Source organism: Paenibacillus solani (assembly GCF_050475945.1).
GTDB lineage: Bacteria > Bacillota > Bacilli > Paenibacillales > Paenibacillaceae > Paenibacillus_AQ > Paenibacillus_AQ solani_A.
The window spans coordinates 287,379-345,049 of the sequence record NZ_JBCMXJ010000016.1 but is presented as its reverse complement, the minus strand read 5'-3'; the positions used below and the strand labels follow the sequence as shown (position 1 = coordinate 345,049).

Genomic DNA, 57,671 nt, shown 5'->3' with positions numbered 1-57,671 from the left:
GTGATCCGGGGCGGTCGTTTCAGCCCGCAGGATTGGTATAATACATTAGCAAAAAACAAAGTTACGGTATGGTACAGCGCTCCGACCGCATTCCGCATGTTAATGGGTGCAGGCTCGGAACTCATCGACCAATATGACTTGAGTCATTTGAGACATGTATTGTCTGTTGGCGAGCCTCTGAATCCTGAAGTCGTTCGCTGGGGACACAAGGCTTACAACCGCCGTATCCATGATACATGGTGGATGACAGAGACCGGGGCACAGCTAATCTGTAACTATCCGAGCATGGCGATCAAGCCGGGATCGATGGGACGTCCGCTGCCGGGCATTACAGCCGCAATCCTGGATGATCAAGGCAAAGAAGTAGCGCCATATACAATGGGGAACCTGGCAATTAAGTCACCTTGGCCAGCTATGATGAGAGCCATTTGGAATAATCAGGAGAAGTATGAAGAATACTTCCGTATTCCAGGATGGTATATCTCCGGTGACTCGGCATATATGGACGAAGAAGGGTACTTCTGGTTCCAGGGCAGAATTGATGATGTTATCAATTCCTCCGGTGAGCGAATCGGGCCGTTCGAAGTGGAGAGCAAGCTGGTTGAACACCCAGCCGTTGCAGAAGCAGGCGTAATCGGCAAACCGGATGTCACCCGGGGTGAGATCATCAAGGCCTTTATCTCCTTACGTGAGGGATTTACACCAACTCAGGAGCTCAAGGATGAAATCTACCGTTTTGTTAAGGAAGGACTCTCTGCTCATGCCGCTCCGCGGGAAATTGAGTTTAAAGATAAGCTTCCGAAGACACGGTCTGGTAAAATCATGCGTCGTGTTCTGAAAGCATGGGAATTGGATCTTCCTACAGGTGATCTGTCCACGATTGAAGATTAATCCGAATTAACAGCAGGGCTGACAATGATTATGGTGATAAGCCATTTTTATTGTCAGCCCTTTTTCGCATGATGAACATATAAACTGTCGGTTTGAGCTCATAATTAAAACCAGCCCCTCCAACAGAGGATCTCTGTAGGGAGGGGCTGGTTTTTTTGCTTCTATTTAATTCTTCTCAAAATATACCGCCTGGGAGGCAGGTGATTCCCCGATCGGGTTTACAGCCGTTATTCTGAAGGTACCGCCTATTGGGTTCCCGGAGGTATAATAGAAATCTGTACTTCTGCTAGAACCTAGGATCTGGTAATTGCCATCACTATTTGGACTGATGTAGATATTGTAGACCATGACTTCCTCCTCGGGAGCATTGCCGCTCCAAGTGGCTTTAAAACCCTCTGGAGTGGCCACTAGAGATGGTTGACCTGGTGCTGTAGGTACTGTTGCAGCTCCTTCATTCCCGACCTCCAAATCAATCTCAGGCTCTTCCTCCGTAAGTTCTTCATCATCCGGAATATCTATGACATCATCAGGAGTCGTTTCCGTGTCACCCGGAACTGGGAGACCAGGTGCGGTTCCGCCTACAATAGCGCTTGGCTCCGAAACTTTTCCGGCAACGTCTACGGCAACGACATAATAAGTGGTAAACATGCTATCCGCACCTAAGCCCGAGAAGACAAGGCTTTCGTCGCTAAGTACGACTTGCCCTTGATGGGTATAAGGACTGCCGTTCACCGATTTGAAAAGTCGGTATCCAACGACATCCGGCGATCCGCTGGCATTAAAGCTAATGGATCCACTGCCCATCGAGTAATGTACGTTCTTTGGCGGTGTTGGCGCTTTGCCGTCATCCGTTCTCGGATCGACTTTGCTCGGCATTCCCTTCTTAGCGTCTTGTGGTAGATATGCTTCTAGTGGTTTTTTATCTCCCTTCATGACTTTCAGGGCATTCTGCAATTCTACAATGAGCTCGTCAAGCGGCTTTTCACGCTTAAATACGACTTGTTCTCTTAGCATATCCAGAGGCGTCGCTTCCTGTGGAATGTAATTTACCCCTCGATAGGTGATATATTTTGCTTTTGCAATACCGTCATCGCTTTCGGTAGGTACGAATTTTACATTGAAAATATCCGTAACGAATTTGTCCGTTAAAGCCGTAGGCAGCTTACCGCTGTATGCTGAAACCGTCTTGGAGGTAATGCCCTCAGGCTTTTCAAACGTCTTTGTAGGGAACAGCTCTGGCTTGACATCTGTTACTTCGTTCATGATTCTTGCCCAAATGCTCTGCGCATGTTTACGTTGGTCGCCAACAAGCGTATTGACTTGCTCTCTGTAACCAACCCATACTCCGAGCGTCACATCAGGCGAATATCCCATGAACCAAACGTCTCCGTAATTCTGGGTAGAACCTGTTTTGCCGACGATCGGAACCTCGTTGAACTTCTTGTACGTATCTCTAACCTTGCTGCCGGTACCGTTTGTTACTACGGTACGAAGCATATCCGTCATCAGATACGCGGTTTGTTCAGAGAAGACTTGCTCAGGCTTCACTTCATGCCTATAGACAATATTGCCTTTGGAATCCACGATTTTATCAATCATATACGCATCGTTAAATTTACCATGATTGCCGATAGCACTGTATGCATTGGTGAGCTCCTCAACGGTAACACCGTGTGCCAGACCACCCAGTACCCCCGTGGCAGCAGAATAGTCCCTGTCTTCTAGGGTGGTGATGCCCAGTTTTTTGGAGAAATCCCAAGCTTGCTCGATGCCGACAGTGTTATTAAACAGCTTAAGCGCCACAGTATTAGTCGAATCGTTAAGTGCCTGTCTTGCCGTCATTAATCCTCTGTACCCGGTGTACGAGTTTTTTGGGATGTGGAATACTTTGCTGTAGTCCTTCAATATGATCGGTGCATCGTCCAAAATGCTGGCAGGCTGAATCGCTCCGGAATCGAGTGCCGGCAAATAGGCTGCAATAGGCTTCATGGCAGAACCAGGCTGCCGGATCATCTGGGTAGCGTGGTTCATTTGCTCGTGATTGAAATCACGGCCTTCGATCATGCCTAATATGGCTCCGGTCTTGTTATCGATCATCATCGCAGCTGTTTGCTCCATCCCTTTTTCCGGGCTGTCAGCGAAGAAATTGCTATCATCCTCTGCGATGGAACGCATGGTCTTGTATAAAGTCCGATCGATGGTGGTGTAGACACGGTATCCACCGGTACTCAATTGAGCACGCGAAGCATCCAGCAGATCAGAGTTTGCTTGCGTGCCTTTTACGTTCTCGCCTGCTTTCTGACTCAGCTCCAACAGGATATTTGATGCTTGGCGTTCAACTTCCATCATGAGATAAGGATAAGTTACATAAGCTTTCTGTGTACGAGGCGCCAGGGATGCCTTGATATCAAATGCCTTGGCCTCTTGATACTCGGCTTCTGTTATTTTCCCTTCTTCCAGCATGCTTGCTAGCACGCGCTGTTGGCGATTTACTGCTCGACCGAATGCTTTCTCGTCAAATTCGCCCTTGCCGTTGAAGGCAGAGTAGGAAGATGGAAGCTGCGGAAGGCCAGCCAAATAGGCAGCCTGTGCCACATTCAGATCATTCAAATTGTTGATGTTAAAAATTCCTCTTGCCGCAGCCTTGATTCCGAACAGTTGATATCCGCTGGAACCATTGCCGTAGGGAACCTTGTTCAAGTAAGCTGTTAATATTTGATCCTTACTCAAAAAACGTTCCATACGCATGGCAAGCAGCATTTCTTTTACTTTACGGTTATCGGTTTTATCGCGACTTAAAAAGGTTAACCTGGCCAACTGTTGCGTCAGTGTGCTGCCCCCGGTCTGAACCGGCTCATTCAACACACGTTCCTTCACAGCCCGAGCGGTACCTTTTAAGTCAACACCCTTATGTGTATAAAATCGGTTGTCTTCAATGGATACAACGGCATCCTTAACAAGCTGTGGTATATCCTTGAACTCCACGGGCCGTCTGTCTTCTTCGGTTCTTAACTGCCCGATTGGTGAGCCATCCGCAAAGTAGGCGAAGCCAGTGATGGCGTTATCGTTCATTGTGTTCTCGATGAGCGCTCTTGAACGTACAGGCTCATTCTCGACAATAGAGGTTACATAGCCGGCTACAGCCCCCCCGGCGAACAAAATTCCCGCCAGACCTATTACAAAGAGCCATCCGATAATGGATCCCAGCACCCGCAGAAAGGACCGTTTACGTGGTTTTTTCTGTTTTTCAGGCTCTTGTTTTTTCTCCTCAACCATGAATGTATACTCCTCCTTTTACCGCACCTATTATAGCATAAATCGAAGGTTTTGAATCACTTAACCCCCTTTAGCGTGTCCTTTTTTAGAAGAAGATTGACTTTTTTGGAAAGCTTATGTTACAAATTAATGCAAAGTTCATATCGAGAAAAGCATGGAAGGACATCAGTAGAAGGTGGAGTATTCGTTTCCAGAGAGTCGGTGGCAGCTGCAAACCGATAACGAACCCCTTTGAATTACCGTCTGGAGCTGACCGGGGGAAAAAGGAGCATTTAATGGGATGCCTGAAGTAGTCCGGTTCCGGGATGACACTCCCGTTATGGAAATGAAGTGAAAATCCGCTTCCATCAGAACGGATTTTAATTAGGGTGGTAACGCGAGCGCTCCTACTCGTCCCTTGGGATGAGTAGGAGCTTTTTTACGTTCATAAATAGAGGGAGGCGTATGAAAACATGGAATGGGATGGTTTATCTAATGTTCAGCAGCAGGAGGTAAAGCGGCAGATGGAAGTGATCTCCCGTGGAGCGGTAGAGATTATTCCTGAGGAAGAGATGAGGCAGAAAGTAATGAGATCGGTCGTAACCGGCGAGCCACTGCGCGTCAAGCTGGGAATGGACCCGTCGGCACCAGATCTTCACCTCGGACATACCGTCGTGCTGCAGAAGCTGCGTCAGTTTCAGGAACTCGGACATGAAGTACAGCTTATCATCGGGGACTTTACGGGCAAGATTGGAGATCCAACAGGCAAATCCGAAACACGTAAACAATTGTCTGATGAAGATGTGAGACGGCATGCAGAAACGTACAAGAAACAAATAGATAAGGTGCTCGACCCGGAGAAAACGAAGGTATATTACAACTCCGAGTGGCTTGCACCGATGACTTTTGCCGAAGTGGTAAGCTTATCGGCAAAGGTTACCGTGGCGCGGATGCTGGAGCGAGATGATTTTACAAAACGTTATCAGGGAGGACTCCCGATCAGCATCCACGAGTTTTTTTACCCGCTGATGCAGGGAATGGATTCTGTGGCGCTTAAAACCGATGTCGAGCTTGGAGGGACGGATCAGAAGTTTAACTTGCTGATGGGGCGTACTCTGCAGAAGGAGTATGGGGTAGAGACGCAGGTTGCGATTACGATGCCGCTGATTGAAGGACTTGATGGCGTGCAGAAGATGAGCAAGAGCTTGGGCAATTACATCGGTATTGATGAAGAACCAAGTGAGATATATGGTAAATCCATGTCCGTTCCGGATGAGCTTATGCTCAAATACTTCCGCTTGGCTACGGATTTGACCAATGAGGAGATTACCAGCTTGGAGGACGGGCTTCGGGATGGAAGCGTTCATCCCAGGGATGCCAAGATGAGCCTCGGGCACAGTCTCGTTCGCATGTATCATGGGAGAGAGGCTGCCGATGCCGCACAGCAGCATTTTGTGACTGTATTCCAGCAGAAGGCACTACCTGAGGACCTCACTGAATACAGGATACTTGAAGGAGAATTGGAGGAAGGTAAGATTTCCCTTGTCAAACTGTTGACGCTGCTCGGATTTGCTGCTTCCAATGGCGAGGCCAGACGGAGTATCCAGCAGGGAGCTGTTAAATGGAATGGACAGAAGTGCAGCGATATCTACGGTGAAATCATTCCTCAGGATGGGGATGTACTCCAAGTGGGCAAACGTAGATTTGCCAGACTAACACTTTCTTAAGATGATAAACGTGGGGCATTACCGATGGGCACAATGAAAATGTCTAGCGAGGCATATTCTAGGTAAAGACAGACTTCACTTAGCTGTTGCCTTTTCTGTGATTCTCTGATACCAGGGAAGAGCCTCTCTCATAAAAAAAACCTGAAGGCCAGGGCCTTCAGGTTTTTCAGGTTCCGAGTTAATCTTAACGGTTGTAGAATTCGACGATTTGCTTCTCATCGATATCTTGGGAAAGTTCGGAACGCTCTGGAAGACGGATATATTTCCCTTCCATAGCTGCTTCATCAAACTCCAGGTAAGCTGGCAGATGAACGCGGTTAGCCAAAGCTTCCTTGATGGAAGAAAGGCTGCGGCTTCTTTCACGAAGACCGATGACATCGCCAGTGCTTACAGCGTAAGAAGCGATATCGACTTTCTTGCCGTTCACAGTCACGTGACCGTGAGATACCAATTGGCGAGCACCCGCACGGGAGTTGCTGAAGCCAAGACGGTAAACCAGGTTGTCCAGACGGCTCTCAAGCAGGATCATGAAGTTTTCACCCGCGATCCCTTTCATGCCTGTAGCTTTGTTAAACAGGGTTTTAAATTGCTTCTCGCCCAAGCCGTACATATGACGAAGCTTCTGCTTTTCTTGAAGCTGCATACCATAGTTACTAACTTTTCTCCGTTGGTTAGGACCATGCTGACCTGGAGGGAAAGGGCGTTTAGCCAATTCTTTACCTGTACCGCTCAGGGAGATTCCCAGACGACGGCTTAATTTAAATTTAGGACCGGTGTAACGTGCCATATTATATAGACTCCTTTTTAATTGAAATTTCATCAGGGCTCTATTTGCGCCGTATTTGTTTGCTCTAACCGTAATCTTCCGGAAGATCTGATAGGAAAGTTCAGCCGCTGTCCTGTCAGTAACAAATAACGTGAGGGTGACACAACCCGCCCAAATTCATCGAATGCATTGCATTCTTACTCAACAATAAATATTATATGAAGTAATGAGATAAAGTCAAGTTCAACCTTTAACTTTATAAATCTTGGTTCATGTCTAATTTTGTCGATAGGACTCAGGACCTAAAAATATTGTAGAGAATGCATAAATTATAATGCAAAGATGGGTAGAAAAGAGTAATATGATAGTATATGAAGTAGTCGTAATTATCTAGTACATAACGTGATGATTGTGGTAGTTGCCATGTCTCCTAATGTTGAACAGTAGGGTTAACACCATTCAAGCGGCAGCAAGCGGTCTCTTACAATATGAACTCAAACTCCCGTAGTAGATAGACCTTTTATAACGGTGCAAAGGAGCGCCCTATATGTCAGAAGAACAACGGAAAGTGTATGAGAGCTCTCCTGCTTCCGCCATCATGCTCAATGATTCCGGGCATTTTCGAGGAAACGGGTCTTGTCTTTTGCATCAGAGCTTGGATATTACACCTCATGATTTCCCTTATCTTCAGCCGCTCTTCTCAGACAGCTACCAGGAGTGGCTACGAGAAAGCGCAGGCACGCAGGCGATGAAGAAAATCAGCTGGGCCCTTCTTTCTCATGAGGGAGCTTGGCTGACAGGAGCGCCTGATTTAATGGAATATTTCGTTGAAAGCGAAGTTCAGATGATATTGCGCACCTTAAAATCCCAGAAAGCTGCCCAAATTGTAGGGAAGGGATCTTTTGAGGGAAGAGTGGTATGTGCTGTTCCGCTGCTCACCCGTGTTCATGGCGATGTATTCGCGATATGGGTCGGTGTTTCATTGGATCCGATGGAGACGGAGCAATCGCTGATGTTGACTGAATCGTATGCGCTATTATTCCGTGCCTGTTTCTATCGCAGACTGGACAAAATATTTGCTGAAGATTTGGACAAGGTTCACTCTCAGGCGGAGTCTGAAGTGCACAGGCGTTCGATCTTGTTCCAGTATGTGAAGCGGATGCATGTACAGAATAATGTGGACTGCGTGCTGGTTGAAGCCATAGACAGCGTCTTGGCTCTGTATCCCAAAGCCAAGGTTGAATTGTTTATGTCACAAGATCATGAGAGCGGTCACCCACTGGTACGTCCTCTGCTGCTTCACCACTGGCAGGAAGAGGTCTATGTTCGCACATTTATGGAAGGTTCATTGACGATTCATGAACATCAAGACCCCGACACGACCGTAGAGATCGGAATCCCCATGGGAGGCAAGCAGGGTGTTTATGGTGTCATCCATGTTGAAGTGGACAAGTCGGAGCTGCCTGAGGTGGATCTGGAGCTGCTGGGGATGATGGCCGATGCGGCGGGCAATGCGTTTGAGAATGCCAAATTGTACGAGCAGTCCAATCTGATGATTCATGAGCTACGGATGATTAACGAATTGACCCAGCGCTTGAACAAAAGCTTGCACTTAGCAGAGATTTTCCAGTTTGCAAACCAGGAGCTGCTGAAGATCCTGAAGGCCGATTATTGCTGCATCTTGATATATAACGAAGAGTTAGGCGGGCTTGAAGTCGTATCGTGCAACGCCGAGGGGCTTACCAAGGAGATTTTTGAGAAGGATTACGGCTTGGGCGGTCTGGTCTACCATTCGAAGGAACCTATGATCTTGTCCGATTATCAGGAGGAGCGTCCTGCAGAATCCAAACTGATGGAGAGCACCCAGTCCAGCTCGATGATTGCTACCCCGTTGACGGTGAATGGGGAAGTACGCGGGGTTGTGCTTTTGACTCATGCGAAGCGGCATTATTTTTCGTATAACAGCTACCGACTGCTGCAAGCGTTGACAAGCCATGTTGGGCTTGCCATTGGCAATGCCTTTTTGCATGCCGAAGTGAGAAGAATGGCGAACCGGGATATGTTGACTGAGTTGTATGCGCGTCATTATCTCGACGAAATGATCCATGAGTGTCAGAAACGGGATTTTTGCGGCTCGCTCATTGTTGTAGATATTGATGAATTCAAACAAGTGAATGATACGTTCGGTCATCAGCGAGGAGACAAAATTCTGAAGCAGGTCAGCAATATCGTAAAAACAACCATTCGTCACAGCGATATTCCTGCACGTTGGGGCGGCGAAGAGCTGGCCGTGTATTTGCCCGGACTTGGGGTTCGGCAGGCCATGCAGGTCGCTGAACGGATTCGCTTAAGAGTAGCTGAGGAAACCGACCCGCGAGTGACGGTTTCCTGCGGAATCTCGGAGTGGAATTGGACGAATGACAAGATCAGCGTAGAGTCGCTTTTTTATCGGGCGGACATGGCCCTCTACGAAGCAAAGCATGGCGGCCGCAATCGAATTATGGTGGAGAAAACGGAAATCAGGTCAGATTGAGATACCCTGCAGCTGCAAGTGGCTGCAGGTTTTTTTCTGTAGTCTGTATAATGTGGAGTACCCCGGATAGCCTAAGAGCAAGAACAATGAGAGGCTGATGGATATGAGAGCGAACAAATGCTATAGCGTCATTGGAGTGGTTCTCTTCGTTTGTTGTTTGGCTGGATGTGGTTGGCAGGATGGGCAGTCAGCTGAGGAAACGTTTAATCGTGCGTTAGCGGGGCTGTCAGGCGTGGACAATTTCTCATTTAAAGGTGAAGCAGCGATACGGGGCGAACAAAACGGTCCATTTTTGCAAAGTCTGGCTTTTGAAGGGAAGCTGCAGCATCATACGGATTTAACGTTATCATCCAAGAATACGTTTGAAAAATTACGTAACAATAAGGTAGCTGCCAAGTCGGATAAGAAGCAGGATGGAGTTACCGTGGAGCTTAAGCGGAAGGAGGGGAAGTGGAGCACGCTCTCTTCGAAACATGCAGAAGAGATGTGGATGACCCGGCTGAATCCGTTGGAATTACTGGAGAATGTGGGCAAATCAGAGAAGACAGTAACCAGGGAAATGGGAGCGGCAAGAGGAACCAAGATGCTTCGAATTGAATTGTCTACCGAAGCGGCAGCGGACATGGCCCGTGAATCGCTGGAGGGGCAGATGAAGGCATTGGCGGAACGAATTGACCGCCCCGGCGATCCCTTATACAGTGAAAATCAGAAGGTCCGCAAACAATTGAAAGCTATGTGGGAGCGGGACTACACGGATATGCAAAAAATGTTGAATCAAGCTGATGCTGCTTCGGTATTTCATATGACGATTAACAAAAAAAGCCATCTTCCAACGAAAGTGAGCATGGAGCGTACATTATCTTTCGTGGATGGACAAGGGCAGGCGCGTACAGAAACTTTGCTGTCTGATGTCACGTTTACAGGCTATTGAAGAGGCACTCCTGAAAAGATATACCAGGGAAAACGCTGACGAACAGCCCTTGGCGTGCTACAATAAGGAATAAATTTACCGCTGTTCAATTTATTCCAGTAAGAGAGAACAGTCATCATAAGGAGGATAATACATGCGTGACCCCAGAATTCAAAAATTGGCTCAAAATCTCGTAAACTATTCGGTAGATATGCAGCCAGGCGAAAATGTCCTTGTCGAAATGATCGGCACCGAGCGCGATCTGCTGAATGCCATCATAGAGGAAGTCGCAAAAGGGGGCGGCCGTCCGTTCGTGCAATTAACGGATCGCACAGTTCAACGAGCTATGCTCATGAATGCAAACAAGGAGCAGCTTGAATTATGGGCTGAGCTTGATCTTGAGCGCATGAAGCAAATGGATTGCTACATCGGGATCCGCGCCGGCGAGAACGTCAACGACATGGCTGACGTGCCTGAGGAAAACATGAAGATGTTCAATGCGCTATACTCGCATCCTGTACATAGTGAAGAGCGTGTTAAACGTACGAAGTGGGTCGTTCTCCGCTATCCGAACGCAAGCATGGCGCAGCTTGCCAACACAAGTACGGAGGCATTTGAAGATTTCTACTTCGATGTATGCAATCTGGATTACTCCAAAATGGACCGCGCCCAAGACCCTCTGGCTGAGTTGATGAGAAACACCGACAAGGTTCGCATCACTGGACCAGGCACGGATCTCAGCTTCTCGATCAAAAACATCGGTGCGGAGAAATGCTCCGGCCAGAAGAATATTCCTGATGGCGAAGTTTATACAGCGCCTGTTCGCGACTCGGTTAACGGGACCATTGCATACAATACGCCGACTCTCTATAATGGCGTAACTTTCGAAAATATTAAATTCCGCTTTGAAAATGGCAAAATTGTCGAAGCCACTGGCAGCGACACCAACCGGCTGAACGAGATTTTGGATTCGGATGAAGGCGCGAGATACATTGGTGAGTTCGCGATTGGCTTTAACCCTTATATTTTGACCCCGATGAAAGATATCCTGTTTGATGAGAAAATTGCCGGCAGCCTGCATTTTACTCCAGGTCAAGCATATGATGTAACAGACAACGGCAACCGTTCTTCCATCCATTGGGATCTGGTTCTGATTCAGCGCCCCGAATACGGTGGTGGTGAAATCTACTTTGATGATCGTCTGATCCGTAAAGATGGTATTTTTGTTGTACCTGAACTGGAAGCTTTAAATCCGGAAAATCTTAAATAGATTGGAAAAAATGTTGCATAAGAAAACGGATTCAATGTATCATGAAGGTGCAGTGATGTGTATTACTAGTTCCTAAAGTTACGGAGGGATTCGTATGTCGAATAACAATCAAGCTATCGTAGAAATTTCGCAAACCGCTAGCCAGTTCTCATCCTCTATCGTTTTGCAAGCTGAGAACAAGTACATTGATGTTAAAAGCATCTTGGGCCTGTTCACAACGCTTGTCAGCAACCAAAGCTATGAATTGCATGTTCATGGACCCGATGCGGATGAAGCCAAAAAAGCGATGATCGACGTATTCACCAAGCACGGCTTGAATGTAACCGTCGTGGCTGAATAACTGTTGCCAAAAACACCCCTCCATTGAATGGAAGGGTGTTTTTTCGTAGAGTGGGAGTCTATTTTGTCCAGGTCCTTGTATTGAGAAACATTTTCGACTAATATTAAAGGTAGTAACTGTGCTGTGATTTTTGACATAGGGGGGAAGATCATGACTTCATCTGATTTACAGGAACAGCTGAATTTAAAAGCGATCAGTCTTCTTCATGAAGATGCAGATAAAATCTTGAAGCTTATTGAAGTGCAGATGGAGAATCTGGCGACCCGTTATTGCCCTCTCTATGAGGAAGTACTGGACACCCAAATGTACGGTTTCTCCAAAGAGGTTGATTTCGCGGTGCGTGCCGGGCTCCTTCCGGAAAGTACGGGAAAGCAGCTAATCAGCAAGCTCGAACGCAATCTGGCGGTCCTGTACGAAGCCATGAATCAATCCAAATAGCCTGTACTTGTACAGGCGCATACATAGAGAAAACGCATGTCGCTTTTTAAGCGTCATGCGTTTTTTTCTTGCTGGGATGTCGATGGGAGATATCCGTATCTTCGCTTCCTAAAGAGATTATACCAGGAAGAAGGAGACGCCTAGTATAACGTATACAGCGAGCAGCAGGAGTCCCTCATACCAGTTGGAAGCGCCGTCTTGGGTAATGGATCTGGCAATGAATACGGCTACCCCGATCGCAACCAGCTCTATCGTGGTAAATACGAGATCCATCGTATCCCCAAGGAAAAAGCTGATGAACACAAGCACAGGAGCGACAAACAAAGCGATTTGCAAGCTGCTGCCTACGGCGATTTCAACGGCAGCACCGATTTTGTTCTTCATCGCGAGCATAATGGCTGCACTGTGTTCTGCCGCGTTCCCAATGATAGCCACAAGGATGGCACCGATGAAGAGCTCGCTAAGGCCATATTCATGGCTTATAGGCTCTAGCACCCCAACAAGCCATTCACTGACGAATGCCACCATCACGGTAGCGACGATAAGATATAGAATCGACCGTTTTTTGGACCAATTCGGACCATGCTCATGCGGCAGCGCATCCTGATCCCGATCATCGCTGACATCCGCCAAATATTCCTTGTGAGTGATCATGGAGAACCCGAGCCATGCAATGTAGGCTACAATCAGAATTCCTGCAACAATGAGGCTGAGTGTCTTGGTTTCCCCTTCCGTAATGGAATGGGTGTTCAGAAAGACAGCCGGGATGAACAAGGCGATAATGGCGAGCGTCATCAGCGATCCGTTCAGGCCTGCCAGCGTCATGTTAAATTTCTGGATTTTAAACTTGAGTCCTCCGGCAAACAGGCTGAGACCGAGCACGAGCAGCAGGTTTCCGATGATCGAGCCGGTAATGCTTGCCTTTACCATATCATACAGTCCTTCCTTGATCAGAAGGATGGCGATGATTAATTCGGCAGCGTTACCAAAGGTGGCGTTCAGGAATCCCCCGAGCCGTTGACCGGCATAATGGGCAACACTTTCGGTAGCCCTGCCGAGAAAGCCGGCTACGAAAATAACCGAAATGGCAGACAGAATGAACTGAAGGGTGAAGTTCCAGTTAGCAAAGTGCCCAAGTGCGCTAAGCAAAAAGGTAAAAATGAGAAGTGAGGGATTTAGCCATTTTTTCATTACCTGCACCTGCCTTATGGTTTATGTACTGATAAGTTCATACGAGTGCAAACGACGATTCTCGTATCACTTTTTACAATATACCCAATTTTTTCGGAAAATTATCGGCCTTTTATAAAAGGAGCATTTGCTTTTTAGGTCTGTTACCATTTACAATAACTCATAATGAGGTGAAGGAGGATATGGCATGACGGAACAACTTCAACTGGATAACGGTTTAATTCGAATATCGGATGATGTCGTCTCGAAGATTGCCGGATTGGCTGCCTTGGAAACCCCTGGTATTGCAGCAATGTCCGGCGGATTGTCTGAAGGATGGGCTAAGCGACTGAGCGGCAAGAATGTACAGAAGGGTGTTACAGTAGAAGTAGGGCAGCTGGAAGCAGCAGTGGATCTGCGAATTATCGTGCTCTATGAGACACCTATACATGAAGTGTGCCGCATGCTTCAACAGAATGTCCGCGAAGCAGTAGAGAGCATGACAGGGCTTCGTGTGGTTGAGGTCAACGTGAAGGTCGAAGGCGTAGCGTTTAAGGACGATGAAATCGACGATGTTCAGCTTCGAGCCAAATAGGATGCCCCGGGCAAACCTCCTGGCTTACAATGACAAAAGATAATAAGAAAAAAAGACTACACGGTAGCCCGGTAGTCTTTTTTAATTACAGATTTAACTTGTTCCTCTTTCATTGGACGGTTGCTGTCCCTCGATATGCTAAGCACGATCCCCATACTCAACATCATGACCAGCAGCGAAGAGCCGCCATAACTGATGAAAGGGAGAGTTACCCCTGTAATCGGAATGGTGTTGGTCACTCCGCCAATGTTGATAAACGCCTGAATCGCGATAAGACCCATGACCCCGACGCCGGTCAAGGTCCCGAACGGATCCGAGCAGCGCAGTGAGACGATGATCCCACGCAGAATAAAGTATAGATAGAGCAGAAGGAATATCGCGGTTCCGATAAAGCCGAATTCCTCGCCGATAACCGAAAAGATAAAATCGTTATACGGATTCGGCAGATAGTGCAGCTTCTGTACACTCTCCCCATATCCAGCCCCGGTAACACCGCCCTGTCCAATGGCAATCAGCGATTGAACCAGATTGTAGCCGGTATCCGACTCATCATGGAAAGGGTCCATGAAAGCTTCAATGCGGCCCATCTTGTAGTCCTTGGAAGCTTGCTCCTGATCGCCGCCGCCGGAGCTGAATAGCGAGCCAATACCAAGGGTAAGCACCAAGCCTAAAGCAACCAGCGAGATACAACCGAGGATATGCTTAAGGTTCGCTCCGCCTGCGTAGATCAACAGACCGCTGGTCGCGACAAGGATAAAGCATGAGCCAAAGTCCGGCTGCAGCATAATAAGCCCGGCAACGATCCCCACAATAATAAGGACGGGGAAGAAACCGCCCTTCCATTGGCGGATTCGTTCCCCTTTCTTGGTAATCAGTGCTGCGAGATAGACAATGGTCGCAATTTTGGCCAGTTCGGTCGGCTGTATGCCAAGCTTCCCTAAGTTAAACCAGCTTGTAGCGCCATTGGTTGCAGTACCGATAATAACAACAAGAATCAGTAAAAGCAGCGTGAGAAAAAAGACCGGTATAAATAGCTTCTTGTACTTCTTATAGTTGATGTTCATGGCAACAAACATGACAAAGATGCCGAGAATCGAAAAGGCGACTTGCCGCTTTGTAAAATACAAAGGATCATTAAATTTGAAAACGGCCAAGCTGGAGCTGGAACTGAACACCATAACCAGTCCGAATCCCACCAAGAGCAAGGTGAGAATCAGCAGTTGAAAATCAGGCGTTCCTCTTTTCGGCTGAGGTTTGGTCGTATTCATCGTGTTCAACCTTACGCTTCCAGAAGAGCTTTAAGCTCTTGAAGTTTCTTGGTGGCAACGTTCATAACGGGTTGCGGGGCTACGGATTCATACTCAAGTCCGTGCGGAAACGTAGCTTTGCCCAGGTATACCGCTTCGATTTTGAGAATGGTGTCCGGCTTTTCGAGCTTGCCTTCAACCGCACGCGTGTTAATGCGCAGGAAATATTCTGCCTGATTTTTATTATCTTCGATTTTTAAGTCATATGTAGCGCGATGGTATTCCCACTGCCAACGAATGAAGCCTACCTTCTCGGCACATTCATCAAGATAAGCTAAATCGCTGTGTAATCCGTCCAAGCCTGTATTTTCGAAAATCATGTGGTCGTAACCCCCTTAATAGTCCATGCAAAGTTCTTTAATATGATAGTATGTTTCAAGAACTTCTGCAAGCCTGTACCGCCCGTCACGCTTCATTCACACTGCATGATTGCGCCTGAGAATTTGATAACGACAGCTAATTCTCTTTTCTGGTAAAATAAATGAAACTGAAAACGCTGTAAATGTACGCTTTCCATCCAGGTGGTTATATATTCATAGGATATGAATTCTAAGATGGAAGGGTGGATATGGCTGATGAACCGCATCGTTTACCGTACGGACTTTTATGCTGTGGAAGAAAACGAGAATCAGGAAATTGTTGTGATCGATCAGATACCGGAATCCGCAGCGGTTGTAGCTATTCATCAAAGGTGCCTACTGATGGTATGTCAGCATCGGGAAGCGGTAAATGAGGTCACATGGGAGCTTCCAGGCGGAACGGTGAAACCCGGTGAAGAGCCTGCCCTTGCCGTAAGGCGGGAGCTGGAGGAGGAAGCGGGGGTGCTGTGCAAGGACATGTCCTATATGGGCTGCGCGTACCCGATGGCTTCGCTCGCTAACCGGAATGTTTATTATTATTTCACCGACGATTTGAAGGTGTCCGGGAGTCAGGAGTCGAATCTCCAAGATGAAGATGATGAAGGGGTTAGAGCTGTGTGGGTTCCGCTTCGGGATGTGTATCGCAAGCTCAAGGAAGGCGGCCGCATGGATGCCATGGTTGGACATGGTCTGCTGTTAAGCAAACTCCATGGCTTTCTTGCGTTGGATTGAGCCGCAAACAGCGAACAGCGGGGAGGATGAGGAACTTGATGAAACAAGCATTTTGGGAACAATGGTATCCGCAGATGGTAAAGTGGCGGCGTTATTTACATATGAACCCGGAACTTTCGTTCCAGGAGAAGGAGACTTCAGCATTTATAGCAGCCCGTCTTCAAGAGCTTGGCCTGGAGGTCAAGAGCAATGTCGGCGGGTACGGCGTGATAGGGATTATTAAAGGGGACAAACCCGGTAAAACGGTTGTGCTGCGCTCAGACATGGATGCGCTGCCGATCGAGGACGGCAAGAGCTGCGAGTATAAATCACAGAAACAAGGGGTTATGCACGCTTGCGGACATGACGGACATACCTCCATGCTGCTGGGAGCTGCGGCATATTACAGTACGTACCCAGAAGAAGTTCAGGGTGAGATTCGCTTTATGTTCCAACCAGCGGAGGAAGTATGTCCAGGCGGTGCGGTAGCGATGATCAAGGATGGAGCGCTTGACGGAGCCGATGTTGTATACGGTCTGCATCTGTGGACACCGTTACCTGTAGGAACGGTTGCTAGTGCTCCGGGTCCGCTCATGGCAGCAGCAGATGAGTTCTTCATCGACATTACCGGACGCGGAGGCCATGGCGGTATGCCGCATGTGACGGCCGATGCCCTGGTAGCGGGAGCAGCGCTCGTGATGCAGCTTCAGACGATTGTCAGCCGGAGCGTGGATCCGCTTCAGCCTGCAGTGGTTACGGTAGGAACGATGCAAGCCGGGGATGCGCAGAATGTGATCGCTTCCTCTTGCCGGATCACGGGCACGGTGCGCACGTTCGACGAATCTACACGGACGCTGATCCGGGAGCGAATCGAGCATATGACCCGGACTGTATCCGATACGTATGGTACGAAGTCAGTGGTCCGGTACCTGGTTGGCTATCCGCCTGTGGTGAACGACGAGGCCGAAACGGAGCGGTTTTTCCGCACGGCTCCCAAGGTTGTCGCAGCGGATCAAGTGAAGGTATCGCCGAAACTGATGCCGGCCGAGGACTTCGCCTATTACCTGCAAGAGATTCCAGGCTGCTTCATGTTTGTTGGAGCCGGCAACCCGGACAAAGGGGTGATCTATCCGCATCATCACCCGATGTTCGATTTTGATGAAGAGGCGATGCGCTGCGGAGCGAAGCTGCTAATTGAGATGGTGGCAAGCTGCCAGAATGAAGAATAGAACGGCATTCGAGATGTCAGCGCATGAACTCCCGCATTTTGGAAATCCTATAGATCATAGGGGAAGTTCTTATCCATTACGATGGATAAGAACTTCTTTTTTTAACCCGGGCTATGAAAAATAGCGTGCGACAGCCTATGAGGAGGATAAAAAAGATGAACAACAAGCCCTGCATCATCCAGCGGGATCGAACCATACTTCTTGAGACCGCCCATGCGGATTTTGAAACAGCGCGAAAACAACTGGCACAGTATGCTGATTTGATTAAAAGTCCTTCGTCTTTTCATACATATCGATTGACACCACTGTCTCTCTGGAATGCTGCTGCCAGTGGGATGAGCGCCGCAGAGATTTGTTCAAGTCTCAAGTCGTTGTCACGCTGGGATGTGCCGGAGGCGCTGCTGGGAGAAATTCGCCAGCTTGTAGAACGTTACGGGCAGTTGTCTCTTCTTCCCCATCCGACGCAGGAGCGTTTACTGCTGCTTCGGTTAAAACACACCGCTTTAGTGCAGGAGATAGCCCCCACACTTTCCTCGATGGGAGTTCGTATGGTTTCGGAAATGGAAGCGGAGGTGCCGGCAGACCGCCGTGGTGTGATCAAGCAGGAGCTGACGCGCCTTGGCTACCCGGTGCTGGACCATGCCGGATATCTAGATGGGCAATATTTGAACATCCTTTGGCGGGGAGAAACTTCGGCAACAGAGAATAGTGAAAAACCTAACGGCGTCCCTTCAAATGAACCCGGGCTTAATACTGACAAGCATTCAAGCGACCAAGGTATTAAGCTTCGTGACTATCAGCAAAAAGCGGCAGATTGTTTTCAGGATGCGGGCGGTATGGGGGGAAACGGTGTTCTTGTTCTCCCCTGCGGAGCCGGTAAAACGATGATCGGTATAGCTGCTATGCGCGATCTTCAATGCGAGACCTTAATTCTTACATCCAATACGACTTCTGTAAGGCAGTGGATCGCGGAGTTGTTACAGAAAACAACGCTGTCCCTGGAAGAGGTTGGTGAATACTCCGGTCAGCGTAAAGAGGTGCGGCCTGTGACGGTTGCCACATATCAGATTCTCACCCACCGTCCTGGAAAGGGCAAAGAGCAAGAACATATGAAGCTGTTTAACGAACGACCGTGGGGCTTGATCATCTATGACGAAGTTCATCTTCTCCCGGCTCCGGTGTTCCGTGCGACGGCCGACATTCAAGCAACGCGCAGACTGGGACTGACGGCCACTTTGGTGCGCGAGGATGGCAGAGAGCATGATGTATTCTCCTTGATTGGCCCCAAGCGATACGATATGCCTTGGAAAAGGCTGGAGGAACAAGGCTGGATCGCATCCGTGGCATGCACGGAGATTAAGGTGCCGATGCAGGAGGAGACAAGAGAAGCCTCCATATCGGCTGGCAAAAGGGAGCAGTATCGCCTGGCTGCCGAAAATCCGTCCAAGCTGCAGATCGTACGGCAGCTTGTCAGTCTTCACAAGGATGCACAGACACTGATCATTGGCCAGTACCTGGATCAGCTTCATCTTATGGCCAAGGAGCTTAAAGCCCCACTCATTACTGGCCAGATGAGTCAGGATTGCCGCAATGAATGGTACAGGGCATTTCGGGAAGGGGAGGTACGTGTGCTTGTCGTATCGAAGGTAGCGAACTTTGCGGTAGATTTGCCTGATGCTTCAGTTGCCATTGAAGTTTCGGGCAGTTATGGATCACGGCAGGAGGAGGCACAGCGTCTTGGCCGATTGCTGCGGCCCAAGCAAGGAGCGAACCGCGCATTTTTCTATACATTGGTATCGGAAGACAGCCGCGAGGAAAGCTTTGCAAATCGGCGGCAGCTGTTTCTGATTGAGCAAGGATATGAATATCGAGTGATACCAGCAAAGCTCCCGGAATCATTAGAACTTCTGGCAAATCCGAAGATACCCGGCTTTGACCTGAAAGAAGAGAGGGAGGCAGCGCGGTGAAACAAAACCCCCGGGACACAACGTTGACTCCAAGCCTCCTGGATATTCACCCAAAGGAGCGTTCGGTTCTTCGGCACATCTGGAGCCGATATGCGGGGCAATGCTTTGATGACAGCAAGCTGCGTTCAATGTACGTGCAGCGTCTCAGCGGCATGGAAGTGCAGCTTGCATTCCATTCCCTGCTCCAACAAGGTTGGCTGCAAACGGTGACACAGGGCTGGGGAGACAGGCTGTATTATATCCCTTTTGACAAGCTTCAGATATTGCAGGAGGGCTTTGGACATCTGGAGCTCCCTTACAAGCAGCAAGGCCACGTAAAGCTTCAGCAAGAGGGCAGGAGCGGCATAACGGTTGATATTTTCAATATTGCCGTGTATATGACCAAGAATCGTTTGGCTTTGACAGCAAAAGGGGTTCTGCATAAGAAAATCATTCAGAAGCTGGAACAAATAGTAGACTTAAGGCCATCCGATGTGGATGGCCTTGGACTCCCTTACGTTCATGCGGATGTCTACCCTTCCCATATCGCAATCGTATTGGATCTTCTGCACGCGCTGGAGCTTGTGAGCCCCGGGCAAGGGGTGTTAAAGCTGAATTTGGACGTACTGAGAGGATGGCTCCAACTATCTCATGAGGCAATGGATCGAATCATTTTACGCTATATGATGGAACGCTATGTTCCCACTTCGGCCGAGTATCAGCATTATGTATTCCGGATATGCCATTCATCACTCACCGGAGGACAGTGGCATGCTTTGGAGCAAAAAATGCCGAATGTCGAAGGGAAAGTCTCCGGAGACCAGCTTGATCATCAAAAATTCACTTCAGCAGCTGCTATACCATGGCTACAATTATTGACAGGCTGCGGGTATACCGACATGGGTGTCGATGACGAGGGTGATTTAATGTTCCGGTGGCGCAGGCCCCCATGCTCGTTATACAGCGATGACAGCGTGGGTGATATCAGAGGGGGGAAACTGTTTGTTCAGGCGGATTTTGAAATTTTGATTCCGCCTGATGTGCCAAATACGGTTAAGTTTACGGCAGCAAGGTGCACGGAGCGTGTCTCGGATGATCGAATGACAGTTTACCGGCTGACAAGGGAATCCGTGGCTCAATCTGCGAAGGCAGGAATGGGTCCCGATAAGATCACTGCATTTTTAATGGAACATGCAGCTGCAGGAATACCGGAGAACGTGCTCACTGCATTGGTTCAGTGGGGGAAGGAAGTGAAACGATCGGACCTGAGCGGTCATGGAACATCGGAAGAAGAGCAGGAGATTTGCTGGACTGGCAAGAATCAGAAAGAGAATCATTGTTACACTTTCCCATGCTCAATGACCACCCTGTCATCCGGCTTGATCCGTCCAGCGCGCAGCGAACTTGCGCTTGCAGCCGATCATACACTTCCTGATCTATGCTTGTCTCCTCCGGATCTGAATCATATCCCGGTGATGTGGACAAGAGAATGGCGTGTTTATCATCGTTCAACAGCGAAGCAAATGATGGAGCAAGCACTTGAGTGTTCAGCCAAACTAGAGCTGGCAATCGGAGACAGTCGCATGGAATTTATTCCCTTGCAGCTTGAGCGTCAGCCGTGGAAAATTTCCGGAGCATTATACGATCCAAAGTCGGAACAGACGGAGGTCCTAGTGACCTTGGGCGAAGGAGAATGGCAGGAAATGCGACTTGTAATTCCGTAAAAGCTTGTGAAAATCCTCTTCTTATGGCACGAGCATTATGCTATGATGAAAGAGTCCACGAAAATAAGAATGTGGACAAAACCAATAGAAAAGCGGGATGAGTTCATGAGCGTATCGGAATTAAACACGGTCGATATGGCCGAGGTGCTCACCTACGCCTATGAAATAGGCGACATGATTAATGCTTCCGTCGAAGTGGCGGATTATTTATATTGGAAGCAGGCGGTTGAACGTGACCCCCTGATCCAGTCTTTAATTAAGAAGCTGGAATCGAAGAAAGAACTGTTCGAAGAGACTCAGCGGTTCGGTCACTTTCACCCGAATTACCATTCGGCCATGGAGGAAGTAGCCAAAGTGGAAGCGGAGCTGGAAGTAATAGAGTCTGTGGCTCGCTTCAAGCAGGCCGAGAAGAACCTGGATGACCTGCTGCATACGATGTCGGAGCGGATTGCCTTTTCGGTATCGGAGAGCATTAAGGTTCCAAGCAACGACCCTCTACCAACCAAGGGTTGCGGCAGCGGCGGTTCCTGCCAGTGCGGCTAAAGGGAAGGCACTTGAGATTCGAGATGAAAGTGAGGTGAGGAGCTAAGGATGTTGGCTGAACGGACCGGTTATATAATATGGGTCAGCGATGTGAAGGCGGCGAGAAACCTAGAGAAGTATGGGAGTGTGCATTATATTTCACGTCGTATGCATTACGTTGTGATGTATGTCAATGCTGATCGTGCCGAAGAGACAATGAAGAATATCCGGAGATTGTCTTACGTTCGGAAGATTGAACGCTCCTACCGGAATGAGATTAAGACGGAGTATGACAGCAAAGGGCCGGATAAAGCAAAATTCTATGGTCCCTAGCACGCTGAGCTGTTTGATGGCGTAGATAGGCAACTAAAGTAGAAGTAAACGAAAGATCGTAAAGCAGCCTCTCGGGGCTGCTTTTTTTTTACGGTTATAGTTTAGTATAGTAATCGGACTGATCAGAAATATATGGTGAACTTTAAATAAAGTAAACATAAAATCACATGGTGGAGTGGCATAAATTGAATACTTGTTTGATAATATAGTATAAATAAGTCCATTCACGACGGTATGCCATTAGAAATATTTCTAATTTTTCGGTGATTGTTCACAAGATACGTTGTTTCAATCTTGTGAATAGGAGTGGAATGATGTAATATGTTGGGTATATATACATAGATATAAAGACCCATTTGGTGGAGAGTGATATTCCATGCGCGATAAAGGGACTGAGCGGTGGAGCACCTATGAACCGTTTTATATAACTTTAAATGATAAGAAGGTAGCCGATATCGTTATCACCAATCATGCAAAGAGCCGTTACACTGACCGGGTTGAGGACAGTGACACTTCCCATGAAGTGATTGGGACCTGGATGTGGGAATGCTTGAAGCAGGATCGCATTGTGCCTTATTATCGGAATGAACAGGATGTCTATCTAATAGATGACGATCTGGTTGTTGTTGCGGAATTTTCGGAGCTGGAGCACGAACGTGACCTGATCGGTAATCCGCTTCATCGGATGATTATCGTGACTTTTTTGGGACGCATGTCGGAAACTATTGAACTTCGTGATCTGAAGTCTTATTACTCATGGCTTCGTCATTCACGCCGCATGACACTGATCAAGAACAGCCGCAAGCGTAAATAGAATATAGAATTGTGATGTGGCATGCGAGCGTCAGCGCGGATGTCTTTTTTTTGCATGCTCGGCCATCATTGTTTACAATGATAAATCAAGAGCAGCAGCGGGAGGGGGAACCGGCGATATGAATTTTCATCAGCTCCATATTTTTTTTACGGTAGCCGAGCGGGGGAGCTTCTCTGCAGCCGCTCAAGCGCTTCATATGAGTCAGCCGGCGGTGACCATGCAGGTTCAGGCGCTTGAGGAACACTATGGAACAAAGCTCCTTATTCGTTCCACGAAACGGATGGAGTTGTCCGAGGCCGGTAAGACGCTGCTTCCTTACGCCCGTCGGAGTCTGGAATTGTCGCAGGAAACGGATGCAGCGATGGCGTCTTTTTCACGTAACCTGCTCGGAAGATTACATCTGGGGGCAAGTTTGACCATCGGGGAGTATGTGCTCCCGCGCTTACTGGGACCGTTCGGCCGGGAGTACCCGGACATATCCATTATGCTAAAAGTTATGAATACAACGCAGATTCTTGAAGAAATCGCAAACCATCAAATGAACTTTGGACTGATTGAAGCTCCTGTAGAACATCCTGATATGGTACTGCATGCTGTCATGGAGGATGAACTGAAGCTGATCGTCCCAATAGACCATCCATTGGCAGCGAGGGATGGAGCGGTTTATCTGGAGGATATGCTGAAGTATCCGTTCGTACTTCGTGAGAAGGGATCGGGGACCCGCAAGGTGATGGAGGATGTACTCATGGAGCGGGGATACGACCCTGAAACCATCCAGACCGTGATGGAACTTGGAAGCACTGGCGCAGTGAAATCCGCGGTGGAAGAGGGACTTGGTATTACGATGCTGTCAACCTCAACGGTTAAACATGAAATTGCACTTGGGCTAGTGAAAATGATCGATATTGCAGATGCCTCTTTTAAACGAAATTATTACTCCATACAGCTTAAGTCGAGTTTATTGCCGATGTCGGCAATGAAGTTTCTGGATTATTTAAAGGAGCAATCACGCTAGAGAATTCTGGACATTCAACGAAAAAGGGAGCTGTAAAAGATGAATACATTCGTGAAACGGACGGGCTGTGACCTCCATTCCCACACCCAGGCTTCGGACGGTATGAATACCCCTTCGGAAAATGTACAGATGGCTTTCGAACGGGGATTAGCAGCGCTGGCCATCACGGATCATGATACTGTCGCGGGTGTTGAAGAAGCGCTGCAAACAGGAAAACGGCTGAACATGACGGTGGTTCCGGGCGTGGAGATCAGTACAATGACAGGCGGGAAGGATATTCATGTCCTCGGTTATTATGTGGATTATCAGGATTCCGTGTTTCTGGAGCGGCTGGCGGAGCTGCGTCGGACGAGGGAGCAGCGTAATACGAAGATTCTGGATAAGCTTCGCGAGCTCGGTATCGAAATTACGATGGAAGAAGTCATCGAGGGACTGGGGCGCCCACTCGGACCAGACGAGAGCATTGGGCGTCCACATATTGCGGATGTGCTCGTCCTTAAAGGTCATGCCCTCGATCTAAGGGATGCCTTTGACCGGTATCTCGCGCAGGGCGCAGCAGCTTATGTGCCGCAGCCACGAATTCATCCCCGGGAAGCCTGCGAATGGATACGTGATGCTGGCGGCGTCGCTGTAATTGCGCACCCTGGTCTTTATGGCGACGATAGGCTGGTCAGAGCCATCATTGAAGAAGGGGCTTTCAAAGGGATTGAAGTCTTCCATTCCGACCATGGAGCAGCGGAAGAAGAACGCTATTCAGCGATGGCCGAGGAATACGGGCTTATCGTAACTGCCGGATCGGATTATCACGGCCAGAGGCAGGGACAGGTATTTCATGGGGAGATCGGCAGCCGCCAAGTACCTGTTGAGGTGCTTGACCAGCTTCAACAGGCGCGTGAGGGCATAAGATAGATAGTCGATGCATTGTGAAAAAAACGGGTACTCCGACTGGTCATTCGACCTTTCAGGGTACCCGTTTTTATTATTGAATGATCAAGATAGATCGATGTCCACTTTTATTCTAATTGCGATTATTTTTCACCGTATTTGGCATAGCCTTGATCATTTGCTCATCCGGGGTGACGAACAGCGTCTTCTGGTTGTCATAGATGACAAATCCAGGCTTGGCTCCGTTTGGCTTGCGTACATGGCGAATGAGCGTGTAGTCAACAGGCACGCTGCTGGACTCTTTGGCCTGGCTGTAATAAGCGGCCAGCTGAGCTGCTTCTTGCAGCGTTGCTTCTCCGTATTCGCTGCTGCGGATGACCACATGGGAGCCTGGAATATCCTTGGTGTGCAGCCATGTATCGTTTGAGGAAGCGAGGCGGTTGGTCACGTATTCGTTTTGAAGATTATTTTTACCCACATAGAGCTCGATGCCTTCCGAAGAAGTATAGACGTGAAGTGTCGGTTTGTCGTTTTTCTTCTTTTTCTTCGTTTTGCGGCTGCGGTCTCTTAAATACCCTTGTTGAATCAGTTCATCCCTGATTTCGTCGATATCATTCAAGGAGGCATGTGACAGCTGCTGCAGGAGATTCTCGATGTAGCTGATCTCTTCATAGGTTTTGATCAACTGCTCATCGATAACCGCGAGGCTGTTCTTGTACTTATTGTATTTTTTAAAATATCTCTGCGCGTTATCCGATGGTGTCAAGAGCGGGTCCAGGGGAATGGTGATACTTGCCTGGTCTTCATCGTAAAAATTGATCAGCTTGGCTTCCCGGTCACCCTTCTGAATCTGATGCAGCGAGGCAAAGAGCAGCTCGCCAAAGATTCGATACCGATCGGCATCGCCGGCTTCTTCCAAATCTTTATTCAGATTGTCCAGCTTCTTGAGGTTCTTGGTCCGTTCATTCTGAAGGAATCGAAGAAGATCGCTTACCTTCTGCTTGACGGTATCCCGCTGTGCTTTATCCCCATAATAATCTTCCAAGCATTGGCTGACGGAATCGTAGGTCCTTACTTCATCCTTCAACAGGGTTAATGGGATGACGGAGAATACCGATTTTCCCTTGGCATTGATGCCTGATACGGGCGTGTATTGATGATTGCGGACGAGCTCCGTTATTTCTTCGAACGCGTTCCACAGGCTGCCGCAATCCTTCTCCTCTTCAAGCTCCTCTATTCTGCTTCCTCCTGCCCGGTAAGCGATCTCCTGGGCAGCCAGCGGGCTTAAACCGCTAAACGTGCCTACCAACCAGGGCACAGCTTGCTCTTCATTCATCAGGCAAGCTTCACGGAAGTCTTCCTGTCCGGTCTCGATAGGGCTCCGTTTGTGCTGTTCCGGGGGATTGGTGTAAGAGAATCCCGGCATGATCACACGGTAGCTGCTAATGGCTGGTGTCACATGATGGATGCCGTCCAGAATTGTTTCGTTTGTGGGATCGAGCAGAATGATATTGCTGTGTCTGCCCATGAGTTCAACAATAATTTTTTTAGAGGAAATATCCCCGAGTTCATCCCGCTGACGAATCGTAATATGAATTATTCGCTCCATACCAACTTGCTGTATGTCTTCGATAATGCCGCTTTCGCAATGCTTGCGCAGAATCATGCAAAACATAGGGGCTTCGGCGGGATTCAGAAACGTTTCCTGAGTTAAATGTACCCTGGGATACGTGGGATTGGCCGACAGCAGCAGCTTGGCATTTCCTTGCTGGGTACGTAGATGAAATACGATGTCTCTGTCGTTCGGTTGATATATTTTATTGATCCGTGCGCCGCGGCATGATTGAAGCTCATGCACGATTGCACGTGTGACAATGCCGTCTAATGCCATCCTTCATTCTCCTATCTGTCTGTAACCCTTCCTAAATCGTACTTCTCTATGATGCCATAATTCCCTTAAAAACTTAAGGCCCCTTCTGTGATAATTCAGGACATGTCCGAATACATTTACGTAGAAAGGGTGGAAAAGCTGTCATCCGCCGGAACTTGCAAAACAACCGGGAGGGAAAGGGAGCATGGAACAAAAGCAATGGCACCAGATGAATACGGATGAACTGCAGCATGCGCTGCATACGCATCCGCAGCAGGGCCTCACGGAAGAGGAAGCCGGGGAGAGGCGGAAAAAGAGTGGCTATAACGAGCTCTCCGAGGGCGTTAAGATTTCTCCATTTGTTCTGTTTCTGAATCAATTTAAGGATTTCATGACGCTGGTGCTTCTTGGAGCAACCTTGGTATCCGGTCTGCTGGGCGAGTATCTGGATGCCGTCACAATTGTGGCCATCATCCTGATCAACGGGATTCTTGGTTTCGTTCAGGAATTCAAGGCGGAACGGTCGCTGCGTGCTTTGAAGCAGCTGTCCGCGCCGATGTCCAGGGTCATCCGGGACGGTAAAGTGGTACAGGTTGCGGCCAGGGAACTCGTACCTGGCGATGTCGTGCTCGTTGAAAGTGGAGACCGGATCCCGGCAGACGTTCGCTGGTTTGAGGTGAACAGCTGTAGTGTTGAAGAGTCAGCTTTGACTGGTGAATCTCTGCCGGTTAACAAACATGCCGAGCCTATCCTCGATGCGGATGTTCCACTCGGGGACAGGAAGAACATCGGATTTATGGGCACCATGGTGACCCGCGGCACGGCAAAGGGAGTTATCATCCGTACCGGAATGGATACGGAGATGGGCAAGATTGCCGATTTGATCCAGAATACGGAGTCCCAGGAGACCCCGCTGCAGCATCGTTTGGAACAGCTTGGTAAAATTCTGATCGCCGTTTCACTTGGGCTTACGATATTGGTGGTCATTGCAGGTATTCTGCATGGACAGCCTGCTGCCGGCATGTTCCTGGCGGGTGTCAGCCTTGCAGTTGCAGCGATTCCCGAAGGGCTACCAGCTATTGTTACGATTGCCCTCGCGCTTGGCGTGCAGCGCATGATTAAACGGAAAGCGATCGTGCGCAAGCTGCCATCCGTTGAGACGCTGGGGTGTGCTTCCGTCATCTGTTCTGATAAAACCGGCACCCTCACCCAGAACAAAATGACGGTTACAAAGGTCTGGTTAGGAGGGCGTTCTCTGGAGGTTACCGGCCAGGGGTATGATCCAATTGGACAAATTCTTTACCAAGGTAAACCCGTCGAGCTGCGCTCCGATCAGGGTCTGCGCAGATTACTCCAAATCAGTGGGCTGTGTAACAATGCCGAGATCTATGAGATCGTACAAGAAGAGAAGCGAAACAAGCGTAAGGCCAAGGAAGAACCTCTGGCTGCTGCTTGGGAACTGAAAGGCGACCCGACAGAAGGCGCGTTACTGACGTTATCATCTAAAATGGGCCTGAATCGGAGCAGTTTAAATGCGATCTATCAAAGAGACAGAGAGTTTCCGTTTGATTCGGAGCGGAAGCTGATGTCCGTAATTGTCAGTCATCAGGGAGGCCGCTTGCTCTGCACGAAAGGTGCGCCTGATGTCCTGCTGGATGCCTGTACCTATATCATGTGGGACGGAAACGTTGTTCCGCTTACCGCCACGCTTCGCCAGAAGGTGCTTGCCGCCAATGAAGGCATGGCTTCCGAAGCGCTGCGCGTACTTGGGTTGGCTTATCGTGATCTGCGTCCCTATGACAAGCCGGATACGGAGCGAGAAGCCGAGAGTCAGCTTATTTTTGTCGGATTGGCCGGTATGATCGATCCGCCGCGCCGTGAAGTGCGAGATGCAATCGCAACATGCCGACGCGCGGGAATCAAGACTGTCATGATTACGGGCGACCACCGGACAACAGCAGAAGCGATTGCCGCTCAGCTTGGCATCATGCCAAGGAATGGTCTGTCGTTATCGGGGCAGGAATTGTCCGGGATGGATGACAAGGAACTGGATGCACGGGTCGATCAGACTTACGTCTATGCCCGTGTATCGCCTGAGCATAAACTCCGGATTGTCAAGTCGCTTCAGCGCAAAGGGCATGTGGTTGCCATGACCGGAGACGGCGTGAACGATGCGCCAGCAATCAAGGCATCCGATATCGGAATCGCCATGGGCATTACGGGTACAGATGTGACCAAAGAAGCTTCATCGCTGGTGCTAAGCGATGATAATTTTTCCACCATCGTTTCCGCGATCGAAGAGGGACGGAGCATCTATGAGAATATCCGCAAATTCATTCGTTACTTGCTTGCTTCGAATGTCGGCGAAATTCTTACGATGTTTTTTGCGATGATGATGGGGCTGCCGCTGCCGCTCGTTCCGATCCAGATTCTGTGGGTGAATCTCGTAACAGACGGGCTTCCGGCTATGGCGCTTGGAGTGGATCAGCCGGAAAAAGATCTAATGGAGCATAAACCCCGCGGAGCCAAGGAGAATATTTTTGCCAGACGGCTTGGCTGGAAAATCATCAGCCGCGGCATACTGATCGGCTTGTGTACACTTGGAGCATTCTGGATTACGCTGCGCATCGCACCAAATGATCCGGGTCAGCTGACCAAAGCACAATCTGTTGCCTTTGCGACGCTTGTTATGGCCCAGCTGATTCATGTGTTTGACTGCCGCAGTTCACGATCGATATTCCACCGCAATCCGCTGCAGAACAAAGCGTTGGTCCTGGCCGTGTTATCCTCAGTAGTATTAATGCTTGCTGTCATGTACATTGAGATGTTCCAGCCAATCTTCAAAACGGTGCCATTAAGCTTTAAAGAGTGGGCGCTGGTCCTCGTTGCTGCAGGCATCCCAACCTTCCTAATGGGAATTGGAAGCGTATGGGGAGGCAGAAGGAATAGACACCGGAACCGTCGTACAATGATGACGAATAGTGCAAATATTTCGGCGTAAAATGAATGGATGGACCATCGACTCTCCGATATGCTAAGCACAAGCGAAGCAACAGCAGAGGAGATGGGTTTTACTATGGAATTCACAAAAGTACATGGGCTTGGAAACGACTTTATTGTCATATACGGGGAGCCGGAAATTCCTGCGGATGCGTCCGAAATTGCTGTAAAAATGTGCAACCGCTACTTTGGCATCGGGGCGGATGGACTTGTCTATATTTTGCCTTCCGCAAAGGCTGATTTCATGATGCGGATTATCAATTCGGATGGCTCTGAAGCGGAACAGTGCGGCAACGCTATCCGCTGCATTGCGAAATATGTATATGACAACGGTTATATTGGTCGAGAGGAGATTACGATAGAAACGGTAGGTGCCGGAGTACAGAAACTGCGCTTGACGGTGCAGGATGGACATGTAAGCAGGGTGCGGGTGGATATGGGGGAGCCTGTATTAGATGGCTTGAGTGTGCCGACGACGATGGATCTCGATCCGATTGTGAATCAGCCTATTATAGTGGATGGACGGGAGTTCCGCATCACGGCATTGTCCATGGGCAATCCGCATTGCGTCATTTATGTGGATGACGTGGATCGCTTTGATCTCCTGGCATGGGGACCTAAGCTAGAGGCTCATCCCCTCTTCCCTCGAAAGACCAATGTGGAGTTTGTTAAGGTGAATTCGCGCATGCATATGGATATGCGGGTATGGGAGCGCGGAGCAGGGCAGACACTGGCCTGCGGTACCGGAGCCTGTGCCACATTGGTATCCTCCGTGTTGAATGGCTTGAGCGAGCGATGTGCGACGATTTCCCTGGCAGGCGGAGATTTGATTATCGAGTGGGACGAAACTGATAATCACGTGTACATGACAGGGCCGGCAGAGGTTGTGTATAAGGGGACAATTGCAACTTAGGCCATGACGTTCAAGGGAGCTGACTCGAAATCAGTTAGGCGTCGAAATGTGAGCGTCGGTTCGCCTTGCCTATTGGCTGATCGCAACATATCGCGATAAAGTCTACTCGGATATTTTATAAGTTTGTCTTGCAGGGATGGACACAGTAGGAAGGCCTTACAAAGGCCTTCCTTTTGTCTCTTTATCTTATGAGAGGTTTTATGATACATTAGTTGAAAATAAACATCGGGTGGAGGGGAAACGCGATGAAACCGAGCCTTCGACAGGCATTGGAGAATCAGGTACTGGTCGGTGACGGCGCAATGGGTACTTATTTATATCAAAAGGGATTTCCGGTAGGTATATCATATGAGGAATTGAATCTAACCTCACCGGAGGTCATCGGAAACGTTCATCGCCAGTATGTAGAAGCTGGTGCTCAGGTCATTGAGACCAACACGTTCTCAGCCAATTATGACAAATTGTCCAAATACGGTTTGGAGACGAAGGTAGGGGAGATTAATCGCGCAGGTGTGAGAATTGCGCGTGAAGCTGCCGGTGACAGAGGATATGTTGTGGGGGCAGTAGGCTCCATCCGGGCTGGAAAAAGAAGCAATATCTCGACAAGCGAGCTTAAGCGTTATTTTGAGGAGCAGTTGTCTGAACTTATATCGGAGGGCGTGGACGGCATCCTGCTTGAAACGTTCTATGACGTAGATGAAATGCAATTGGCTTTGGCGCAGGCCCGCATGATCAGCGACTTGCCTGTAATCTGCCAATTCGCGGTAGAGGACGTAGCCCGTACGCTGGACGGCTTCAGTATGCCCGATGCGTACCGCATCTTGAGTCAGGAAGGCGCGGATGTAATTGGCTTTAACTGCAGGACAGGTCCTAACGGCATCATGCGTGCTTTGGAAACCTTAAATGGAGTTATGAATCTTCCAGCTTCGGTTTATCCTAATGCCGGGATAGCCGATTATGTGGATGGGGAAATTCGGTATGGCGCGAGTCCTGAATATTTTGGTAAAACTGCCCTGGAGTTTGCGGATCGGGGTGCTAGGATCATTGGCGGCTGCTGCGGGACCACACCAGAACATATAGCCGAGATTTCTTCTTCATTGTCCAATTACACGCCATCGCCACTGCCAATCATTGATGAGGCTGAGATCAATCGTATTGTGGTTCACGAGACGGCCGAGGAGCAGTTTTACGAACGGAGTGGCGAACCCACAATTGTGGATATTGTGAAAGAACGTCACACGGTTATCGTGGAGTTGGACCCTCCAAGAGATTTGGATATTGCGAAGTTCATGAAGGGCGCGGAGGCTTTGAAAAAAGCCGGTGCTGACGCGTTGACCCTTGCGGATAATTCACTTGCCGTGACGCGTATGAGCAATATGGCACTTGGTCATTTGGTACAGGCGCGCACAGGGCTTCGGCCATTGATCCACATCGCTTGCCGTGACAGAAACCTGATCGGTACACAGTCGCATATGATGGGCTTTGATGCTCTAGACATCGATCATGTGCTTGCTGTGACGGGGGATCCTGCACGGTTCGGTGATCTGCCGGATTCCAGCTCGGTATATGATATGACTTCATTTGAAATCATTCGCATGATCAAACAGCTGAACGAAGGTATAGCATTTTCCGGTAAACCTCTTAAGCAAAAAGCCAAGTTCGTGGTCGGCGCTGCTTTCAATCCCAACGTAAAGCATCTTGATAAGGCGGTTGCGCGATTGGAGAAGAAAATTGCTTCCGGTGCGGATTATGTGATGACACAGCCTGTGTATGATCCTGAGCTGATGGTTAGACTGAGAGAAGCGACAGCGCATTTGGATATTCCGATCTTTATCGGCATCATGCCGCTGGCAAGCGGCCGAAATGCTGAATACTTGCATAATGAGGTGCCGGGCATTCAGCTGTCAGATGATGTCCGCAGCCGCATGGCCGGGCTTGAAGGCGAAGCCGGACGGGCGATGGGTGTCAAGATCGGCAAGGAATTATTGGACGTTGCAACGGAGCATTTTAACGGTATATACTTAATAACTCCGTTCATGTTCTATGAAATGAGCGTACAGTTAATGGAGTATGTCTGGGAGAAATCAGGCCGCCGCCTGACCCCCTTGTTTCATTAATAATTATCAATTACAATAGTATAATGGATGTGATTCCGATGTCATTAAGCATGACCGGATATGGGCAATCCGCAGTCGATTTGCAAGGATACAAGATCTCTTTCGAAGTGAAGTCGGTCAATCACCGGTATTGTGAGATTGCTATTCGCATGCCACGTGAATGGGCGTGTTTCGAAGATTCACTGCGGAAAGCTGTGCAGAGCCGAATCGGACGCGGACGGATTGATGTATACATTAACAAGGAAAACAACGGCGAGTCTACCAGTGCTGTTTTGAACCATGCGATGGTTCAGGCTTACTTGCATGCAGCTGAAGACTTGAAGTCATACGGAATTAAGGGGGATCTGGCGGTGCGGGATATTTTGTCGCTGCCAGATGTTCTCATTAGTCCGAGCGGATTTTCCATGGATGAAGCGCAGCAGAAGATATGGAATGATGCGCTTCTTCAAGGTCTTGAACAAGCGCTGGATGGTCTGTTGCAAATGCGTAGTCGGGAAGGTGCTTTCCTAGCTAGGGATATTGAGCAGAGACTTGGCCGATTAGAGCTGCTTCATCAAGAAATGACTGAGCTTGCCCCAGAAGTTCCCAATGAATATCGGAAGCGTCTGCGGCAGCGGATCGAATCCCTTGATGACGGATCGCTTGCTGTTGATGAACATATATTCGGATTGGAAGTTGCTCTATTTGCGGAACGTTCGAACGTGGAAGAGGAATTGATCCGTCTTCGCAGTCATTTTGAACAGTGCAGGGGGCTGCTTCGCCAAGAAGGCCCTGTCGGACGCAAGCTGGATTTTCTGATTCAGGAGATGAATAGGGAAGTCAATACGATTGGATCGAAAGCCAATCATCTGACTCTGGTAAACCGTGTTGTCGAAATGAAAGCGGAACTGGAGAAGATTCGTGAGCAAGCAGCTAATGTGGAATGACCGCAGCTTCATCGGCAAATAAGAGTCAAATGTATAGGGGGAGCAACCGCACTATGGCAATCAAACTTATTAATATTGGCTTCGGAAACATCGTATCGGCCAATCGGATCATTTCGATCGTGAGCCCTGAATCAGCTCCGATTAAAAGGATCATTCAAGAAGCAAGAGATCGTCATATGCTGATTGATGCTACATATGGACGAAGGACACGGGCTGTTATCATTACCGATAGTGACCATGTGATTTTATCGGCTGTGCAGCCTGAAACGGTGGCTCACCGTCTGTCCAGCAAAGACGACGACAACGACGAATAAGATGAGGAGTACTATGTCTAGAGGATTATTAATTGTATTGTCCGGTCCTTCCGGAGTGGGGAAGGGTACCGTTTGTACAGCGCTTCGCAGCCGGATTCCGGGCTTGGTGTATTCCGTGTCTGCTACGACACGCTCGCCGCGGCTTGGTGAAGTGCATGGCGTGAACTATTTTTTCAAAAGCCATGATCAGTTCATGGATATGATTGAGAACGATCAGCTTTTGGAATATGCGGAATACGTCGGGAACTATTACGGGACCCCGCGTGATTTTGTGGAGGAGACACTAGCCACCGGCAAGGATATTATTCTTGAGATCGAGGTGCAGGGAGCACTAAAGGTCAAGGAGAAATTTCCGGATGGTATCTTTGTGTTCCTGATGCCGCCGTCACTCGATGAATTGAAAGACCGAATTCAAGGCCGGGGCACGGAGAACCAGGCTACCATCGACCACCGTATGTCCGTAGCGGTTGACGAAATCAATCTGCTGAAGCATTATGATTATGCTGTAGTGAATGATGAGATCAATCTCGCTTGTGAGAGAATAGAATCTATCATTATAGCCGAACATTGTAAGGTGAGAAAGTAAGCTGTCTGTTAACAGACATGCAGACTTTCAAGTATATGAAGAAGAGGTGCTTCAACTATGTTATATCCTTCCATTGATGAAATGATGAACAAAGTAGACAGTAAGTATTCTTTGGTAGTTGCGGCCTCCCGCCGTGCACGCCAATTGCGTGAAGGAGAAGTCAGCGAGTTGAAACATCCGAAGTCCCATAAATTTGTCGGCGTCGCTCTGGAAGAGATCTATGGTGATTACGTGAAGGTTGAACGGGGACAAGACTAGACTTTTAATAAAAATTTTAAATAAGCGTGTGTTAGCACGCAAAAATGTGACAACCGTAAGGTTGTTATTTTTTTGAAAAGATATCATCGTGTAGTCTTCATACCAATCGAAAGCGGGGGATTGTCATGTTGAACGGAAAAGTCATCGTGCTTGGCGTTACAGGTGGCATTGCCGCGTATAAAGCAGCGACTTTATGCAGCAGGCTTGTCCAGAGGGGAGCAGATGTGCATGTCATTATGACGGAATCAGCCAAGCAGTTTATTCCGGAATTAACGCTGCAGACGCTGACCAAAAACCCGGTTTATAGTGATACCTTTGATGAAAGAGATCCATCGGTTGTGTCACATATACATTTGGCCGATCTTGCAGATTTGTTCCTAATTGCCCCGGCCACAGCGAACATCATCGGGAAAATGGCTCATGGCCTTGCGGATGATATGCTGAGCACAACATTGCTTGCAACCACAGCTCCCGTCATGATATCCCCGGCAATGAATGTGCATATGTATACGCATCCGGCTGTCATGGCGAATATGCAGACGCTGGTCTCCCGCGGAGTGTCCATGATTGAGCCCGGGGAGGGCCTTCTGGCTTGCGGATATGTTGGCAAGGGGCGTATGGAAGAGCCTGAAACCATCGTTGATGTAGTTGAACGGTTTTTTAAGGATGGCGCACCATCCGTCTTACGGACTGAGGATACGGCAAACAGCTCTACAGGCATATTGCATGGCAAAAAAGTGGTTGTCACGGCAGGCGGCACGATCGAGCGCATTGACCCTGTGCGGTATATAACGAACGACTCATCCGGAAAAATGGGGTTTGCGGTTGCAAAAGCGGCAAAACAGCTTGGAGCAGATGTACTTCTGATTGCCGCCCATACCGATGAAGCTCCTCCGGAAGGAATTCGGACGGAAAAAGTGGGCTCGGCGCAGGACATGTACGAAGCAGTCCAGCGTGTGTTCGAGACGAGTGATATCGTGGTCAAGGCGGCGGCCGTCGCCGATTACCGCCCTGTGGAGACAGCCACGTCCAAGATTAAGAAGCGCGGAGAAACCATGACACTGGAGCTTGTGAAGACCACGGATATACTGGAGAGTTTGGGCCGTCAAAAAACTTCCCAGTTTTTAATCGGATTTGCGGCTGAGACCGATAGGGTAGAGTATTTCGCCCAGGATAAGCTGAAACGCAAAAATTGCGACCTGATCGTTGCAAATGATGTTACGCAGGTGGGCGCAGGATTCGGTACAGACACGAACAGCGTTCAGATTTTTGATAAAGAGGGGCTGGTCTTGCAGCTGCCTGTGATATCCAAGGAGGAAGTAGCCTTAAAGCTATTAACGCTGGCGGCGGATCGGTTATCCGGGAGGTCATCATAATGGAAATGGCCCGGGTAATTGTGGACGTGCCGTCCAAGGATACGGATCGGCCTTTTGATTATCTGATCCCTGAGGAGCTGCGGCCCTGGGTTGAGGTAGGCAGCCGGGTCGGTGTGCCGTTTGGCCATCGTACGCTCCAGGGATTCGTAGTGTCTCTGCATCCCCGCCCGGAGATGGACACGGCCAAAATGAAGCCGATTCAGGAAGTACTCGATGTGATGCCGCCTCTGTCACCTGAATTGATTGAACTTGGAGAATGGATGAAGGAGCGTTACGCCTGTCGTTATATCTCTGCGCTGCAATCCATGCTGCCAACAGCGCTGAAAGGGAAAGCTGAACGGTATATTTCTCTTGGGAATCCCGAAGCGAACGCGATGGATGAAAGTGATGGTTTGTTTGCAATCCTGCCGGAAAGCGAGTTGGAACGGGATATTCTCGGGTTTGTTGGTCAGAGAGGTGAAGTGTCACTCCAGCAGTTAACCAGAGCGTTCCCAGATGCTGCAGCTGCCATCAAAGCGCTGATCGGCCAAGGGAAGCTGAGTGAACACCAGCAAATCAAGGACAAGCTGCAGAAAAAAACGATGAAAGCGATCGAGCTTGCGGTCTCGAGCGAGGAGGCCCGTCTTACACTGGATGCATTCCCGGCTAAAGCCCAGCGCCAGAAGGAAGTGCTCCAATATATATTGGAGATGGAAGACTTTCTTCCCATATCGCAGAAGGAGCTGCTGCAGACGCTGGGCGTCTCGGCAGGCACCGTGAAAGGATTGGCTGATAAAGGGCTCATTACCATTGAAGATATAGAGATATTTCGCGATCCTTATCGAGGGCGCCATTTTACCCCCAGTGAACCACTGGCGCTCACGCCTGAGCAGCAGGTGGTGTACCGGAGCGTTGTGCGCAAGCTCGATGAACATGAGCACGGCGTGTTTCTCCTGCACGGAGTCACGGGTAGCGGCAAGACGGAAATCTACCTGCAGACCATTCAGCGCTGTCTCGATCAGGATCGTCAGGCGATTGTCCTGGTCCCCGAGATCTCGCTCACACCCCAAATGGTGGAGCGGTTCAAAGGCCGCTTTGGCGACCGCGTGGCCGTGATGCACAGCCGGCTTTCGGATGGTGAGCGCTACGATGAATGGCGTAAAATAAGGGAAGGCCGGGCGTCGGTTGTCGTGGGTGCACGATCGGCGGTCTTTGCGCCGTTTGACCGTTTGGGTCTGATCATCATGGATGAAGAGCATGAAAGTTCGTATAAGCAGGAAGAAACACCAAAATACCATGCCAGAGATGTCGCGGTTCATCGTGCATCAATGATCGGTGCTGCCGTTATCCTGGGTTCAGCAACGCCTTCCCTTGAAAGCTATTATGCAGCCAAATCGCAGTCTCGGGATGACTTTGCGCCCCTGCTGCTGGAGATGCCGAGCCGTGCACTGGGCAACAAGCTGCCCGGGGTCCATGTTGTCGATATGCGGGAGGAGCTTCGGGAGGGAAATCGCTCGATGTTCAGCCGATCCTTGCATGCGGCAATCTCATCACGCCTGGAACGCGGAGAACAGACGGTATTGCTGCTGAATCGGCGGGGATATTCTACGTTTGTGATGTGCCGGAGCTGCGGATACGTTGCAGGCTGTCCGGAATGCGACATCTCGCTGACCTATCACCAGAAATCGAATAATTTACGCTGTCATTATTGTGGCTATGCTGCGCAGGCACCGGAGGTTTGTCCGGATTGCGGCAGTGAGCATATCCGCTATTTCGGTACAGGCACGCAGCGGGTCGAAGAGGAGTTAGCCAAGCTCTTTCCCGGTATTCGCGTCATTCGAATGGATGTAGACACCACGACGGAGAAGGGCTCTCATGAGAAGCTGCTGAAGCAGTTTCGGGACAAAAAGGGTGATGTGCTGCTTGGCACGCAGATGGTCGCCAAGGGTCTTGATTTTCCCGATGTCACCTTGGTTGGTGTCATCACGGCCGACTCGGCGCTTAACCTGCCCGATTTCCGGGCGGCAGAGAAGACATTCCAGCTCCTTACCCAAGTTGCTGGAAGAGCCGGACGCCATCACCTGCCCGGTGAAGTGGTCATTCAATCCTATACACCTGAGCATTATTCCATTATTCATGCAAGCAGCCATGATTATCTATCCTTCGTCAAGGATGAGCTGAAGCACCGCAAGGCGCTTCACTATCCGCCGTATTGCAGGCTGATTCTGGTGACGCTGTCCCATGAACAGCTGCCATTGCTGGTACGAATGGCCGAGAATTTTGCCGCGACCATTAAATACGAATCCGACCGCCGGGGTTGGTTCGGAAGTCTGGATCGATTCGATGCAAGTGCGCTTGATATACTGGGTCCGGTCGCTTCTCCTATTCCGCGGTTAAAAAATAGATACAGATTTCAATGTATGATAAAATGGCGGGGAACGATGGATGCTGTCTCGCTTGTGCGCTCGGTTGCCGAGAAGCTTCAGGATTCAGCGCGGGACAGCAAGCTTCAGATCAGTATTGACGTGGACCCGCAAATGTTAATGTAATAGAGCATATAATGATGAAAAGCACAAGGATGGTGTCGTAGAAATGGCGATTCGTATAATCGTTAAAGAACCGGATGAGGTTCTTCATAAAAAAGCAAAAGAGGTTACCAAAATAACACCGAACGTTCAAAAGCTGTTGGACGATATGGCCGATACGATGTACGATGCGGAAGGCGTAGGACTGGCCGCACCGCAGGTTGGCATACTAAAGCGTCTGATTGTTATTGATGCAGGTGATGAGCACGGTTTGATCAAGATGATCAATCCGGAGATCCTGGAGAGCGAGGGCGAGCAATTCGGACCTGAAGGCTGCCTGAGTATTCCTGGATGGAACGGGGATGTACGCCGTGCGGAGAAAGTAACCGTGAAAGGGCTGGATCGTGAAGGCAATGAACTTATTGTTACAGGGACCGGGCTGCTTGCACGAGCTTTTCAGCATGAAATTGATCATCTGAACGGGGTGCTGTTTACGGAAATCGCTGACCGAGTGTATGAATATGTCCCGGAACAGCCGAGAAATGAGCTGGAGAACCGATGAATATCGTATTCATGGGCACCCCGGCCTTTGCAGTACCCAGTTTGGATATGCTGCTTGCCGAAGGCTATTCCATAGCTGCTGTTGTAACACAGCCTGATCGTCCGCAGGGACGTAAAAAAGTGCTGACCCCTACCCCGGTCAAGGAAGCAGCTCTGCGTCACGGCATCCCTGTTCTGCAGCCTCAGCGCTTGCGGAGCCCGGAAGCCGTGGCTGAATTGGCTGAATATAAGCCCGATCTGATCATCACGGCTGCCTATGGCCAAATCCTGCCCAAATCGGTGCTGGATATGCCAACGCTTGGCTGTCTGAACGTCCATGGTTCGCTGCTCCCCGCTTATCGGGGAGGAGCACCAATTCAGCGAAGCATCATCAACGGAGAGTCCGTTACAGGCATCACGCTGATGTATATGGCTGAGGGGCTCGATACGGGCGATATGATTGCCAAAGCCGAGGTTCCTATACAAGATGACGATACGGCTGGAACCCTGTTTGAGAAGCTGAGCAAGGTTGGTGCAGAGCTGTTGCTACGGGAGCTTCCACGGCTTTTGCAGGGCAAGGTCGAGGCGGAGCCCCAGGATGAGTCGAAGGCGACATACGCTCCGAATCTGACAAGGGACGACGAGAAGATTGACTGGAGCCGCACTTCCCGCGAAATCTATAACCAGATCCGGGGCCTGGTTCCGTATTCAGGCGGTTTTACGCTGTGGAACGGAGATGTGTTTAAAGTATGGGAAGCGGCTAATCCGGGCAGCGTTCAGGCATCTTCCAGTGAAGAGCAGCCGGGGACTGTGCTGAAGCTTGACGACAAGGGGATTGTTGTGAGAACAGGAGACGGTACGCTGACACTCCTGACGGTTCAGCCTAGCGGCAAGAAGGCGATGGATGCGGCGCAATTCGTGCGCGGGACGAGCCTGACGGTCGGGACGGTGCTATCGTGAGCGGTAATCGCAGCCCGAAGGGACGCCAGGACTCTCCGCGAGAACTGGCGATGAATGTATTGACGCAGGTAGAGCAGGAGGGGGCATACAGCAATCTCCTGCTCAATGCCGCTTTGCAGAAGTCTTCGCTTGGCAGAAACGATGCAGGACTTGCCACAGAGCTGATCTACGGCACGATTGCACGGCTGAATACGTTAGATTATTTTTTGGACAAGTTTGTCAATAAAGGAGTCCATAAACTTCAGCCCTGGGTAAGGGCGCTGCTTCGAATCAGCTTGTATCAGATCATGTATCTGGACCGGATACCGGATCATGCGGTTGTCAGCGAGGCCGTTAATCTGGCGAAGCGCCGCGGGCATCAAGGGATATCGGGTATGGTGAACGGGGTGCTTCGAAATATACTGCGTCAGAAGGACAGTCTGGTGGTCCCGGAGGATATGCCAGCTGCGAAGCGCATAGCTTTACTTCATTCTCATCCGGAATGGCTCGTGGAACGTTGGATTTCCCAATATGGGATCGAGACGACAGAAGCGATTTGTGCGGCCAACAATGAACCGCCAGCTGTCAGCGTGAGGGTGAATACAACGATGATCAGCCGTGAGGACATGCTGAAGTTAATGAGCAGCCAGGGCGTGGATGCCGTTCCTTCAGCGCTTAGTCCCTATGGGATTATTGTGAGCGGTGCGGGGAATATGGCACTGACCGATTGGTACCGCGACGGGATGATCTCGATCCAGGATGAGAGCTCAATGCTGGTTGCCGAGGCGGTTCAGCCTGAGCCGGGTATGCGGGTGCTGGACTGCTGTGCAGCTCCTGGTGGGAAGACTGCCCATATGGGTGAGATGATGAAGGATGACGGTACGATCATCGCCAACGACATTCATTCCCATAAAGGCAAACTCATATCGGATCAGGCGAGCCGCCTGGGACTGGACAGCATTTCAATTGTGACCGGGGACGCGCTGGACTTGGCAGACCGCTTCGAGCCTGCGTCTTTTGACCGAATTTTGCTTGACGCCCCCTGCTCGGGACTTGGCGTGATTCGGCGCAAGCCTGACTTGAAATGGGGAAAATCACAGGAGGATATCCAGCAGATTGCAGCTCTGCAATTAAGGCTGCTGGAGTCGGTTTCCACCTTGCTTCGACCGGGAGGTATTTTGGTGTACAGCACATGTACGATCGAAACCCTGGAAAATGAGGGCGTAGTGTCTGCTTTTGTGGAAGGCCATCCTGAGTTTACGATCGCTGAAGATGGGCTCGGTGCCCTAAGCAGGCTCAGTGACAAATCGCTTGTGCGAGGAGGCGGAATCCAGATTCTGCCCGAGCACTATCACAGCGATGGCTTCTTCATTGCAAGAATCGTCAGACGTTCCTCTTAAGGGCACTGCCGCCATGACTATAGTCGTATCCCGCCTATGCTGGCGGGTTTTCCTCTTTTACCGTCTCTTTTATTTATGTTAGAATAGGAAGAATGAAAAAAGAGATGCATATGATTGATATAGGGAGCGTTCAGAAGAATGCTTCTTGAACATCCTTTACAATAGACAGGTGTGGTGAGAATGAAACCTTTTATATACGATTATTCACTGGAAGAGCTTCAAGCATGGGCCCAGGAAAAGGGTGAGCCGGCATTTCGCGGAACTCAGATCTATGACTGGCTGTATGTGAAGCGGGTGAACGATTTTGCCGAAATGACGAACCTCTCCAAGGACCTTCGGGCCAAGCTGGAGCAGGAGTTCAGTTTTGTAACCTTGACGGAAATAACCAAGCTGGAATCCAAGGATGGAACCGTTAAGTTCCTGTTCGGTCTGCACGATGACCATGCGATCGAAACCGTTATTATGAAGCACAACTATGGGAACAGCATCTGCGTTACGACACAGGTGGGCTGCCGCATCGGATGTACTTTCTGTGCGTCCACTCTGGGTGGATTAAAGCGAAACCTGACCTCCGGCGAAATTGTTGCCCAAGTGGTGCAGGCGCAGAAAATCCTCGATAAAACAGGCGAGCGTGTCAGCAGCATCGTAATCATGGGCTCAGGCGAACCGTTTGAGAACTATGAGGCAACGATGAAGTTTCTGCGCACGATGATCCATGAAAAAGGATTAAACATCGGCCAGCGTCATATTACCGTTTCGACGAGCGGTATTGTGCCCAATATCTATAAATTCACGGAAGAAGACACTCAGATTAATCTGGCAATCTCGATTCATGCACCGAACGATAAGCTGCGCTCCAAGCTAATGCCGGTTAACCGCCGCTTCCCGTTTGATGACGTGATCGAGTCGCTTCGCTATTATCAGGCTAAGACTGGACGACGTATTACATTTGAATACGCGTTGATTGGCGGAATGAATGATCAGGTTGAGCATGCTGAGGAGCTTGCAGACGTCATCAAGGATATGAACTGCTTCGTCAATCTGATTCCGGTTAACCATGTTCCGGAGCGGAAATATGTTCGCACATCGCGTAACGATATTTTCAAATTTCAACGTGCGTTGGCAGACAAGGGGGTCAATGTGACCATCCGTCGTGAACAAGGCCATGATATCGCTGCTGCTTGCGGACAGCTTCGGGCCAAGCATATGGAGTTGAGGTGAGAAGATTTTGATCAAGACGGTTCATGTAAGCCATGTGGGACGTGTTCGTCCTGTTAATGAAGATTCCGTATATGTTAACACACTTGAGCATGGCTATACCTTAGGTGTGGTTGCCGACGGCATGGGAGGTCACCTTGCAGGTGATACTGCCAGCAGGCTTGCGGTAGATACCGTTGCTGAGGATTTGTCCTCTTTGGAGCAGGACATGTCGATGGACAGCATTCGGGCTGCGCTTGGAGATGCTATTTTGCATGCCAATGCGGTTATTTACCAGGAAGCCTCGGCTGATGAGCGACTTCACAATATGGGCACGACGATTGTTGCCGTGCTGCTGCGAGGTTCCGAAGGCTATATCGGACATATCGGGGACAGCAGGGCTTACAAAGTCGTTCCTGGACAAGTGATTCGTCTCACAGATGATCACACATTGGTTAATGAGCTTTTTAAGAGTGGCCAGATTACAGAAGATCAACTGGAGACCCATCCCCGGAAAAATGTTTTGAGCCGGGCGCTTGGTACAGATGTGGATGTGACGGTTGAGCTTACACCGGTTACGATCGGTGAAGGCGAAGTCTTGCTGCTATGCAGCGACGGGCTGAGCAATCGGGTCAGCCGTGAGCTGATCGGACAGATATCCGGTTCACTTGACCTTCCTCTGGAAGATAGAGCGGATCGCCTGCTTCAACTGGCACTTCTCGCTGGCGGTGAGGACAACATCACGGTCGCCATGTTTGAACATCAAGAAGAGGTTGTCGGGCAACGTATAAAGGGGTGGGATTCATGATCGGACATGAATTGGCTGGTCGGTATAAAATAATTGAACGCATCGGCGGGGGCGGCATGGCGCTTGTCTACAAGGCTCAGGATATTTTGCTGAACCGGAATGTAGCAATCAAAGTGCTGCGTCAGCAATTTGTACACGACGAGGAATTTATTCGCCGTTTCAGGCGTGAGGCGCAATCAGCGGCTTCGTTATCACATCCCAATGTGGTCAGCATCTATGATGTAGGCCAAGAGGAAGATGTGCACTATATTGTCATGGAATATATTGAAGGCCAGAACTTGAATGAAATTATTAAAGAACGGGCACCGCTGCAAGTTGAGGAAGCCGTTCGGATTGCAACCCAGATCTGCGATGCGCTGGGACACGCCCATCATAACCAAATTATTCATCGGGACATTAAACCGCATAACATTCTGATTGGCCGTAATGGCAGGGTCAAAGTAACCGACTTCGGCATTGCCAGAGCGGTCACGTCGACAACGATCACGCAGACAGGCTCCGTTGTGGGCTCTGTGCATTATTTCTCGCCGGAACACGCCAAAGGCGTCGTCACGGGCGAAAAATCGGATTTATATTCACTTGGTATTGTGCTATATCAAATGCTTACAGCCCGTCTTCCATTTTTGGGCGAGAGCCCAATTAGTGTTGCACTGAAGCATCTCCAGGAGGAATTTGACGAGCCTAGGGAAGTGAATCCGCTCATTCCTCAAAGTGTGGAGAACATCATTTTGAAGTCCATGCGCAAAAATCCGGAGGAGCGTTATCAATCTGCGGAAGAGATGATGGATGATCTGGAGACCTGCCTGCTTCCGATGCGACTCAATGAACCGAAGATGGAGTTTGAGGATGACGCCGATTCCACCTTGGTCATGCCGGCACTCAAAACGATGCAGCGCAGCAGTCAGCATCATATGGACCAGGATGATGATTCGGAAGAGGAGGAGCTTGTGGAAAAGCACACCGGTAAACCGAAGAAAAAATGGGTCAAGCCGACAATCATCATCGTCTCAGTGCTCGTGTTTCTGGGCATCATGGCCGGTGTCGTCATGTATGTCAATAAGATGCTGGAGGTTCCGGAGGTTAAGGTTCCTCAAGTCGTTGGTATGACAGAAGAGGAAGCGATTCGTAAGCTTGAAGCCGAAGGTTTGACAGTGGATGAGGAAGTCATTCGGAAATACAAACCCGAAGTGGAGCCGGGTGTTGTGTACGCGCAGAACAAGGAGCCCGATTCCATGCTGAAGAAGGGATATCCGATTCAGTTGTCGGTTGGGGACGTGAAGCCGCTTGAAGAAATGCCTGATTTGAGTGATAAGACATTTGAACAGGCAGTTGAACTTCTGGTATCGATTGGTGTCAAGAAAGAAGCGATAAAGCCGTCAACCCAGAACAATGATAATGTGCCTGCAGGAAAGATCTTTGATCAGAGTCCTACTGCGAAAACCGAGATTGATCCTGACCAGGTAGAAATTCGGGTTACGGTCAGCAAAGGTAAGGAAACAATTAATATGCCGAGCTTGATCGGCATGGACAAAGACAAGGCAGTTGCCCTGATTGAATCTGTCGGCCTTAAGGTTGGACCAATAAAGGAGAAGTCCAGCTTCGAAGTGAAGAAAGGCGAAGTCATGGAACAATGGCCTCATGATCCTAACGTGGCTGTAGAACCTAATGCCGTGATTACCTTATTCGTTAGCTCTGGTTATCCTGCTGATGCTCTTGAATATAACTACAGCGTGCCTGTATCGCCAAGCGTGGAAGGGCAGGAGAGCAAGATTCGGGTGGTCTTCTCCGATGCAGTGGGAGATAACCAGGAAGCTGTGAACAAAACTATAACGACTTCCGAAATGGTGCCGGTCAAGCTGACGCTTGCTCCAGAGAAGCATGCAACAGTCATGATATTCCGTGACGGCCGTCAGGTGGACACGTACAGCGTGAGTTACACTGATGTCAAGAACGGCACCGTGCCGCAGCCAACGTTTGAACAGCCGCCTGTTGAACCTGATGTGCCTGTTGATACCAATCCAGACGAAGGGAACGGGGACGAGGAGTCCAATGAGGAAGATGATTCTGCTTACAACTGGAACCACGGAAATAATGGAAATGGCAATAATGATAACGGCCATGGCAAAGGCAAAGACAAAGACAAAGGTAAGGACAAAGCCAACGATTAGAAAAATTCTTGAGACCACTAAATTTCAAACAAGAAAGGTGAGGCCTATTCTATGCTAGAGGGACTGATCGTGAAGGCGCTAAGCGGATATTACTATGTCAAACCATTGTACGACGGCAACATTATATCCGGGGAGGACCCTTCGGTTCAATGCAGAGCCCGCGGCATATTTAAGAAAAAAGGCATCTCTCCTCTCGTTGGGGATCGCGTGATGTACACATTGACGGAGAATGGGGAGGGGACCGTGGATGAAATTCTTCCACGGTCTTCCCAATTAATACGCCCCCCTGTCGCCAATGTCGATCTTGCGGTGCTGCTCTTTTCGGTCAAAGAGCCGGATTTAAGTTTGCATCTGCTGGACAAGTTTCTTGTACATATTGAACATGCCGGTCTTGACGCTTTGATCTGTCTGACGAAGCAGGATCTCGCAAACGATTCAGATGATTTGCTTGAGCAGGTGAAATCCCAATATGAGAAGATTGGTTACGAAGTGCTCATCACCAGCTCTCTGCAAGGGATCGGAACCCAGCAGGTGAAGGATCAGTTGGCTGGTCGAATCAGCGTGTTCTGCGGTCAATCCGGGGTCGGGAAGTCTTCCCTGCTGAACGCACTAGTGCCGGGTCTTTCTCTTGACACCAGTGAGATCAGCTTACGTCTTGGCCGCGGTCGTCATACGACACGCCATGTGGAGTTGATGGAGCTGGATAATGGGGGATATGTTGCGGATACACCGGGCTTTAGCCAGTTGGATTTTCTGGAGCTGGGTGTCGAGGAGTTGTCACCCTGTTTCAGGGAGTTTGCTCCGTATGCTGCTGAATGTAAATTCAGAGGCTGCAGCCATCTGCAGGAGCCGGGCTGCCGGGTGATCCAAGCTAAAGATGACGGAATCATACTGCCAAGCCGGTATGAGCATTACGTAGAGTTTTACAACGAGATGAAAGACAAGAAGCGGAGGTATTGAATGATGATTAAAATTGCGCCATCCATATTGTCGGCTGATTTTGCGAAGCTGGGAGAAGAGATAAGAGAAGTGGAGGCTGCCGGAGCTGATTGGATTCATGTGGACGTGATGGACGGACACTTCGTGCCGAATATTACGCTTGGACCACCGATCGTTCAGGCGATCAGACCGCATACGAAACTGACGCTTGACGTGCACCTGATGATTGAACAACCAGAGCGGTATATAGCGGACTTCGCTAAGGCCGGAGCGGACTACATTACCGTTCATGCCGAGACCTGCCCGCATCTTCACCGCGTCATCCATCTGATCAAAGAGCATGGTATGAAAGCTGGCGTCGCGATCAATCCGGCTACACCAGCCCACGTCCTGCAGGAAGTGCTGCCTGACTTGGATTTGGTGCTCGTCATGACGGTAAATCCAGGATTTGGCGGACAGGCTTTCATCGAACGGACCGTTCACAAAATCTCACAGCTGCGTGAATGGATTAAGGAGCTGGATCATCCGCATATCCATATTGAAGTAGATGGCGGCATTACCGCTGAGACAGCTCCTGTTGTGACTGCAGCAGGCGCAGATGTCCTGGTTGCGGGAAGCGCCGTATTCGGCAAGCCGGATCGGGCGACCGCTATTGCCAAAATCCGTGACAGCGTAACATCTTGACCAAAACGTAAGCACGAGATGATGCATAGGCGGGGAATTTCCCGCATAAATATGGTTACATGAGCTGGGTTCTCATGTAGCCTTTTTTGTCTGTGTTCACATCTAAGGGCTTGGTGCATAACATATTCTAGAAAGGCATGAGAATGATGGGGAGGGTGAGACATGAAATTCTATACGTTCAAGCTGCCGAAATTTTTGGGAGGTTTTGTGAAGGCGATCCTAAATACGTTTCACAAGAGCTGACAGCTTGTCCCGGCGTAACAAAACCTCCGCCTGGGACTCGCTCCGCCTTGCTGGTTCTAGGGGAAGAGGCAAGAACAATCCGATCGATGCATGGAGGACATACCACATCCATTGCGTGGAAGTTTTTCTTGCGGTTTAAGAATGCCTGGCCTCTGGTTTTCTTACATCACTGGAAGAGTGTCTAAGGGCGTACTTATCGAAGATAGACCGTGCTCGTCCGGAAGTTTTTCTTGCGATATAAGAAAGCGAAAAGTGCAGCCCTTTCATTTTTCTTATATCTAAATAAAAAAGCACCTGTAATCCGCTTAGGGTGCTTTTTGTTTAGGAGAAGAATATGTATCTAAACGCAAGAAAAACTTCCTTGTCCCGGATAGCCCATAAATGGTGCTGGAGATTAAGAAGTTTTTCTTCATATAACACGTGATAATTATGCGCGAGTCACTTTACCGGATTTCAAAGCGCGAGTGCTTACGTATACACGTTTTGGCTTGCCATCCACCAAAATGCGAACCTTCTGAACGTTGACACCCCAAGAACGTTTGTTGTGGTTATTAGCGTGGGAAACGTGGTTTCCAGTGCTTGGTTTCTTGCCAGTTACATAACATTTGCGAGCCATTCATTACACCTCCTTGTTCCTAACCCTGCATGAAACAATACTTAAATATAATATCACAGTAAAAATTGCTCCGTCAACTGTCCTAAAAACATTTATTTCTCTTTCTTCTTATAGTACAATGTTGATTAGTCCATAATATTTCCATAGAAATATATTGAGGGCTTGTCGGCATGGCTCTCAATGTGCTTTTGGGAACAGCCGAAAAGCGCAGGAGACGAGAGGATAGCCCATCATCATGCATGAAACATTTCATCATGGCAAATCTATTGTTTATCGTTTGGGCATTTCGTCAGCTACTAGCTATGAAAATAAATATATAATTTTTGTGTGACAAGAAGTGTTATGGGTATCAAGCCAGGAAGGGGAATTCTCATTGAGTAAGCGTTCTTTGAATGGAACAGAATTTACCGCTATGGTTCTAGCCGGAGCGGAGCAGCTGCAGCAGCATGCAGAACACGTCAATTCCCTGAATGTATTCCCGGTGCCGGATGGCGACACGGGGACTAACATGAATTTGACGATGACTGCGGGAGTGGCAGAACTGAAGAATAAGTTCACGGAGTCGATCGGGCACAGCGCAGGTGTGCTGTCCAAAGGACTTCTGATGGGAGCCAGAGGGAACTCCGGGGTTATTCTATCCCAGTTGTTCCGTGGTTTTAGCCGATATGCGGCACCTTATACAGAACTTAATTCCCATCAATTCGCCGCAGCCTTGCAGACGGGCGTGGAAGCTGCTTATAAAGCTGTCGTTAAGCCTGTGGAGGGTACGATTCTTACTGTGGCCAAAGAAGCGGCCAAGCATGCTGTCTATTATTCCCGACGCAGCAACGATATCGTGGAGCTGATGGAACAGGTATTAGCCAAGGCGAAAGAGACGCTGTCCCAAACACCGGATATGCTTCCAGTCCTCAAGCAGGTTGGTGTAGTAGACTCCGGTGGTCAAGGATTGGTATATATTTATGAAGGTTTCTTGCAGGCATTAAGAACAGATGCTCCATCCGGATCGATTCCGGTTGTGGAAGGACAAGCCGAACCTAGCAATACAATCGCTGCCTCCCATACCGTACCTGACTTCTCAGCGGTTCAAGCTCCGGCGTCTGCTCAATCCAGACTGTCTACGGAAGACATCGAATTCTTATATGATATGGAATTCTTTATCAACAGGCAGCTTGGTGGAGGAGCCGGCACGGATTTTGATGAAGATAAGTTCCGGAAAGCGCTTGCAGTAAATGGTGATTCCATCATCGTCATTTCGGACGATGAGACTATCAAGGTGCATGTTCACTCCAAGGCTCCAGGTGAGGTGTTGAATTTGGCTTTGTTGTATGGAGAGATTACGCAAATTCATATCTTGAATATGCGTGAGCAGCACCGCGATCTGCTTACAACCGGGATGGATATCGCTCCAATGCCTGAGTTGTTTGCGGATATCCCGGCAGAGACCGTGACACCGGAAGCACCTGCTGTTCCTCCGGCAGACGAAATCGCCGCATACGGCTTTATTGCGGTATCGTCGGGCGAAGGCATCTCAGATATATTCAAAAGCTTAGGCGTCGATGTCGTACTTTCTGGAGGTCAGACGATGAATCCGAGCACCGAGGATTTTGTGAATGCGATCTCTTCAATCTCGGCCCAGCAGATATACATTTTGCCGAATAACTCCAACATTGTACTGGCTGCGCAGCAAGCTAGAGAGCTGCTCGAGGGTGAGCGCAGCGTAATGGTCATTCCGAGCAAGACGATTCCACAAGGAATCGCAGCAGCGTTTGCGTTCCAGGAAGACGAGAGCACGGATGTGAATACCGACAACATGCTGGATGCCATCACGCGTGTACAATCGGGTCAGGTGACCTACGCTGTCCGCGATACGACAATTGATGATCTGGAGATCAAGGCTGGTCAGTTCATTGGCATTCGAAACTCCAATATTGTTGCAGCGAATGCGGATCTGATTACGACTTCACAAGATCTGCTCGGTAAAATGCTGGAGTCCGGCGATGAAATCGTGACACTGCTTACCGGAGCGGATGCAACTGAAGACTCAACCAAAGCCCTCACGGAGTGGCTTGGCGAGCAATACCCTAATGCTGAAGTTGAAGTGCACTATGGAGGTCAGCCGATTTATTCCTATTTGTTCTCCGTGGAAGCTTGATCTAGATTATAGAGTGGACTTCCGAAATAGGTGGTCTAAGTTCTGTGAAAGTATTAGTATGATGCTTGCATATTAACTAGGGTACGTTTATTAGGAGGAGTTCCGGTGAATAAGACCGTTATTGTGACAGACAGCACAGCGGATATTCCGGCAGACCTGGTGAAGCAACACAACATTCATATTGTGCCGCTGAGACTTATGTTTGGGGAAGATACGTATTTGGACGGAGTCGAAATTACTCCGGGAGAGTTCTATAAGAAGCTGGTACAATCGTCCCAGCTTCCGACCACCTCCCAGCCTTCACCTGCAGATTTTGTAGCTGTGTATGAGTCCATCCTGCAGCAGCATCCGGGATGCTCCATTGTGTCCATTCACATCTCATCAGGGATGAGCGGGACATATCAGTCCGCACTGCTAGCCACCTCTCTTATCGAAAGCGAAGCGGATATTACCGTATGGGACTCCAAGTCAGCTTCCTACGGTTTCGGTCTGTTCGTTGTCCATGCAGCCAAGCTGGCACAAGAAGAAACCGCTGCCTCCGATATTATCTCATCATTGGAGGAGCTGCGTTCCAAGCGTCGCTTGTACTTCCTGGTTGATACGCTGGAATATTTGCAAAAAGGCGGCCGGATCGGCAAGGCTTCAGCTGCTTTGGGCACGCTGTTAAACATCAAGCCGATCCTGTCCATTGACGATGAAGGAATCATTTTTCCGGTGGATAAGGTCCGGGGTCGCAAGAAAGCGACAGCCAAAATGATAGAGCTGTTTCGACAGGACTTGTCCGGTGTGAACAAAATTAAAGTAGCTGTGGGTCATACAGCCGACCCTGCTCAGGTTGAGGATTTTCTGCAGCAGCTGTCCGCTGTGTTTACGATCGAGGAGACGGTGTACTCCGAGATCGGTCCGGTTATCGGTACACATGTTGGACCGGGAACTATTGCAGCATATATATGGCCTGCATAAGTGAGGTAGATGATATGAGTCTCAAACTCGATCAAATATCCGTCAGACAGATCAACGGCGTGAGCGCCCTGAAAGAGGGGGAGCTTCACGCCTTTGGCGTCTCTACGGTCAAGGATCTTTTGGAGTATTACCCCTTCCGGTATGAGGATTACCGGCTTCGGTCCTTAAGCGAAGTCAAGGATGGGGACAGAATCACCATTCAAGCGAAGATTGCCAGTGTTCCTGTGCTGCAGCGTTACGGGCGCAAATCCCGCTTAACCTGCAAAATGCTGGCGGAAACTTGGATGTTCACTGCAACCTGGTTTAACCGGCATTTTCTAAAGGACCAGCTTACAGCTGGCCGGGAGATCGTGCTGACAGGCAAGTGGGATCAGCGCAGAATGCAGCTTACGGTGTCCGAATCTGAATTCCCGGATAAGGGATCCTTTCGCAGCGGAACGCTGCAGCCGGTGTATTCCATCGGCGGAAAGATCACGCAATCCTGGATTCGAAAAACGATGGGACAAGCACTAGAACAATTCGGGGAGATGATCCCCGAAATTCTTCCGCAATTCCTCTTACGGAAGTATGACCTGATGCCGCGAAAGGCAGCAATCATGACGATCCACCAGCCTGTCGATTCCAGAGAGGGCCAAGAAGGACGGCGCCGAATGGTATATGAGGAGCTTTTCTTGTTCCAACTGAAAATGCAGGCATTTCGAGCGCTGAACCGGGGGCGGATGGACGGCGTTGTCCATACAGCGGATAATGCAAAGATCCGTGAGTTCGTGCGCAGCTTTCCGTTCGAGTTAACCGATGCGCAGAAGAAAGTAGAGCTTGAGATCTTGCATGATATGCGTTCTCCTTATTGCATGAATCGTTTGCTCCAGGGTGATGTCGGTTCGGGGAAAACCATTGTTGCCGCCATCGCTCTGTTTACAACCGTGCGGTCGGGATTTCAGGGTGCATTGATGGTGCCGACAGAAATTCTTGCCGAGCAGCATATGCGTTCCTTGCAGAAGCTTTTTGAGCCCTTCGGCATTACGGTTGGGCTCTTGACAGGGAGTGTAACAGGAAAGAGGAGAAAAGACCTGCTGGCTTCCTTGCAGATGGGACTGACGGACGTAGTCGTCGGCACCCATGCCTTGATCCAGGATGATGTGTACTTCAGGGAGCTGGGGCTTGTCGTGACAGATGAACAGCACCGCTTCGGTGTGAATCAGCGGAGCGTACTCCGCCGTAAAGGCTATAACCCGGACGTGCTCACGATGACAGCGACGCCCATCCCGCGGACGCTGGCGATTACCGCTTTCGGTGATATGGACGTATCCACGCTGTCGGAGCGTCCGAAAGGGCGCATTCCCATTACGACCTATTGGGTTAAGCATGAGCTTATGGACCGTGTGCTTGGGTTTATATCGCGGGAAGTGGATCAGGGCCGGCAGGCATATCTGATCGCTCCATTGATCGAAGAGTCGGATAAATTAGACGTACAGAATGCCATTGATCTGCATGTCCAGATGCAGCAGGCTTTTCCCAAGTATGCCGTCGGTCTCCTGCACGGCCGTATGACGCCTGCCGAGAAGGATGAAGTCATGCGGCAATTTTATAACAATGAAGTTCAGCTTCTGATATCCACCACGGTTGTTGAGGTCGGTGTAGACGTGCCGAATGCAACCCTGATGATCATCATGGATGCCGACCGCTTTGGTCTCTCACAGCTGCACCAGCTGCGAGGCCGGGTAGGCCGGGGAGAGCACGCTTCCTATTGTGTGCTCGTAGCCGATCCGAAATCGGAGGTAGGCCAGGAGCGGATGCAGGTCATGACGGATACCGAGGATGGCTTTGAGGTGTCTCGGCGGGATTTAGAACTGCGGGGACCTGGCGACTTCTTCGGCACGAAGCAGAGCGGCCTGCCGGAGTTTCGGCTTGCCGATATGGTCGCCGACTTCAAAGTAGTGGAAGAGGCCAGGGGCGATGCGGCAGCTCTAGTCAGCGACAGTTCCTTCTGGACATCGCCGGAATATCAACCACTGCGTGATTATTTGCAGCAGGAGAAGATATTCCAGGGCGATATTATGGATTAAGGCCGTGCAAGTAATTGGTTAGCACAATGGACAGACCTTCGTCATATACTCAAAAAGGCAGGAGCCATTATGACTGGAGGTGCTTTAGAATTGGGTTATCAGCAGTACGGAATTAGTCCGCAGCTTGTGGAGCGCATCAAGCTCAAAATGAAAAATCCGGCAATCAAGGATAGAATCAAGGGGCTGACTCAGGGGTTGACCAAAGCGGATCTTCAAAACAGCACAAAAGTGCACCAGTTGATCCGAACGGCGAGTGGCATAATGAATGAGAAGCTGAGCTCCACCCAGGAGCAGCAGATGGTTCAATTCGTGCTGGCACAGCGTATTGATCCCAACAATACCTTTCATTTGATCAAGCTGTGGGGAATGTTCCGTTAATATTGGATGACAGCTAGATGGATACAAGCATAGAAGAAGCCCCTCTCCGGAGTGTTTTTCCTTGTGAGCAGGGGCTTTTGATATGAATATGAAAGCTTTAATTATTGCTTGTAATGGAGCGGATGCATTCTTCTGTGTCATTTTTAACGGAATTTACGATTGTGGTAACGGGCACCGCCTGCATGTTTTCAGCTGGGTAAGGCTTCAGCAGTCCCTTAAGGGATTGTAGATGGGAAGAACTGCTCTGCGGGTTACTTGCAGAGGTCTGCCGTTCAAGCCAGAGCGCTTCGTCAGCGGGTCTTAGAATAACCGGCATCCGGTTATGAATAGGCGCCATGAGTGCATTGGGCTCCGTGGTAATAATGGTACAGGTGCTGATCTTTTCGCCGCTTGGCGTGATCCAGGTGTCGTACAGACCTGCCATGCTGAATATTTCGCCACTTATCAACCCAATGCGAAAGGGCTGCTTGCTAGTGCCGTTTTTTTGCCATTCGTAAAAACCGTCGGCAGGAATCAGGCATCTTTTTCGATAAAAGGGTATCCTAAAGGCAGGCTTGTCTTCCAGCGTTTCACTGCGCGCATTGATCATCTTGGATCCAGCGGAAGAATCCTTGGCCCAGGATGGGACAAGCCCCCATTGCAGCTGCCCGATCCGGTTCGCGCTCCCATCATGGATAACCGCTGTTATCATCTGAGTAGGTGCGATATTGTAACGAGGGATGTGAAACGGAGAGACTGACTCGGGATCGATAAGAAACCTAGTCATGAGCTCTTCCCAAGTAACCGTGAGTGTAAAACGTCCGCACATGGTTTACGCCTCCTGTGTTGATATAATTTTGATGTCAATTGTTGAATCGTTCATTTGCTACATAAGATGTATTGGTTCAGGCAATTACGGTCAATTGAAGGTTTACTAATTATTTGTGTTTGAGTATATCAAATATTGCACAACTTACCAAAAGGTTTAGCATTTAAGGCAGAGCCAAGCATTTTGATTGGAGGATTATTCGTGTTTGATTTAAAAGCTAACGGTACTTCGGTCAAGACTGAAGTTGTTGCCGGGACCACGACATTTTTTACGATGGCTTATGTAACTGTCGTGAATCCGCTGATTCTATCGCAAGCGGGCGTGCCTTTTGAGCAGAGCTTCACGGCCACGATCATTGCCGCTGTGATTGGTACGCTTCTGATGGGGCTCGTAGCTCGCTACCCGATCGCCGTAGCGCCGGGGATGGGCTTGAACGCCTACTTCACTTATTCTGTTGTACAAGGCCATGAGGGGCTCGGGTATATTGAAGCCTTTTCGGCTGTCTTTATAGCGGGCATTCTGTTTCTGGTGTTATCGATGACTTCGCTGCGACGAAGGCTGATCGAGATGATTCCGGCAAACCTGAAGCATGCAATTACCGTAGGTATTGGCCTGTTTATTGCTTTTATCGGTCTGCGGATGAGCGGCATCATTACAGCACATCCCGATAATCTGGTAGCGCTCGGCGATCTTCACCAGCCATCGGCTGTGCTTGCATTAGTGGGTCTGGCAGTAACGCTCGTCCTCCTATCCCGTGATGTGAAAGGTGCCTTGTTTATCGGCATGATCATTACCGGAATTATCGCATACTTTGCCGACATGCTGTCCTTTACGAACGGCGTTATGTCGGTTCCGACGCTGCCTGAAGGCATTCTGGTATGGAATCCGATTACAGCAGCATCCGATGTGATCGGCCATAGTCTCTATGCGGTTGTGTTCTCGTTCCTGCTGGTAACACTCTTCGATACGACGGGTACGGTCGTTGGTGTAGCTGAGCAGGCAGGGCTGATGAAGGATAACAAGCTGCCCCGCGCGGAGCGGGCCATGCTGTCCGATTCAGTTGCAACGGTGGCTGGAGCCATGGTCGGGACAAGCCCGACTACTGCATATGTAGAATCCGCGGCTGGTGTCGGTGCCGGTGGCCGTACAGGTTTGACCTCGGTTGTCGTTGCTGGGCTGTTTGTGGTTGCTGCCTTCTTCAGTCCACTGATCGGTGCGGTTGCTGGACTGTCCGCTATCACGGCACCTTCCTTGATCGTTGTGGGATGCCTTATGCTGAGCAATGTTCGGCACATCCAATGGAATGACTTCGATGAGGCGTTCCCTGCGTTTCTTGTGATTTTGACCATGCCGCTCACGTCCAGTATTGCGACAGGGATCGCACTCGGTTTTATTTCCTACCCGCTCATGAAAATCGTGAAGGGTAACTGGAAGGCAGTTCATCCGTTGATGTATATATTTGCGGTGCTGTTTGTACTCCAGCTCGTCTTTGTCCCGCATTGATCGTAAGTGTATAAATCCCCAGCAAGGTCCGAGTGGACCCTGCTGGGGATTTTTTTGTGGTGAAAATTCAACCATGCCTGCCAGCTCGCGTGCTGCTCTCTGTGGGCACAATGTGTGGTTCAGAGCATGCTTGGGTGGCTGATAAGGTTGAAACTTTTAGACTATTGGCGCAGGACCTGTGTTTGAGCTCTATCTATCGCGTCTGCTCGCAGGCGTGAATTCCATGTTCAAAGCTGAACCTGTAACATTTCGGCTAAACGGATCTGAATATCGGCTCTTACATAATCCCACATGAGCTCCATGTCATGCTGGTAACCATGGCAGCGATAGTGGATGAGAATGGAGTGCTTCTGGCGCCGGGTTTCCAGAATGGCGATGCCGCGTGCACGGCAGCTTCGTTTGAGCTCGGCAAGCTTGGCAAACGTCATTTGCTGTACCGTCTGTAGATGAAACACATAATAATCGCTTACCCCCGTGTGTTTCATGCTGCGGATATCCCGTTCCAGCACATCCAGCAAAATCGGAAGAAGTATACAATCCTTCACGGACAGCAATTCTTCCTCTGTTTGGATCGGAGACGCAGATGTCATTCGCTCATGCCTCCTCGTCGTTAATCATAATTTCTTATTATTATATAACGAACGTACGTTCGTTATGCAACTGGTAAAAAGTGCGCAAGTGGGGGACATGTCGCTTGGCAGTGTCAGGAAGTGTATGTCGTCTAAGGATATCCGGCGCTTCTGAAATGGCTAGATGTTCTTCCCGAATATGCTATAATTGGCTTTTTAGGAAACGGGAGGATGACTTCATGAATAAGGGTTTGAGACCTGTTATGCTGCTTGTCACGGCGTTTATGGCTGCCATTATTCTCTCCAGCTGCAGCGGAAGCAACACATTGACGGTTGATAAAGTGGATATTATGGCGGAACTGCTTCCAGATGGGGATCTGTATGTTGAGGAGCTGTACACCTATACAGTAAGTGGTGAGTTTGATTCGATATCGCGTTTCATGGATAACTTTGGGGATGCGAATATTGAGTTTTTTGAGGCATATGTTCCGCCGAGTGATCGGGAGCTTGGTAATTTCGGATACACCAATTTAGAACGATACCCTGCCTCGCTAAGGAAAAAGAGTGGCTCCTACTATATCAAAGTATTGGCCAAAGATGAAACCAGACAGGTGTATTATCGCTACAGGCTGGATAAGGAAGCCGTAAAATACGATGATCGGGGGGAGCTGGACTGGACCATCTTGAATGATAACGATAAAGACCATCATAACGTATCGGTAATGCTGCGTATGCAACAGCCCATACAAGAGCCTGTTATCGCTTATATGTATGACCGGTCCGGCGGTGTGATTGCGGAGAATACGAATAAATTATTACGATACGAGAACAAGCTGCTTCCGAAAGGAGACCATGCGAGATTAAAAGCATATGTTCCTACAGAGGCACTTTCAGATCTTGAAGTCACCGCCTCTTCAACTCTTCTCTCAGAACAGCTGAAACGAGAGACGGCGCTTTCGCAGAAATTTACGGAACGGGAACGACTTATGGAAACAGGAATTAAGCTGAGCCGCTGGCTTACTTATGTTGTAGTGGCGGGTGTTGTGTATTATGCGCTATCCCTTCTCAGGCTCGCAGCCTGGTTCGGTGGCCTG

General features: G+C 49.4%; 50 protein-coding genes and 1 other annotated feature (2 of these 51 cut by a window edge). Of the genes, 41 read left to right on the top strand and 9 right to left on the bottom strand.

From position 1 onward, the window contains the following. Nucleotides 1–891, top strand: partial view of an acetate--CoA ligase gene (acsA, locus tag ABEQ74_RS20220; RefSeq protein WP_430123932.1) — the 3' portion only. 834 nt of this gene lie to the left of the window's left edge; only the last 891 of its 1,725 coding nucleotides appear in the window; its start codon lies beyond the left edge, outside the window; its stop codon occupies nt 889–891. Between the two features lie 165 nt (nt 892–1,056). Here acsA and ABEQ74_RS20215 read toward each other — a convergent pair whose 3' ends face one another. Next, a complete protein-coding gene (locus ABEQ74_RS20215) occupies nt 1,057–4,167 on the bottom strand; it encodes a transglycosylase domain-containing protein (protein WP_430123931.1) in 3,111 nt (1,036 codons plus the stop codon). Between the two features lie 146 nt (nt 4,168–4,313). Beyond that, nucleotides 4,314–4,568, top strand: a binding site (T-box leader). 51 nt (nt 4,569–4,619) lie between these two features. Here ABEQ74_RS20215 and tyrS point away from each other — a divergent pair. Continuing rightward, nucleotides 4,620–5,873, top strand: a complete 1,254-nt coding sequence (gene tyrS, locus ABEQ74_RS20210) for a tyrosine--tRNA ligase (protein WP_430123930.1) — start codon at nt 4,620–4,622, stop codon at nt 5,871–5,873. Between the two features lie 184 nt (nt 5,874–6,057). On the opposite strand, the gene rpsD is transcribed toward tyrS, so the two are convergent. Continuing rightward, nucleotides 6,058–6,660 (bottom strand): 30S ribosomal protein S4, encoded by a 603-nt coding sequence (gene rpsD, locus ABEQ74_RS20205; RefSeq protein WP_430123929.1) that lies wholly within the window; start codon nt 6,658–6,660, stop codon nt 6,058–6,060. Between the two features lie 526 nt (nt 6,661–7,186). Here rpsD and ABEQ74_RS20200 point away from each other — a divergent pair. The 5 genes from ABEQ74_RS20200 (at nt 7,187) to ABEQ74_RS20180 (ending at nt 12,130) form a co-directional block, all read left to right on the top strand. Further along, nucleotides 7,187–9,172 carry a sensor domain-containing diguanylate cyclase gene (locus ABEQ74_RS20200; RefSeq protein WP_430123928.1) on the top strand — a complete coding sequence of 662 codons (1,986 nt, stop codon included), beginning with the start codon at nt 7,187–7,189 and terminating at the stop codon, nt 9,170–9,172. A 103-nt stretch (nt 9,173–9,275) separates the two neighbouring features. Further along, the gene (locus ABEQ74_RS20195; RefSeq protein ID WP_430123927.1) at nt 9,276–10,103 is read left to right on the top strand and encodes a hypothetical protein; all 828 of its coding nucleotides are present in this window, start codon (nt 9,276–9,278) and stop codon (nt 10,101–10,103) included. Between the two features lie 133 nt (nt 10,104–10,236). After that, nucleotides 10,237–11,352 carry an aminopeptidase gene (locus ABEQ74_RS20190; protein WP_430123926.1) on the top strand — a complete coding sequence of 372 codons (1,116 nt, stop codon included), beginning with the start codon at nt 10,237–10,239 and terminating at the stop codon, nt 11,350–11,352. Between the two features lie 94 nt (nt 11,353–11,446). After that, nucleotides 11,447–11,692, top strand: a complete 246-nt coding sequence (locus ABEQ74_RS20185) for an HPr family phosphocarrier protein (RefSeq protein WP_053488985.1) — start codon at nt 11,447–11,449, stop codon at nt 11,690–11,692. 150 nt (nt 11,693–11,842) lie between these two features. Continuing rightward, nucleotides 11,843–12,130 (top strand): YlaN family protein, encoded by a 288-nt coding sequence (locus ABEQ74_RS20180; protein WP_009589686.1) that lies wholly within the window; start codon nt 11,843–11,845, stop codon nt 12,128–12,130. A gap of 117 nt (nt 12,131–12,247) precedes the next feature. Here the strand turns inward: ABEQ74_RS20180 and cax are convergent, their stop codons facing one another. After that, a complete protein-coding gene (gene cax / locus ABEQ74_RS20175; protein ID WP_430123924.1) occupies nt 12,248–13,321 on the bottom strand; it encodes a calcium/proton exchanger in 1,074 nt (357 codons plus the stop codon). Between the two features lie 187 nt (nt 13,322–13,508). Between cax and ABEQ74_RS20170 the strand changes: the two genes are divergently transcribed. After that, entirely contained in the window at nt 13,509–13,895 is a 387-nt protein-coding gene (locus tag ABEQ74_RS20170; protein WP_053488983.1) for an Asp23/Gls24 family envelope stress response protein, read from the top strand. Between the two features lie 56 nt (nt 13,896–13,951). On the opposite strand, the gene ftsW is transcribed toward ABEQ74_RS20170, so the two are convergent. Together ftsW and ABEQ74_RS20160 are read right to left on the bottom strand one after the other, a co-directional pair. Further along, the gene (ftsW, locus tag ABEQ74_RS20165; RefSeq protein WP_430123923.1) at nt 13,952–15,163 is read right to left on the bottom strand and encodes a putative lipid II flippase FtsW; all 1,212 of its coding nucleotides are present in this window, start codon (nt 15,161–15,163) and stop codon (nt 13,952–13,954) included. Between the two features lie 11 nt (nt 15,164–15,174). Then, entirely contained in the window at nt 15,175–15,522 is a 348-nt protein-coding gene (locus ABEQ74_RS20160; protein WP_053488982.1) for a YugN family protein, read from the bottom strand. Between the two features lie 255 nt (nt 15,523–15,777). Between ABEQ74_RS20160 and ABEQ74_RS20155 the strand changes: the two genes are divergently transcribed. From ABEQ74_RS20155 to ABEQ74_RS20115, 9 genes are all read left to right on the top strand, one after another. Further along, complete coding sequence (locus ABEQ74_RS20155) at nt 15,778–16,293, top strand: NUDIX hydrolase (protein WP_430123922.1); 516 nt, start codon at nt 15,778–15,780, stop codon at nt 16,291–16,293. 38 nt (nt 16,294–16,331) lie between these two features. Continuing rightward, nucleotides 16,332–17,501, top strand: coding sequence for a M20 family metallopeptidase (locus ABEQ74_RS20150; protein ID WP_430124246.1), 1,170 nt, complete (start codon nt 16,332–16,334; stop codon nt 17,499–17,501). Nucleotides 17,502–17,656: 155 nt separating this feature from the next. Further along, the gene (locus tag ABEQ74_RS20145) at nt 17,657–19,468 is read left to right on the top strand and encodes a DNA repair helicase XPB (RefSeq protein ID WP_430123921.1); all 1,812 of its coding nucleotides are present in this window, start codon (nt 17,657–17,659) and stop codon (nt 19,466–19,468) included. After that, the gene (locus ABEQ74_RS20140; protein WP_430123920.1) at nt 19,465–21,171 is read left to right on the top strand and encodes a helicase-associated domain-containing protein; all 1,707 of its coding nucleotides are present in this window, start codon (nt 19,465–19,467) and stop codon (nt 21,169–21,171) included. The genes ABEQ74_RS20145 and ABEQ74_RS20140 overlap by 4 nt, the downstream gene beginning before the upstream one ends. A 105-nt stretch (nt 21,172–21,276) precedes the next feature. Beyond that, nucleotides 21,277–21,714 carry a YlbF family regulator gene (locus ABEQ74_RS20135; protein WP_430123919.1) on the top strand — a complete coding sequence of 146 codons (438 nt, stop codon included), beginning with the start codon at nt 21,277–21,279 and terminating at the stop codon, nt 21,712–21,714. Between the two features lie 48 nt (nt 21,715–21,762). Next, on the top strand, nt 21,763–22,026 hold the full coding sequence (locus tag ABEQ74_RS20130) for a YlbG family protein (protein ID WP_430123918.1): 264 nt from the start codon (nt 21,763–21,765) through the stop codon (nt 22,024–22,026). A gap of 376 nt (nt 22,027–22,402) precedes the next feature. After that, the gene (locus ABEQ74_RS20125; RefSeq protein WP_053488977.1) at nt 22,403–22,840 is read left to right on the top strand and encodes a hypothetical protein; all 438 of its coding nucleotides are present in this window, start codon (nt 22,403–22,405) and stop codon (nt 22,838–22,840) included. 118 nt (nt 22,841–22,958) lie between these two features. After that, nucleotides 22,959–23,855: a selenium metabolism-associated LysR family transcriptional regulator gene (locus ABEQ74_RS20120; RefSeq protein ID WP_430123917.1), complete on the top strand. Its 897-nt coding sequence runs from the start codon at nt 22,959–22,961 to the stop codon at nt 23,853–23,855. Nucleotides 23,856–23,894: 39 nt separating this feature from the next. Continuing rightward, nucleotides 23,895–24,764, top strand: a complete 870-nt coding sequence (locus tag ABEQ74_RS20115; protein ID WP_430123916.1) for a PHP domain-containing protein — start codon at nt 23,895–23,897, stop codon at nt 24,762–24,764. Between the two features lie 109 nt (nt 24,765–24,873). Here the strand turns inward: ABEQ74_RS20115 and ABEQ74_RS20110 are convergent, their stop codons facing one another. Next, nucleotides 24,874–26,631 carry an Rqc2 family fibronectin-binding protein gene (locus ABEQ74_RS20110; protein ID WP_430123915.1) on the bottom strand — a complete coding sequence of 586 codons (1,758 nt, stop codon included), beginning with the start codon at nt 26,629–26,631 and terminating at the stop codon, nt 24,874–24,876. A 184-nt stretch (nt 26,632–26,815) separates the two neighbouring features. On the opposite strand from ABEQ74_RS20110, the gene ABEQ74_RS20105 reads away from it, so the two are divergent. The 18 genes from ABEQ74_RS20105 (at nt 26,816) to spoVM (ending at nt 47,522) form a co-directional block, all read left to right on the top strand. Next, complete coding sequence (locus tag ABEQ74_RS20105) at nt 26,816–29,611, top strand: calcium-translocating P-type ATPase, SERCA-type (protein WP_430123914.1); 2,796 nt, start codon at nt 26,816–26,818, stop codon at nt 29,609–29,611. Nucleotides 29,612–29,686: 75 nt separating this feature from the next. Next, a complete protein-coding gene (gene dapF, locus ABEQ74_RS20100; RefSeq protein WP_430123913.1) occupies nt 29,687–30,523 on the top strand; it encodes a diaminopimelate epimerase in 837 nt (278 codons plus the stop codon). A 245-nt stretch (nt 30,524–30,768) separates the two neighbouring features. Next, nucleotides 30,769–32,640, top strand: a complete 1,872-nt coding sequence (locus tag ABEQ74_RS20095; protein WP_430123912.1) for a bifunctional homocysteine S-methyltransferase/methylenetetrahydrofolate reductase — start codon at nt 30,769–30,771, stop codon at nt 32,638–32,640. A gap of 38 nt (nt 32,641–32,678) precedes the next feature. Beyond that, a complete protein-coding gene (locus ABEQ74_RS20090) occupies nt 32,679–33,566 on the top strand; it encodes a YicC/YloC family endoribonuclease (protein ID WP_430123911.1) in 888 nt (295 codons plus the stop codon). 53 nt (nt 33,567–33,619) lie between these two features. Next, nucleotides 33,620–33,880, top strand: coding sequence for an extracellular matrix/biofilm regulator RemA (remA, locus tag ABEQ74_RS20085; protein WP_006209218.1), 261 nt, complete (start codon nt 33,620–33,622; stop codon nt 33,878–33,880). A gap of 13 nt (nt 33,881–33,893) precedes the next feature. Continuing rightward, on the top strand, nt 33,894–34,466 hold the full coding sequence (gene gmk, locus ABEQ74_RS20080; protein ID WP_430123910.1) for a guanylate kinase: 573 nt from the start codon (nt 33,894–33,896) through the stop codon (nt 34,464–34,466). Nucleotides 34,467–34,523: 57 nt separating this feature from the next. Further along, nucleotides 34,524–34,724 carry a DNA-directed RNA polymerase subunit omega gene (gene rpoZ, locus ABEQ74_RS20075; protein ID WP_053488968.1) on the top strand — a complete coding sequence of 67 codons (201 nt, stop codon included), beginning with the start codon at nt 34,524–34,526 and terminating at the stop codon, nt 34,722–34,724. A gap of 125 nt (nt 34,725–34,849) precedes the next feature. Continuing rightward, entirely contained in the window at nt 34,850–36,100 is a 1,251-nt protein-coding gene (coaBC, locus tag ABEQ74_RS20070) for a bifunctional phosphopantothenoylcysteine decarboxylase/phosphopantothenate--cysteine ligase CoaBC (protein ID WP_430123909.1), read from the top strand. Then, nucleotides 36,100–38,628, top strand: coding sequence for a primosomal protein N' (gene priA, locus ABEQ74_RS20065; RefSeq protein ID WP_430123908.1), 2,529 nt, complete (start codon nt 36,100–36,102; stop codon nt 38,626–38,628). Before coaBC ends, priA begins: the two co-directional genes overlap by 1 nt. A gap of 43 nt (nt 38,629–38,671) precedes the next feature. After that, a complete protein-coding gene (gene def / locus ABEQ74_RS20060; RefSeq protein ID WP_053488965.1) occupies nt 38,672–39,166 on the top strand; it encodes a peptide deformylase in 495 nt (164 codons plus the stop codon). Next, nucleotides 39,163–40,104, top strand: coding sequence for a methionyl-tRNA formyltransferase (gene fmt / locus ABEQ74_RS20055; RefSeq protein WP_430123907.1), 942 nt, complete (start codon nt 39,163–39,165; stop codon nt 40,102–40,104). Before def ends, fmt begins: the two co-directional genes overlap by 4 nt. Continuing rightward, nucleotides 40,101–41,483: a 16S rRNA (cytosine(967)-C(5))-methyltransferase RsmB gene (gene rsmB / locus ABEQ74_RS20050; RefSeq protein ID WP_430123906.1), complete on the top strand. Its 1,383-nt coding sequence runs from the start codon at nt 40,101–40,103 to the stop codon at nt 41,481–41,483. Before fmt ends, rsmB begins: the two co-directional genes overlap by 4 nt. A 180-nt stretch (nt 41,484–41,663) precedes the next feature. Further along, nucleotides 41,664–42,704 carry a 23S rRNA (adenine(2503)-C(2))-methyltransferase RlmN gene (rlmN, locus tag ABEQ74_RS20045; RefSeq protein WP_053488962.1) on the top strand — a complete coding sequence of 347 codons (1,041 nt, stop codon included), beginning with the start codon at nt 41,664–41,666 and terminating at the stop codon, nt 42,702–42,704. A 7-nt stretch (nt 42,705–42,711) separates the two neighbouring features. After that, a complete protein-coding gene (locus ABEQ74_RS20040; RefSeq protein WP_430123905.1) occupies nt 42,712–43,488 on the top strand; it encodes a Stp1/IreP family PP2C-type Ser/Thr phosphatase in 777 nt (258 codons plus the stop codon). After that, nucleotides 43,485–45,656, top strand: a complete 2,172-nt coding sequence (gene pknB, locus ABEQ74_RS20035) for a Stk1 family PASTA domain-containing Ser/Thr kinase (RefSeq protein WP_430123904.1) — start codon at nt 43,485–43,487, stop codon at nt 45,654–45,656. The genes ABEQ74_RS20040 and pknB overlap by 4 nt, the downstream gene beginning before the upstream one ends. A 51-nt stretch (nt 45,657–45,707) precedes the next feature. Then, nucleotides 45,708–46,616 (top strand): ribosome small subunit-dependent GTPase A, encoded by a 909-nt coding sequence (gene rsgA, locus ABEQ74_RS20030; RefSeq protein ID WP_430123902.1) that lies wholly within the window; start codon nt 45,708–45,710, stop codon nt 46,614–46,616. Between the two features lie 3 nt (nt 46,617–46,619). Then, nucleotides 46,620–47,279: a ribulose-phosphate 3-epimerase gene (gene rpe, locus ABEQ74_RS20025; RefSeq protein WP_430124245.1), complete on the top strand. Its 660-nt coding sequence runs from the start codon at nt 46,620–46,622 to the stop codon at nt 47,277–47,279. Nucleotides 47,280–47,441: 162 nt separating this feature from the next. Continuing rightward, nucleotides 47,442–47,522 (top strand): stage V sporulation protein SpoVM, encoded by an 81-nt coding sequence (spoVM, locus tag ABEQ74_RS20020; RefSeq protein ID WP_034273235.1) that lies wholly within the window; start codon nt 47,442–47,444, stop codon nt 47,520–47,522. A gap of 427 nt (nt 47,523–47,949) precedes the next feature. Here the strand turns inward: spoVM and rpmB are convergent, their stop codons facing one another. Continuing rightward, nucleotides 47,950–48,138, bottom strand: coding sequence for a 50S ribosomal protein L28 (gene rpmB, locus ABEQ74_RS20015; RefSeq protein WP_054401532.1), 189 nt, complete (start codon nt 48,136–48,138; stop codon nt 47,950–47,952). Nucleotides 48,139–48,511: 373 nt separating this feature from the next. On the opposite strand from rpmB, the gene ABEQ74_RS20010 reads away from it, so the two are divergent. From ABEQ74_RS20010 to ABEQ74_RS19995, 4 genes are all read left to right on the top strand, one after another. Then, nucleotides 48,512–50,290, top strand: a complete 1,779-nt coding sequence (locus ABEQ74_RS20010; RefSeq protein WP_430123901.1) for a DAK2 domain-containing protein — start codon at nt 48,512–48,514, stop codon at nt 50,288–50,290. 105 nt (nt 50,291–50,395) lie between these two features. After that, nucleotides 50,396–51,253: a DegV family protein gene (locus ABEQ74_RS20005; RefSeq protein ID WP_430123900.1), complete on the top strand. Its 858-nt coding sequence runs from the start codon at nt 50,396–50,398 to the stop codon at nt 51,251–51,253. A gap of 14 nt (nt 51,254–51,267) precedes the next feature. Further along, nucleotides 51,268–53,319 carry an ATP-dependent DNA helicase RecG gene (gene recG, locus ABEQ74_RS20000; protein WP_430123899.1) on the top strand — a complete coding sequence of 684 codons (2,052 nt, stop codon included), beginning with the start codon at nt 51,268–51,270 and terminating at the stop codon, nt 53,317–53,319. Between the two features lie 90 nt (nt 53,320–53,409). Further along, a complete protein-coding gene (locus ABEQ74_RS19995) occupies nt 53,410–53,697 on the top strand; it encodes a stage VI sporulation protein F (RefSeq protein ID WP_053488952.1) in 288 nt (95 codons plus the stop codon). 97 nt (nt 53,698–53,794) lie between these two features. On the opposite strand, the gene ABEQ74_RS19990 is transcribed toward ABEQ74_RS19995, so the two are convergent. Then, the gene (locus ABEQ74_RS19990; RefSeq protein WP_430123898.1) at nt 53,795–54,505 is read right to left on the bottom strand and encodes an SOS response-associated peptidase; all 711 of its coding nucleotides are present in this window, start codon (nt 54,503–54,505) and stop codon (nt 53,795–53,797) included. Between the two features lie 201 nt (nt 54,506–54,706). Between ABEQ74_RS19990 and ABEQ74_RS19985 the strand changes: the two genes are divergently transcribed. Further along, on the top strand, nt 54,707–56,008 hold the full coding sequence (locus ABEQ74_RS19985) for an NCS2 family permease (protein ID WP_430123897.1): 1,302 nt from the start codon (nt 54,707–54,709) through the stop codon (nt 56,006–56,008). 227 nt (nt 56,009–56,235) lie between these two features. On the opposite strand, the gene ABEQ74_RS19980 is transcribed toward ABEQ74_RS19985, so the two are convergent. Next, on the bottom strand, nt 56,236–56,598 hold the full coding sequence (locus ABEQ74_RS19980; RefSeq protein WP_430123896.1) for a hypothetical protein: 363 nt from the start codon (nt 56,596–56,598) through the stop codon (nt 56,236–56,238). Nucleotides 56,599–56,816: 218 nt separating this feature from the next. Here ABEQ74_RS19980 and ABEQ74_RS19975 point away from each other — a divergent pair, with 218 nt between their 5' ends. Further along, on the top strand, nt 56,817–57,671 hold the 5' end (the start) of the coding sequence (locus tag ABEQ74_RS19975) for a DUF2207 domain-containing protein (RefSeq protein WP_430123895.1). The gene runs 1,110 nt beyond the window's last position; 855 of the gene's 1,965 nt are visible here — the first part of the coding sequence; the start codon lies at nt 56,817–56,819; its stop codon lies off the right edge, out of view.

Excerpts from the sequence above, each read along its gene's own strand:
- ABEQ74_RS20215 (WP_430123931.1), bottom strand. The coding sequence starts at position 4,167 with ATGGTTGAGGAGAAAAAACAAGAGCCTGAAAAACAGAAAAAACCACGT.
- tyrS (WP_430123930.1), top strand. The coding sequence starts at position 4,620 with ATGGAATGGGATGGTTTATCTAATGTTCAGCAGCAGGAGGTAAAGCGG.
- rpsD (WP_430123929.1), bottom strand. The coding sequence starts at position 6,660 with ATGGCACGTTACACCGGTCCTAAATTTAAATTAAGCCGTCGTCTGGGA.
- ABEQ74_RS20200 (WP_430123928.1), top strand. The coding sequence starts at position 7,187 with ATGTCAGAAGAACAACGGAAAGTGTATGAGAGCTCTCCTGCTTCCGCC.
- ABEQ74_RS20195 (WP_430123927.1), top strand. The coding sequence starts at position 9,276 with ATGAGAGCGAACAAATGCTATAGCGTCATTGGAGTGGTTCTCTTCGTT.
- ABEQ74_RS20190 (WP_430123926.1), top strand. The coding sequence starts at position 10,237 with ATGCGTGACCCCAGAATTCAAAAATTGGCTCAAAATCTCGTAAACTAT.
- ABEQ74_RS20185 (WP_053488985.1), top strand. The coding sequence starts at position 11,447 with ATGTCGAATAACAATCAAGCTATCGTAGAAATTTCGCAAACCGCTAGC.
- ABEQ74_RS20180 (WP_009589686.1), top strand. The coding sequence starts at position 11,843 with ATGACTTCATCTGATTTACAGGAACAGCTGAATTTAAAAGCGATCAGT.
- cax (WP_430123924.1), bottom strand. The coding sequence starts at position 13,321 with ATGAAAAAATGGCTAAATCCCTCACTTCTCATTTTTACCTTTTTGCTT.
- ABEQ74_RS20170 (WP_053488983.1), top strand. The coding sequence starts at position 13,509 with ATGACGGAACAACTTCAACTGGATAACGGTTTAATTCGAATATCGGAT.
- ftsW (WP_430123923.1), bottom strand. The coding sequence starts at position 15,163 with ATGAATACGACCAAACCTCAGCCGAAAAGAGGAACGCCTGATTTTCAA.
- ABEQ74_RS20160 (WP_053488982.1), bottom strand. The coding sequence starts at position 15,522 with ATGATTTTCGAAAATACAGGCTTGGACGGATTACACAGCGATTTAGCT.
- ABEQ74_RS20155 (WP_430123922.1), top strand. The coding sequence starts at position 15,778 with ATGAACCGCATCGTTTACCGTACGGACTTTTATGCTGTGGAAGAAAAC.
- ABEQ74_RS20150 (WP_430124246.1), top strand. The coding sequence starts at position 16,332 with ATGAAACAAGCATTTTGGGAACAATGGTATCCGCAGATGGTAAAGTGG.
- ABEQ74_RS20145 (WP_430123921.1), top strand. The coding sequence starts at position 17,657 with ATGAACAACAAGCCCTGCATCATCCAGCGGGATCGAACCATACTTCTT.
- ABEQ74_RS20135 (WP_430123919.1), top strand. The coding sequence starts at position 21,277 with ATGAGCGTATCGGAATTAAACACGGTCGATATGGCCGAGGTGCTCACC.
- ABEQ74_RS20130 (WP_430123918.1), top strand. The coding sequence starts at position 21,763 with ATGTTGGCTGAACGGACCGGTTATATAATATGGGTCAGCGATGTGAAG.
- ABEQ74_RS20125 (WP_053488977.1), top strand. The coding sequence starts at position 22,403 with ATGCGCGATAAAGGGACTGAGCGGTGGAGCACCTATGAACCGTTTTAT.
- ABEQ74_RS20120 (WP_430123917.1), top strand. The coding sequence starts at position 22,959 with ATGAATTTTCATCAGCTCCATATTTTTTTTACGGTAGCCGAGCGGGGG.
- ABEQ74_RS20115 (WP_430123916.1), top strand. The coding sequence starts at position 23,895 with ATGAATACATTCGTGAAACGGACGGGCTGTGACCTCCATTCCCACACC.
- ABEQ74_RS20110 (WP_430123915.1), bottom strand. The coding sequence starts at position 26,631 with ATGGCATTAGACGGCATTGTCACACGTGCAATCGTGCATGAGCTTCAA.
- ABEQ74_RS20105 (WP_430123914.1), top strand. The coding sequence starts at position 26,816 with ATGGAACAAAAGCAATGGCACCAGATGAATACGGATGAACTGCAGCAT.
- dapF (WP_430123913.1), top strand. The coding sequence starts at position 29,687 with ATGGAATTCACAAAAGTACATGGGCTTGGAAACGACTTTATTGTCATA.
- ABEQ74_RS20095 (WP_430123912.1), top strand. The coding sequence starts at position 30,769 with ATGAAACCGAGCCTTCGACAGGCATTGGAGAATCAGGTACTGGTCGGT.
- ABEQ74_RS20090 (WP_430123911.1), top strand. The coding sequence starts at position 32,679 with ATGTCATTAAGCATGACCGGATATGGGCAATCCGCAGTCGATTTGCAA.
- remA (WP_006209218.1), top strand. The coding sequence starts at position 33,620 with ATGGCAATCAAACTTATTAATATTGGCTTCGGAAACATCGTATCGGCC.
- gmk (WP_430123910.1), top strand. The coding sequence starts at position 33,894 with ATGTCTAGAGGATTATTAATTGTATTGTCCGGTCCTTCCGGAGTGGGG.
- rpoZ (WP_053488968.1), top strand. The coding sequence starts at position 34,524 with ATGTTATATCCTTCCATTGATGAAATGATGAACAAAGTAGACAGTAAG.
- coaBC (WP_430123909.1), top strand. The coding sequence starts at position 34,850 with ATGTTGAACGGAAAAGTCATCGTGCTTGGCGTTACAGGTGGCATTGCC.
- priA (WP_430123908.1), top strand. The coding sequence starts at position 36,100 with ATGGAAATGGCCCGGGTAATTGTGGACGTGCCGTCCAAGGATACGGAT.
- def (WP_053488965.1), top strand. The coding sequence starts at position 38,672 with ATGGCGATTCGTATAATCGTTAAAGAACCGGATGAGGTTCTTCATAAA.
- fmt (WP_430123907.1), top strand. The coding sequence starts at position 39,163 with ATGAATATCGTATTCATGGGCACCCCGGCCTTTGCAGTACCCAGTTTG.
- rlmN (WP_053488962.1), top strand. The coding sequence starts at position 41,664 with ATGAAACCTTTTATATACGATTATTCACTGGAAGAGCTTCAAGCATGG.
- pknB (WP_430123904.1), top strand. The coding sequence starts at position 43,485 with ATGATCGGACATGAATTGGCTGGTCGGTATAAAATAATTGAACGCATC.
- rsgA (WP_430123902.1), top strand. The coding sequence starts at position 45,708 with ATGCTAGAGGGACTGATCGTGAAGGCGCTAAGCGGATATTACTATGTC.
- rpe (WP_430124245.1), top strand. The coding sequence starts at position 46,620 with ATGATTAAAATTGCGCCATCCATATTGTCGGCTGATTTTGCGAAGCTG.
- spoVM (WP_034273235.1), top strand. The coding sequence starts at position 47,442 with ATGAAATTCTATACGTTCAAGCTGCCGAAATTTTTGGGAGGTTTTGTG.
- rpmB (WP_054401532.1), bottom strand. The coding sequence starts at position 48,138 with ATGGCTCGCAAATGTTATGTAACTGGCAAGAAACCAAGCACTGGAAAC.
- recG (WP_430123899.1), top strand. The coding sequence starts at position 51,268 with ATGAGTCTCAAACTCGATCAAATATCCGTCAGACAGATCAACGGCGTG.
- ABEQ74_RS19990 (WP_430123898.1), bottom strand. The coding sequence starts at position 54,505 with ATGTGCGGACGTTTTACACTCACGGTTACTTGGGAAGAGCTCATGACT.
- ABEQ74_RS19980 (WP_430123896.1), bottom strand. The coding sequence starts at position 56,598 with ATGACATCTGCGTCTCCGATCCAAACAGAGGAAGAATTGCTGTCCGTG.